We start from the raw sequence: 57,671 nt of genomic DNA on the forward strand, positions 1-57,671 counted from the left end.
CGGAAGTAGGAAGATAGGAAAACCTCTTTCTTTTTCAAAGAAAGGCAAGCAAGTACCGCTTAGGTTTAATTATCATAGGCGGGAACGAGACCGAATATCTGCCGAAGGAACGCGTTGAGAAGGGTGTACACCTATATGGTGTATGTACGAAATCGATACGAAAACTGGAGGAAACGATATGACTACTCATTACAGAGGCATCAAAGTAACTCCTGAAAGTGTTAAAGAAAAAATTACTAAAGTTTTTTCTGGCATTTACAGAGGTAACAAAAATGTTGCAGTAGAAGAAAAGTCAACTCAATCACGTGAAGGAATTTACCGTGGTAACAAATGGGTTGCTTAATTTTCTTATAGAAAAAAAAGAGGAGGCGAAAGCCTCCTTTTTATTTTAATAGATTTAATAACTTTTTTGGCTCATCAGTTATAACACCATCAACATTATATCTTTGAAGTTTTTTAAATGTATCAGCGTCATTAATTGTCCAAACTATTATCTTTAAACCCCTTGAATGAACAAAATCTACAAACCTTTTCGTAACAACTTTTATTCCATAATAATAAATAGGTACTTGTAAACATTCTCCCGGTATATCTTTGTTATATAAATTAAAACTAGCCAGAAGCATTTTCATAACTTCAAGAGGACCCATTGATAAACATATATCAGGATTATTCTCTCTAATTTTTTTTAACCTGGCGCTATTAAAACTCGCAACACATACTCTATTTTGTGAATTTGTTTTTTTAATAATTTCAATTGCAGGTGAAGCAACTTCATTTGTTTTAACGTCAATTTGAAAATAAGTTTCAGGGAAACTTAAAAGAACTTTTTCTAGTCTAGGTATTTCATACTTATCAAACAATTTCAGCTCATCTATTTCTGAACTATGCAGTGAGTAAAACCTTCTGTCATCTTTCAACAATCTTTTTAGATCATCATCGTGAAATATATAAGGTATCCCATCCGATGAAAGCTGAACGTCTGTCTCAATGTATTTACAACCCACTTCTATAGAGTATTGAAATGATTTAATTGTATTTTCATATGACTCAATTGAACCACCTCTATGAGATAAAATTTGAAGACCAGAGTAATCTAAATATGCGTTCATATAGGTTAATTGTAAACGCTAATGAGTTAAAATATAAATTCTAAAATTTTTTTTATTTTAATGAATAAATTTGATTCTATAAGACCATATAAGGATGAAGAGGTTAATAAAGTAATCCTTGAGTTATGCAATAACAAAAACGTAATTAAAGCAGCTATTGCATCAAGCAAATATAGTTTCATTAAGAAGATTCCATTTTCAAAATTATTAATGAGTATTTTCTTAAAAAATAGATTTAAGAATATTCAATCAATAGTAGAGTATCAAAATATATTTAAAAACCTTGTAAAAAAAATAATCAAAAATTCAATTAAAAATTTTGATGTAACTGGTATTGATAATTTAGATAATTCCAATGCTTATCTTTTTATATCAAATCATAGAGACATTACATTAGACTCAGCTTTATTAAATTTTCAACTTCACAAAAACAATCTAAAAACTACCAATAATGCTGTTGGGAATAATCTTTTAACTGAAAAGTGGGCGTCGGATTTAATGAGATTAAATAAAAGTTTCATTATAGATAGAAGTGACAAGTTTAAAAAGGATATATATAAAAGCTTAAAATTAGCTTCAGAATTCATTTATGACTGCATAACTTCCAAAAATGAATCTATATGGATTGCTCAAAAGCAAGGTAGATCAAAAGATGGAGTAGACTATACTGATCCATCAGTACTAAAAATGATTCATCTGAATTCAAGAAAAAAAACTGAAGTAAGTGAATATTTTAATAATTTAAAGCTTGTACCAGTATCAGTTTCATATGAAAAAGATCCTAATGATATTTTAAAAGCAAAAGAATTGTATTTAAGATCTGTAAATACAGATTATGTTAAAGAAAAAAATGAAGACTTAAAAAGTATCTTCGTTGGCATCTCAGGCCATAAGGGAAATGTTCACATCGAAGTTGGAGAGCCTATGCTTTTCAGTAACAAAGAAGACTATGACGAAATTGCGAAGATAACAACTAAAAAAATTAAATCTATGTATAAAATTCATGCAACAAATATTGCTGCGTGTATTCTTCAAGGCATCGAAATTCCAATTCAACACGGATTTACTAATGATGAAATAGACGAATCAATGCAATGGCTTAAAGAAAGGTTGCATGATATACCAGAAGATATGCAACCATTTCTTTTGAATCAATATAGTAATCCAGTTTTATAAGCTATAGCCTTGTTCATTGTGTTCATTAATATCAAGGCCTTCATTTTCTTCATCCAAGGAAACTCTAATAGGAACAAAATACGATAAAACTTTTAATATTCCATAACTCATTACCGCAGTCCAAAGGCCAATAACTACAATCCCAATAATTTGTATTCTTAATTGATCCATAAGACCATCATCTGAAATTCCTGCTGCACCAGATCCTAAAAAGCCATCAGGATTTCCTACAAAACATAATGCTAAAACACCTAAAATCCCTCCAACCCCATGAACTGGAAAAACATCTAAGGAGTCATCAATTTTAAAATATGCCTTCACTAATTGTGTTGCATAAAAACATATGGATCCTGCCAATAGACCTATTAATAATGCACCAGCTGGACCAACTGTACCTGATGCTGGAGTGATAGTTGCTAAGCCTGCAACCATACCAGTACAAATTCCAACTAAAGTTGATTTACCTGATTTAAACCACTCAATAGCCATCCATGTGAGAGCACCAACTGCAGCACTAATATGCGTAACAAGCATAGCCATACCTGCTGAAGAATCAGCTGCGACAGCGCTACCACCGTTAAATCCAAACCAACCAACCCAAAGCATGGATGCTCCTATCATGACCATTGTTCTATTATGTGGAGGCATCGGCGCAGATGGAAATCCATTTCTTCTTCCTAGAAAAATTGCAGCGACTAATGCTCCAATCCCACATGTTGCATGAACAACCAAACCTCCTGCAAAATCGATAACTCCAATAGAGCCCAAATAGCCACCACCCCAAACCATATGACACGCTGGTAAATAAACTAGGGTAAACCAAGCTACAGAAAATATGCACATTGCTGAAAATTTCATTCTTTCAGCAAAAGCACCTACAACTAGTGCAGGAGTAATTATTGCAAAAGTCATTTGAAAAGTAATAAATACGGTTTCTGGCAACGTTCCACTCATAGCATTTCTGCCAATTCCATTTAAAAAAAGAGCACTTAAATCTCCAATAATCATCCCGTTCCCTTTAAAAGCTAGGGAGTATCCGTAAACTACCCAACAAACCGATATAAGGCATGCAATAGTAAAACATTGCATTAGTACAGATAAAACATTTTTCGATCTAACCAATCCTCCATAAAATAGAGCTAACCCAGGCAAAGTCATAAATAAAACAAGTGCTGTTGATGTAAGTATCCATGCGGTATCACCAGAATTAGATTCGCTAGCCAATGACAATTGTGAAAAAAAACTTAAATACAAAACTAGAAAAAATTTATGTTTCATCGTGATCCCCTTAAATTTAGATATGATAAATATATATAAGAATTTAATAATTGAACTATATATAAAAAAAATACTAAAAAAAAGTATTTAAGTTAAATAAAAAAAATAAAGATCTTAGAAAGGTGAAAAGAGTTATTGTTTGGGCAATAACTCTTTTCTATTTAGTTAATTTAAAAGGCAGCTAGTTAGGGGGGAGGATAAGCTGCCTTAATAAATTATTTAAATTCTGGATATGATTCAACTCCTATCTCTGAAGCATCAAGACCCATGTCTTGCTCTTCATCAGTTGCTCTAATTGGCATAACCATATTGATTACAAATATAGTTATTAAACTTGCAACATAAGTGAATCCACCGATTGCAACTACTCCAGCAAACTGCATACCAAAGCTAGCATCTGATGTTAAAGGTACAACCATAACACCAAAAATACCAACAATTCCGTGAGCAGAAATAGCACCAACTGGATCATCAATTTTAAGTGTCTTGTCTAGGAATAAAATTGAAAAATAAACAATGACTCCACCAACAGCACCAATTAGCACAGCAGTACCACCACTTGGAGCACTTGGACCTGCAGTAATTGCAACTAGTCCTGCTATAGCACCATTAATAGCCATGGTTACATCCATTTTTCCTGTTAAAAAGAGACTAGTAAATAATGCAGCAACAACTCCACCTGCAGCAGCCATATTTGTATTTAAGAATACTTGACTGACAGCAATAGCACTCGCTTCATCACTAACTATTAATTCTGAACCACCATTAAATCCAAACCATCCTAACCATAATATCCATGCACCAAGAGCTGCCATTGGAATATTTGATCCTGGCATAGCATTTGATGTGCCGTCGAAGTTATACTTACCTTTTCTAGCTCCTAGAACGGTAACAACTGCTAAAGCTGCAGCAGCACCACATAAATGCACTGTTCCTGAACCTGCGTAGTCTGAATAGCCACCTTGGCTTAAGAAACCACCACCCCAGTTCCAATAACCTTGGATAGGATAGATAAAGCCTGTAAGCACAATGGCAAATATAAAGAATGGTAATAATTTCATTCTTCCAGCAACTGCACCTGATACGATAGACATTGCTGTAGCAACAAAGACTACTTGGAAAAAGAAGTCAGCTTGTTGTGAATAATCCATACCATACGGCATTCCAATTTCTTCGTTAGGTAACGATGTTGACAGGCTCCATGATGTACCAATCGCAGGTAAATAACTCTCTAAAGCACCTCCAAATGCTCCACCACCTGGATACATAAGCATGAATCCACATGTTAAATACATGATACATGCTATTGAATATAGTCCTAAGTTCTTAGTAACTATCTCTGAGACATCTTTCTTTTGAACAAGTCCTGCTTCTAGCATGGTAAAACCAGCTGCCATCCACATAACAAGTGCTCCAGCCATAATGGCGTAGAAAGTGTCTAATGCAAATTTTACTTCTTCCATAATTAAATACTCCTTTATAAATTTATATTGCTTCAGAACCGGTTTCGCCGGTTCTGATTCTAACTACGTGATCAATATTAGTAATAAAGATTTTTCCGTCACCGATTTTGCCTGTTTGAGCAGTTTTCACGATAGTGTCAGTAACTGACTCTGTCTTTGAATCTTCAACAATTATCTCAAGCATTATCTTTGGTAAGGTATCTACAGAATATTCAGAACCTCTGTACATTTCTGTATGGCCTTTTTGACGTCCATAACCTTTAACTTCTGATATGGTTAAACCTTCTATACCAGAAGCCACTAAAGCTTCTCTTACTTCTTGAAGCTTAAATGGTTTTATGATCGCTGTAATTAGTTTCATAAATTATGATTTAGAGGCTTGCACCTATTGAAAAAACTAATGCATCTTCGTCTACACCGCTATATCCCTCATCAGAGAAGTCTGTATAAGCGATACTGCAGTCATATGATCCACAACCAAAACCATAAGAGATCAAGAAGTTATCTCCCATATCATCATATTGACCATATGAAACTCCAACCGCACCGATTGCATATGAGAATTCTAAATAATCAGTAAAATCATCTTGACCAGCTGCATATGTAATTCCAAAATCACCCATGCTTAGACCTAATACGATTTCTTCGAAATCATACGCATCAATTCCAGGGTATTTAAACATTACATAACCAATATCAACTCCAATGCCGCCAACTTCAGTTCCGTAACCAAAATATACGTCAAATTCGTTTCCAGAGCCGTATTCTGTTAAGACACCAGCATCATCTGTTGCATAGCCCCAATTGATGTTTGCGCCCCATACGCCTGCATAAAAACCACTGTCATTTTCATAATCAAAACCACCTGAAACAGAAATACCATCTGATTGGGTCATTCCTCTCCAAATGTAGTCTGATGTAATACCAACGTTTGCACTAACAGCAGCAAATGAAGGTAAAGACATGACAGCTAACATTAAAAATAACTTTTTCATATTTTCTCCTTATATAAGAATGAATTAAGTTCAATACTATTAATGCAAGATCAATGCCAAAAAACAAAATATGTTAGAAAAAGCTATAATTTCAAAGTTATTATAAGCAAACGGAGCATTTCAAAGATGATTTTAAAAAATAATGTGGCTTTAGTTACAGGTGGTGCGTCTGGTCTTGGTCGAGCAACAGTTGAACATTTTGTAAACAATGGCGCAAAAGTAGCAATCTTAGATTTAAATAAAGAAAACGCACTGGAAATAATTGAAAATCTTGGTGAAGATAACGTATGTTTTATTGAAACAAACGTCATGGAAGAAGAGTCTGTTCAAAATGCTATTACAGCTATAAAAGATAAATACAAAAAATTACACTTTGTAATTAATTGTGCAGGAACAGGATACGGAGCAAGAATTCTTGGAAAAGATAAACCTCATCCATTAGACCATTTTAAATTTATCATAGATCTTAATCTTGTTGGTACCTTTAACGTAATGAGATTAGCTGCTGAACTTATTGATAAAAATGATCCTTCAATTGATGGTGAAAAAGGAGTAATAATAAATACTGCCTCTGTTGCCGGCTATGAAGGACAAATTGGCCAATCTGCTTATAGCGCTTCAAAAGCAGGTGTGATAGGTCTAACTCTTACAGCAGCCAGAGATCTTGCTAGGCATGGAATAAGAGTCTGTACAATTGCCCCCGGTATTTTTGATACGCCCTTGATGAAAATGGCGCCAGATAAAATTAGAGATCCTTTATTAGACTCAACTCAGTTTCCTCATAGGTTTGGAAATCCACAAGAATTTGCACTTTTGTCAGAACACATAGTTAATAATAGTTACTTAAATGGAGAAACTATCAGATTAGATTCTGGTATGAGAATGACACCAAGATAATTGTTATTGTATTGCCACCCAATATGTTGCAGCGATTACACTAACAATTACTAAAAAAAGAACTACCTTAGTATCAGATTTGCTGTCTTCATTAGCTTCTTTTGATTCGTAATATTTTTCAAATTCATCATTCATTTTTATACCTCATGTTTAATTACAACTCTGCCAACCTGTTGACCATTTAAAATTTTTTGTATTTCAATATCAATATCCTCAAGTGAAACTACTTTAGAATAATCTTCAAGATTTATTTTCCATTCATTTGCTAAAAGATTCCATAATTCACACTTGAAGAGTATATCCGATTCCGCAGAATCAATTCCAACAAGTGAAACACCTCTTAAAATAAATGGAAAAACCGATGATGTAAATTTTGCTCCTGCCACATTTCCACAACATGAAACACATCCCTTATGACATATTAAAGAAATAATTTTAGATAATATATCACCGCCTACTGTATCGACACCGCCAGCATATTCAGCTCTATCTAGAGGTCTAATAGGATCGTGCATAAATTTGTCTCTATTTATAACACTAGACGCACCCATCTTTTTTAATTTATTAGATTCGTTCTCCTTTGAAGTTAATGCATGAACTTTATAATCAAGCTTAGATAGAATATTTACTGCAACAGAGCCTACACCTCCAGTTGCACCTGAAACAATAATTGGTAATTTTTTAGTAACATTTGCATTACAAATAGCTTTTACACATGCGGCAGCTGTAATTCCAGCAGTACCTATTTGCATTGATTCTTGAAGAGTGAGTTCTTTAGGCAATTTAACCAACCATTTAGAGGGCAGATGAACAATTTCTCCAAACCCACCAAAAACAGACATGCCTATTTTATAACCAGTTGCAATTACTTTTTCACCAATCTTAAAATCGGGAGATTTTGAATCAATTATTTCTCCAGCTACGTCAATACCCGGAACAAATGGATATCCCCTTACAACTCCTTTTACGCCTGTAGCTGCTAGTGCATCTTTGTAATTTAATGAAGAATAATGAACTTTTATCAAAACATTGCCATCTTCAACAGACGGGGTGTCTAATTCTTTAATAGAGCCTGTAAATATATTATTTAACTCTTCAACCAAATAAGCTTTGTATTTCATTCTTATTCCGACAAGAATTTTTCTGCATCTAGTGCAGCCATGCATCCAAAACCTGCAGATGTTATTGCTTGTCTATAGATTTGATCTGAAACATCTCCTGCAGCAAAAACTCCATCAATAGAAGTTGCAGTGGCCATTCCATCAGTGCCTGAGGTAATTTTGATGTAGCCATTATCCATATCTAATTGATCAATGAATATGTCTGTATTTGGTTTATGGCCTATAGCTATAAAAACACCCATAACCGATCTTTCAAAAACATCACCTTTTGTATCTAATACAACTCCATTGACGCCCATATCATCACCAAGAACTTCTTTTAATTGAGTATCCCAAAGTATTTCAACTTTCCCATTTTTTTCTTCATTAAATAATCTATCTTGTAGAATTTTTTCTGCTCTAAGACTATCTCTTCGATGGATTAGAGTGACTTTTGAACATATTCTTGAAAGATATAAAGCTTCCTCTACAGCAGTATTTCCTCCTCCCACCACTATAACTTCTTGATCTCTATAAAAAAAACCATCACAAGTTGCACAAGCAGATACTCCTTTACCTAAGAATTTTTTTTCAGAATCCAAACCTAAGTACATTGCACTAGCTCCAGTTGAGATAACCAATGCATCACATGTATATTCATTTGATCCCTTAAGTAAGAATGGTTTTTGTTTTAAATCAACAGAATTAATATGATCATTTAATACTTCAACATCAAATTGTTGAGCATGTTTCTTCATTCTATCCATGAGCTCTGGGCCTTGTAGACCGTCACTATCCCCAGGCCAATTTTCTACATCTGTTGTTGTAGTTAATTGTCCACCTTCTTGGGAACCTGCAATAATAATAGGATTTAATCCAGCTCTAGCAGCATATATACTTGCAGCATAACCTGCAGGCCCTGAACCAAGAATAATTAATTTTTTATGAACTGACATCATTCAGATTATAATTGAATATTAAGAAAATTGTGATTGATTGAACCTATAATTTATTAATAATATAGAATAACCTTATATATGGCTTCAAGATATATTAAAAATACTTTACTTAACTTCTTAAGTTTTTTTTTAATAGCTATCTCTTTATATATTTTTATATCTTTAGTTTCACATAATCCAAGTGATTCAGGTTTTTTTAATAAATCCTCCTCGACAACTATTGAAAACTTAGGTGGTCCACTTGGCGCAAATATATCAGATTTCTTATTCACCTTAATTGGTTTAGGTGCATATTTACTTCTATTTATAGGATGCGTTTGGGCGTATCAAAGTATTTTTCATCAAGATGCTTACAGTTCTATTGTGAAGTCTTTAGTAAGATTTATAAGTTCTTTTATTCTCTTATTAAGTTTTTGCTCAATATTAGAGTATTACTTTATTGGTTATGCAGGAGGCTTTATTGGCAAAGAAATATTCTTCAACTTATCAAATTATATTGGTTTTATAGGCAGTTTAATTTTCTTTATTATTTTCATTGTTCCAGCAGCATCATTGTCTTTAAATTTTTCATGGTTAAGTTTAATAGATCATACTGGCAGGGGCGTAATCTTAATAAACAAACTTTTAATAGAGTTTATAAAAAAAACTTATTCTTTTATAAAAAATATTGAATATCATCAACTGCAAAAATTTCTACCTTTATTAAGAAATGTTCAAATAAAAAAACCAATAAAGAAAGAGACTAAAGACTACACTAATAAAACAAAAGTAACTGATGAGCCTATTGAAGCAAATGAAGTTGCTAAAGAAAATCAACCAGAACTTTCAAATGTAATGGAACCTTTATTAAAAGAAGTTAAAAAACCAACCAATAATGAAGAACCTCCAGAGCAAACAGTTATGCCAAGTACAGAGCTTTTAGATAGAGCTCTTGATGACGGATCCTCATTAAATCAAACAGAATTAAATCAAATAGCGTCTCTTCTGGAAGATAAACTTCAAGAATTTGGTATTGAGGCATCTGTTGAATCAGTTTTACCTGGTCCTGTTGTCACCAGATTTGAAATACAGCCAGCTCCTGGTACAAAGGCTAGTAAAATTACAGGAATTGCACAAGACATAGCTAGATCTTTGTCAGTCAGCAGTGTTCGAGTGGTAGAGGTAATTGAAGGCAAATCATATGTTGGAATTGAAATACCTAATACCAATAGAAAAATGGTTAGGCTTACTGAAATCCTTTCATCAAAAGCATTTAAATCTTCGCCTTCTAACTTGTCGTTAGCTTTGGGTCACGACATTGCAGGTAATCCAGTAGTTGTTGATCTTGCAAAAATGCCACATTTGCTGGTTGCAGGTACTACTGGTTCAGGTAAGTCAGTCGGTGTTAACGCGATGTTATTAAGTCTTTTATTTAAATGCGATCCAAAAGATGTTCGTTTAATATTAATTGATCCAAAAATGCTTGAATTATCTGTCTATGACGGCATTGCTCATTTATTGACTCCAGTCATAACTGATATGACTGATGCTTCAAATGGTTTGAGATGGTGTGTTGTTGAAATGGATAGAAGATATAAATTAATGTCTATTATGGGCGTTAGAAATTTAGCAGGCTTTAACAAAAAAATCGAAGAAGCTGCTAAAAATGGAAAGCAAATTTTAAATCCATTAAAAGAAGATGAAGAAGAATATCTTGAGCCACTTCCTTCAATTGTGGTAGTTGTTGATGAATTTGCAGATATGATGATGCTTGTTGGAAAAAAAGTAGAGCATTTAATAGCTAGAATAGCACAAAAGGCAAGAGCTGCAGGTATTCACTTAATTTTAGCAACTCAAAGACCATCTGTTGACGTTATAACAGGTTTAATAAAAGCAAATATTCCTACTAGAATCGGTTTTCAAGTTTCAACTAAAATTGATTCAAGAACAATACTAGACCAGGGTGGAGCTGAACAACTATTAGGTTATGGCGATATGTTATATCTTCCACCAGGTGTTGGTGTACCAGTTAGAGTTCATGGAGCATTTGTTGGTGATGATGAAGTTCATCGAGTTGTAAATGACTGGAAGTCTAGAGCTGAGCCAGATTATATTGACGAAATTGTATCTTCAGCACAAGAAACAGGCCCTATACCAGGATGGTCTGGTTCGGATAGTGGAAATTCTGAGGATAGTGACGAGCTTTATGACGAGGCTGTAAATTTTGTTATAGAATCAAGAAGAGCATCTATATCAGCGGTTCAAAGAAAATTAAGAATTGGATATAACCGAGCAGCAAGGTTAATCGAGACAATGGAAGAGGCCGGTTTAGTTTCTGAAATGAGTTCGAATGGATCAAGAGAAGTCTTAGTCCCAAAACAAAATTGAAAAAACTTATTTCAATTTTAATATTTTTTTCACTTTCTTCATATTCTGATGCAGTTGAAGAGGTAAATAGAGTATTAAAAAAAGATTTAAGTTATCAACAATTTACTACGATTAATGATGAAAAAAAAATATCAACAGGGGTAATTAAAAAATCTGACGGTGAGACAATAATCGAAGTTATTAGTCCCTACAAAGAAAAATATGTAATTAACAAAGATAAAATCATTGTTTATGATTTCGAATTTAATAATACATCAGAAATAGAAATTTCAAATATAGATAACTTGGTTTTCGATATTATTCTTTATGGAATTGATAAATCAAAAGTAAACATAGATTTGATTGATGATAAAACTTTTAAATTATCTTTGATTGATCACAATGACATTGAATTTAAAAATATTAATCCTGAAAGTTTTTCGGTAACATTTGATGACAATATGAATATACAAAATTATATTATCTTTAAATTAATAAAGTCATGATAAATCTTTTACTTGTGGGTATTGGTGGAAGTCTTGGAGCCATGTGCAGATATGCGCTTACAGAATTCATACATAAATATATACCAACTAATTTTCCAAGTGGTACATTTTTTGTAAACCTCTTAGGTTGTTTTCTAATCGGTGTATTTGTTGGATGTTACATGCAGAATAAAGACGGTGCTTATTTTTTATTAATTATTGGGTTTTTAGGGTCATTCACGACCATGTCAGCATTCACAATTGAATCAGTTAATCTTTTTAATTCTAATTTTATCTTAGCCGCATCATATATAATATTGACTATACTTTTTACTTTGTTAGCAACTTACATTGGTATTCAAATTTCAAAATAGATGATTGATATAAAAAATTTAAGAGAAAATTTCAGTGATGTGCAAAAATCCCTTGCTAGAAGGGGTTTTGATATAGATAAAGATTTTTTTACTAAACAAGATAAATTAAGAAAAGATCTTCAAGTTGATGTTGAAAATTTAAAGGCTGAGAGAAATAAACTTTCTACAGAATTTGGCAAACTAAAATCACAAAAAAAAGATACTAGTGAATTAAAAACACAAGTAGATTTAGTAAACGAAAAACTAAAATCAAAAGATGCTTCTCTTTCCGTTATTTTAAAAGATATTGAGAGTTTTTTATTAAACATACCAAATCTTCCAGAAGACACCGTTCCAGATGGAGATGATGAATCTTCAAATGTAGTTCTAAGAAAAGAGGGTGATATTTATACTAAAAATAAACTTAATCATCTTGAAATTACTGAGCTAATTGATACTGATTTGGCTGCTGTTTTGGCTGGAGCTAGATTTTCTGTTTTAAAAAACCAAATAGCCAAACTTCAAAGATCACTTATAGCGTTTATGTTAGACCAAGCAATTGAGAAGGGTTATGAAGAATATTATGTTCCCTTTGTTGCAAACACTCAATCATTGATAGGTACTGGACAACTCCCAAAGTTTGAAGAGGACTTATTTAAAGTTTCTGATAATCAATACTTAATACCAACTGCTGAAGTTCCTCTTACTAATATAAATAGAGATAAAGTAATTCCTTTAAGTGAATTACCGTCAAAACTAACATCTCATACGCCTTGTTTCAGATCAGAAGCTGGCAGTTACGGCAAAGACACTAAAGGATTAATTCGACAACATCAATTTGAAAAAATTGAATTAGTTCAAATAACAGACTCAAAAAGTTCTTTTGATTGTTTAGAAACCCTATTAAGTGACGCTGAAAATATCCTTAAGTTACTTGAATTGCCATATCAAGTTGTAGAGTTATGTGCAGGTGATTTAGGCTTTAGTTCTTGTAAAACTTATGACATAGAGGTTTGGATACCAAGCCAAGAAAAATATAGAGAAATATCATCATGTTCAAATTTTTCAGATTTTCAGGCAAGGAGATCAAATATTAAAATTGATACCGGCAAAAATAAGGAATTTGCTCATACCATTAATGGCTCAGGCCTTGCTGTAGGTAGAACATTGGTTGCTTTAATTGAAAATAATTATGATCATGATACAAATACTATTAGTATTCCAAAAGTCTTAGAAGACTACTTTCAATCAAATAAAATTAAACTTTAAAAATATACATAAAATTCACAAAGATTTCACATATTTTTGTGTTTTTAAATTTAATTAAATGTATTATTATCCCTACTAACAATAATTCATCTTAAGAGGATAAAATGAATAAATATTACTTATATATACTCCCTGTATTATTTCTTTCTTTTCAGTTAATTGCTGACGTTGATACTACTTCAAAAATAAGAGGTTCTGTTAATGTTGAAGGTGCTTCAGTGCAAGCTGTTCATCTTCCAACTGGTACTACAAAAACTGATGTAGTATCCGAATCAGGAAGATTCAACCTAAGCTTCTTGCCGATTGGCGGTCCTTATGAAGTTACTATTTCTGCTGATGGATATATTAGTCAATCAGTAACTATTAATTATCTTTCTGTTAGTGCGCCGGCAGAAGTCAAAGTAAATCTTTTATCATCTGATGACTTAGAAAATGTAGTAGTTACAGCAGCTCAACTTAGTGGAACACGTGTCAGCAGCGGTACTGCGTTATCAAGATATGCTATAGATGGAATTCCAACAGTTTCAAGAAATATTGGTGATTATGTAAAGTTTGATCCTCGAGTTTCTTTTGATGGTGAAAATAACAGAGATGCTGAAATCTCAGTTATGGGAAATAATGCAAGATTTAATGATTTTTCAATTGATGGTATTAGTTTTAATGATCCATTCGGTTTAAATGATAATGGGTTTGCAACAATGAAAAATCCTATAAGCATGGACTTTATTGAAGAAATTTCAGTTGATATTACTCCATATGATGTATCCGTCGGTGGAGCCACTGGTGGTTCAATTATAGCTATTACAAAATCCGGTACTAATGAATTTACAGGGTCTGTTTATTTTTCATCAAGGGATGAAAGTAATGTAGGGGACTTACCAAATGGCTCAGCTCCAACTGCGTTTGATGATGAACTATACTCTTTTACCTTCTCAGGACCCATCATAAAAGATAGGTTACACTTTTTTGTTGGATTTGAATCAAGCGAGTTAACCTCATCAAGTCTATGGGGTACGTCAGACTCTGGAGCTGCAAATACTTGGCCAGTCACTACTGCTGAAATGCAAGCAGTTTCGGATTTTATGTCTTCTACATACGGATATAACACTGGACCATTTAATATGGTCTCATACCCAATGACACAAGAACAAACAATATTGAAACTAAACGGCATAGTAAATGACAAACATAGAGTTGAGTTTTTATATCAATATATAGAAGATTCTTTTTGGGAACTTTATGATAATTACGCCACAGACATTACTTTTAAAACTGGTTGGTATCAAAAACCTATTGAACAAGAAAGAATTTCATTCACTTTATTCTCAGACATAACTGATAGACTTTCTACAAGCCTAAAAATTTCTAATTACGATTTTCTTGAAGATGATGCTCAAGCAGATGGTGGTTATGGTGGATTGTTTCCTCAATTTAGAATTAGTGGCATGCCTGAAAGACATGTTTTATATGTTGGACCTGATAGATATAGAGGGGCTAATTTAATTGACGTTGAGAGTAGCTTAATATCTTTCAAGGCAAATTATGACTTAGATGATCACCAAATTACTTTTGGTATTGATTCAGATAATTCAGATTTATTAAACGTTTTTATTCCTCGATATAGTGGTGAAATTAGATTCGCTAGTTTAGACGATTTTTATAATCATTTTAGTGTCTGGGAAGCTACGGGTGAAACTAACTATACGAGATTAAGAGCTAACATTCCTTCAACTGGAAACAGCTTAATAGTAGATGATCCTGAAATGTTTAGACCAAGTTTTTCAATTGAAGAAACAAATATATATATACAAGATGAATGGCAAGTTAGCGATAGGTTATCTGTTCAATATGGTATAAGGCATCAAGAATTTGAAATACCAGAACAAGCAACCATCAACACACATTTCCAATCTCGTTATGGCGTAATTAATAATTCAACGGTTGATTATTCAATCACTCAACCAAGATTTTCTTTCAACATTGATACTACAGGCTTATGGTTTGGTGATAGAGTTGTAACCTCTTCAATAGAAGGTGGTTATGGTTTATTTGCTGGTAGACTTCCGCGTGTATATTTCGGTAATGCATTTTCACGAACCAATGTTGATTCCGATTATGTTTATAACATTGGTCAATTTGGACCAAGCGCAGGCCCAATACCAAATTTAAGCACTGGAGCGGTTACCGGAATAACAGATCCAAGATTTTTTTGGACAAGAAGCAGCCAATCTGATTATGTTTATGGTCAGAACGGATACAGGTTATATGCATTTACACATTTCACAGATCCAAACTTTGAAGGTCCTTCAACCTATAAATCTAATATAGCTTTAAATCTTCAATTTGCTAATGGGTATGATGTGAGATTTGAATATAATAAAGATAGTGTTAACAAAGCACTTTTGTGGAAAGATCTAAGTTATTCTGAAGAGGGCACCCTTGCTGATGGAAGAGCTTTATTAGATCAACGCGACAATCCATACCTAACAAACACAGGTGAAGGCGGTGGAGAAGCTTTTAGTATTATCGCAACTAAGGCATTTGATAACGGTGTGAGTTTGTATGCTGGTTATACTAATATGGAAATGGAAGATGCTTCAAGAGTAGCGTCTGCCCAAGCTGATTCAGCTTATAATAAGCAACCGCATGATCTAGCTGGTGAGAACTTAAGAGCTGCGCCATCTGACTTTATGGTAGATGATAAGCTTATTATTGGTCTTGACTATACAACACAAATTTTTGGCACCAACGATACAAGATTCTCTGTATTGGCTAATAGAAAATCAGGAAGAAGATATAGTTTAGTTTATGAAACTGGTGATTCTGAAGCTTCTATAACAGATGGAAATTGGGAAGCTTATGATCTGATTTATGTACCAACAGGTGTTAATGATCCAAATGTTGTTTTTGCGAGTGATGCTGTCGCTTCATCTGTTATGAATTTCTTGAATTCAGGATGTGCTGCGGGTTTCTCAGGACAAATCATGACAAGAAATGCATGTAAAGGTGATTATGCAACTAGAGTTGACTTAAGAATCACTCAAGATTTTCAAGTCAATGATGATCAAAAAATAGTGATTTACTTTGATATACAAAATCTTATCAATTTCCTTGATGATGATAAAGGTTGGCAAACTGAAATTGATACAAATTCCGTCAGTAGAGCTGTATCAGTTGATCTTGATCAAACAACTGATTCAGGTCAGCTATATATAACTGGTGTTAATGAAGATGCTGGGCTTATATATTCAACTGACTATGGCCAATCTCAGTGGCAAATGAACTTAGGTATTTCTTATAAATTTTAATTTGTATTATTTTATTAAAAAGAGCGACTAAGTCGCTCTTTTTTTTTGTTAAAATATAAATATGAAATTCAATTCCATTCCGAAATTAAATCTTAGTGATCTTTTAAGTGGCAACAAGCAATCAATTAGATTGCTATCTGAAGCTTTATCAGACCACGGCTTTTTTATAATTTACAATCATAAAATTGATTTACAACTTTTTAAAAAATCTTATCAAATCTCAGAATCTTTTTTTAATTTGGATGACGATTTAAAAACTCAATACGCATTTCCAGAAAATGCTGGCGCAAGAGGTTATACGCCGTTTGCAAAAGAAACTGCCTTAGGCGAAACACAGCCTGATCTTAAAGAATTTTGGCATCATGGACCCGTTATTAATAAAAATTTTGATAACAGAGTAAAAAAAAATATACAAATTGCTGAGTTAAAAGAATTTAATAAGATTTTAGATGAATTATTTCATCAATTAAACAAAGTGGGTATAGATTTACTATCCTCTATAGCATTATCACTAAACTTAGAAAAAGATTATTTTTTTAATTGGGTTGAGCATGGAAACTCTCTTCTTAGACTTATTCATTACCCACCTGTTAATAATGCAAATATCCACCGAGCAAGAGAGCATGCCGATATTAATTTAATTACATTATTAATAGGTGCTGATGAACCAGGATTAGAGGTTAAGCACAAAAGCGGTCAATGGATACCTGTTACAACAGATTTTGATGAAATAGTTTGTAATATTGGAGATATGATGCAGCTTGTTACTGATCATAAATTAAAAAGCACAAGCCACAGAGTAATAAAGTATAAAAATCAAGAAATTAAATCAAGATATAGCATTCCTTTTTTCTTACATCCCTCACCAAACACCATACTTAAGTCTATATATAATAATAAAGACAAGGGCGTGCTAGCTGATGATTTTCTCGATGAGAGATTGAAAGCCATTAAGCTATACTGATACCTATGATTCCATTTTTTGTTCAAATTATAATCGGCTTTTTATTTTTTATTGTTATAGCAATTCCTTTTTCAAATAACATTAAAATTATTAATTATAGATATATATTCTTAGGCATTTTGTTTCAAATTGTATTGGCGCTCTTATTACTTAAAGTGCCTTTTATTACTGATCTATTTTCATATTTAGCCAATGGTGTTTCTGTTTTGCAACAAGCTACAAATGAGGGAAGTAAATTTGTATTTGGATTCCTAGGAGATTCACAAAGCAGTTCAGCTATCATTTTTGCTTTTGCTATATTGCCTGTGATTATAGTAATGTCTTGCATATCTGCTGTTTTATGGTTTTGGGGTATATTACCTTTCATAGTAAATATCTTTTCTAAGATATGCCAAAAACTCTTTAATATAGGTGGTCCTATTGGTTTGGGCTCAGCAGCAAATATCTTTGTTGGTCAAGTAGAAGCACCATTAATAATTAGACCCTATCTTAAAAATTTATCTAAGAAAGAATTATTAATAATAATGACAACAGGAATGGCTACCGTAGCAGGATCTGTCATGGTAGCTTATGTAAATATTCTTGAAGATAGTTTCAAAGATGTAATTTTGATACAACATTTTTTAACTGCATCAATCTTGTCTGTTCCGGCAGCAATTATGTATTCAAACATTATGATTCCCTCAAATGAAATAACAGATTTTGAGAACGACAATGTACCAAAGATTTATGAAAGTACTATGGATGCAATAACAAGAGGTACCAAGGATGGAACAAATATCGCAGTTAGTGTTGGCGCAATTTTAATTACATTTATTGCTTTAGTTTATATAGTTGATTCATTTTTAGGATTAATTCCGTTACCTAATGACATTGAATTATCTCTTCAACTTATACTTGGTTATATTTTTGCGCCTGTAGCATGGTTGATGGGTATTCCATGGAATGAAGCATTGATTTCCGGAAAGCTTTTAGGCATCAAAACTGCTTTAAATGAATTTGTTGCATATCAAGAACTATCACAAATAGAAAGTGGAATTCTTTCTCAAAAATCAATGTTGATTACATTTTATGGTTTGTGTGGTTTTGCAAATTTTGCTTCGGTGGGAATATTAATATCAGGTATTGCCTCAATGGTACCTGAAAGAAAAAATGATTTAATAGATGTGGCTTTTAAAGCTCTCGTAGGTGCAACACTTTCATCTTGCTTTACTGGTCTTATAATTGCTTGTGTTATTTAGTTATTGATAACAATATAAAGATTTAAATAAAAAGCAAATGACAGCCAGATTAAATAGGGTATATAAAGATATGCTGCAACATAATTCACATTAAGCATTTTTCTTAATATGTATAAATTTAAGAAAATTAAAAGAAAAATATCTAACAAAGAAACAATCGGCATATGAAAATAAAAGAATAACCATGACCATGCTGTATTGAAAAAAAGCTGCGCTATAAATAATCTAAAGGTATCATTAAAAGTCAAATAAGCTGATATAGACATTAAGATATATAGTATTGGCCAAACAATACCAAAGATATAACCAGGAGGGTTTAGACTAGATTTATTCAAATTGATATACCAAATATCGTCACCTGTATTCGATGATGCAAATCCACCAATTATTAGAGCAATTAATACAAATGGAAAAACAAGATACTTAGAGCTAAAAAGCAATACTATCTCTTTCTAAAGAATCTTTGAACAGCGGAATTAATGTCTGATAAAAAAGTTGAGCCTTTCGGCCTTGCTTCTATAAAAATATAAAATCCGACAAAAACTGCCGATATTATGAAAACCCAGACTGCGTCATATTCACCCATGCTTTATTATAAATTGTTATAGCCTAATTGTTGTAAATATTTATACTTTTTCAACAATCATTGAGCATAATGAATAACCTGCACCGAAAGATGCAATTACACCTTTTTGTCCTTTCTCAAGATCATTATTTAAATTAAAGGCAAACATAGAGCCAACAGATGCAAGATTTCCAAACTTTTCTAGAGGCAAAGGAACTAAGTTTTCATCAAAGTTATCGTGACCAAGCAATTTAGATACAATAAATTTCACCATTTTTCCATTAGCCTGATGTAGCCAAAATTTTGAAATCTCTTCAGGTGCAAGATTATTTTTTTCAAGTTGTTCAAGTACAACTTTAGAAACTAAAGGACATACTTCTTTGAATACACTTTTTCCATTTTGGTAAAAAAGAAGTTCGTCTTCCGTTTTCTTATCAATAGCTACTCTATTTATATAGCTAAAATCGCTTCTTATATTATTTGAAAATTCAGTTACGAGTTTTCTATCTAAAATTTTAAAACTTTTACTAGACTTGCTATTTTTTTTAATAATAGAAGCAGCACATGCATCACCGAAAATGAAATGACTATCTCTCTTTGTATAGTTAACTCCCGGTGTTGATATTTCTGGATTTATAACTAATATTGTTTCAGCTAATCCTGAGGAAATGTCACTGTACGCATTATTTATCGCAAAAGTAGTTGATGAGCAACCAACTAACATGTCGTACGCATACCCATCAATACCTAATTCTTTTTGTATTTCTATTGCTATTGCAGGATAGTTTCTAGCTGCATGTGATGTGCCAACTATTACAGCATTGATATCTTTAACCTCAATATTAGCTTGTTCAATTGCTTTTTTAGCTGCAATAATTCCATATTCAGCATGAATTGATAAACTCTTTTCATCTTCATTTTTTACGTACGGCATCATTCTATTAATATCAAGGATGCCTTCTTTTTCAATTACATATCTTGTTTTTATGCCTGATGCTTTTTCGATAAATTCAGAAGATGAGTGAAGTAATGGTTCTATATTACCTTTTGAGATCTCATCACTATTTTCACTATTAAATTTATCTACGTAAGAATTAAAAGAAGCAACAATTTCGTCATTTGTTATTTCATGTTCTCCATGCCAAATACCAGTACCGGCAATGTGAATTTCTTCCATAAATGATCCCCTCATATTAAATATGTTTTATCATTATAAATTATGGACAGCATATTAACTAATAAGTTTGATATTTATGAAAATAAATCTTTAAATAAAGACATTAGAGGCATTATTCATATCAGTCATGGAATGGCAGAGCACATTAAAAGATATGAATGGCTAACCCAGAAACTAAATAGTGATGGATTTCATGTAATTTCAATAGATCACAGGGGCCACGGGACTTGGATCAAGAGAGGTGAAATTCCTGGATATTTTAATAGAAAAAATGGTTGGAAGACTGTTGTTGATGATCTGGAAGAATTAATTATAGTTACAAATAATAAATACCCTAATATAAAACAATATTTGCTCGGTCATAGCATGGGATCTTATGTTGCTTTGTCTTTGATTCAAAGAAAAGTAAAATTAAGTGGATTAATATTGACTGGATCATCATTCATTTCACTAAATTTAATTAGACTCCAAAAATTAATTATACAAATTGAAATTTTTTTAAAAAAAGATACGGGCATTAGTGATATTTTAGATACCATGATAATCAAATCTTTTAATAACTATTTTAAACCTAACAGAACTCCAAAAGATTGGATTTCAACAGATGAAGAAAATGTTGATAATTATGTAAATGATCCTCTATGCGGTTTCAAAGTAACTAATAATATTTGGAAAAATCTAGCTGATGGTCTTAAAACAGTTTTTAATCAAAGGTGTTATAAATTGGCTAATAAATCTCTACCTATACTAATTATTTCAGGTGAAAAAGATCCTGTAGGTTCTAATGGTCAAGGTGCAAAAAAACTCAGATTATTTTTATCAAATATTTTTAATAATGTAGATGCAATGATTGTAAAAAATTGTAGGCATGAGGTTTTTAGTGATATAGATAAGGACATAATTTATAATTCATTCTTAAAGTTTATAAAAAATTAAATGATTAAGATTAAAATTCTATTGGTTTTGTTTATATCATTTAATGTTGTCTCTAAAGATATGGTAAGAGTAGATCTTCCATATGAAAATGAAGATAGACATTATTATATATATACCCCAAACACTATAGAAACAAACCCAATTGACCTTGTGATTGGTTTACATGGATATACAGGAACTGCTCTTGGATTTGAGAGAGAAACAACAGGGGGATTTAATAAAGCAGCAGATGATTATGGCTTTATTGCTGTTTATCCCCAAGGAAAATTTTTTTATCAAAAAACTTTTTTTGGGAATGAATTTATTTCTTCATGGAATGATCTAGCAGGCTCAAAATCTTCAGGACCTTTGGGTGAGATATGTTTAGCTAATGCATTTTTTTACGCACAATATAAAAATTGTGGAGACGTTGGAAGGTGTGCATGGGCAAGTTGTGGCGATGATTTAAATTTTATAAAAATTATTATTGATCAACTTAAAACTACAAAAAACATAAAAAACATTTATGTTGTTGGAATGAGTAATGGTGGAATGATGGCTCAAGCATTAGCTTGTGAGTATCCTGAATTATTTTCTGGAGTTATTAATGTTGTTGGTATGCAACATCTTGGTTTGAGCTGCATCCCTGAGAAACCAATAAATTTTATAATTTACGGTGCATCAAAAGACGAAACTGTTCCTCCAATAAATATTAAAGCCGATGATGGCTATTTATATGAACCAATGGATAAAACAGCCAAAGATTGGTCAAATAAATTTCAATGTAGAAATGAAAAAACCTTAACTAATAATGAATTTGATAAGATTATTGAAAAAGAATATTTCGATTGTTTAAATGGAGTCAAAATTATTAGTTTATTAAATACTCAAAGATTTCATACATGGCCTGGGATAGAGAGAAATACTGGATATTGCGCTTATCCAATAGATGAGATATCTGACTATAAGGATATAAGAGAGTCATGCAGTGATATAGAAAATTTTTGGGGTAATAAATACTTACTGGACAAATTATTTTGAATATTTATAAATTTTATACATAAATACTACACCTAATACCTTGAATATGTCGTCTTTTTTAGTAATATAACTAGAGTAGTATTACAAAAAGGGGGATATACTATGTCTAGAATTTTATTAAAGCCGTTATTCGAAAAAAAATCTGATCCATTAACGAACTTATTAAAAGATATTTTTAAGGAAAACAATTTTGCGCTTTCTTATTTGGGAGCACTTAGTTTGGGTATTGGTGTTTCATCAAATATTCAAGCCCAAGACAACATTGAAGAAGTTATCGTTACAGCTGCTAAGAAAGAACAGAATCTTCAAGATGTGGCTATGAGCGTTCAAGCAATATCTGCAGCAGATCTTGATGCAAAAAATGTTAAAGATTTAAGCGATATAGCATTTTTATCACCAGCAGTAACATTAGATGCAGGTGGTCCAGGAAACTCTACTTTTTATATAAGAGGTGTCTCTGATGGCGGTTTTGGAAATCCTTCAGGTGCAGCAACAACAACTGCTTTATATCTCGATGAACAGCCGTTAACCACAATAGGTCAGACCCCAGATCTTCATGTTTATGATATTGAGAGAGTTGAAGTTCTTGCTGGTCCTCAAGGTACACTTTATGGGTCAAGTTCCACATCAGGTAATATAAAAATTATTACAAAAAAACCAGATGTTAGCTCTGTAGACTATGGATTTGATATAGATTATGGAACAGTTAACAGTGGTGATATGGATAAATCTTTAGAAGCATTTGTAAACCTTCCGTTAGGTGATGACTCAGCAATGAGAGTAAGTGCGTATAATTTAACAGATGGTGGATTCATTGATAACGTTCCTTCAACTATGACATTTACTAATTCAGGGGTGACTATAGATAATAACGATGTCGCTGAAGAAGACTACAATACATACGATAAGAAAGGACTAAGAACAAGATTTTCTACATCAATTGGATCAACTGATCTTGATTTCTCTTTTCTAACACAAGAATCAAAATATGGCGGTTCACCAGAAACTGATGAGGCGGATGGACCAAGATCTAATTCAAGATTTATAGAAGAATATTTTAATGATGATTTTGAACAAATGTCTTTAACTATTGCAGGAAACATAAGTGATGATATCGAATACATTTTTACATCTTCATTTTTTGAAAGAGATGTTGAGTATATGTATGACTACTCGGAATATGTTGAATATTATAATTATGATGGACCAACTTATACTTGTGACTATTATGACTATTACTATTACTATAATATTTCAGGTTGCCAAGATCCTAGAATGTCATATATGCAAAATGATAAATACGAGAGAACCTCTAATGAATTTAGAATTCAATCAAATTCTGATTCCGGTTTTCAGTGGGTTCTTGGAGCATTTTCAGAAGATAACAGAAGAGATTATGAAATGGATTACCAATGGCCGGGTTCAAATCCAGGCAATCTATCGTTTGGTGTACCAAATGGTAATTGGTGGAATCTTGATAATACAAGAGAAGAGGAAACTTCAGCTGTATTTGGTGAAGCCTCTTATGACATAAATGATAAAACAAATATAACTGTTGGATTTAGAAATTATGATCAAGACACCGTTGTTGATGCAAAAGATGGATACTATGGTGTATTTGACGGTACCAACAAAGTATATAGAAATAGTGATTCAGGAACTATCCCAAAAGTTAGTGTTTCTTACGATGTTGATGACGATATTATGATATATGGAGTTTACTCTGAAGGATTTAGAGCCAGCGGTATAAATAGAGTAAGACCAGCGCAAACAGCATTCATTCCTGAGCTCTTTGATGCTGATTATCTTGAAAGCCTTGAGTTTGGTTTTAAATCAACTTTAGCTGATGGGAAACTTATTTTAAATGGTGCTGCATATTTTATGGATTGGAATGACTATCAATCCACTCAATATAATCTTGCTTATTCAACTGTTTCATTTGTAGATAATGTAGGAAATGCAGAAATAAATGGTATTGAAATTGACGCTACATATAAGGTAGATGATACTTTAACCTTGAATGCATTTGTAATATCAAATGATCCAACATTATCTGAGGATTATTTTGATGTGTCTGGAGTTCTCCAGGCAAGTTCAGGAAATAGATTAGCATATGTACCTGAAACATCTTACGTTTTAAGTTTAGATAAAGTATTTGAAATTATGGGAAGACCTAGTTATTTCAACTTGGATTATTCATATACTGGAGATAGATATGATTCTCAAGCTAATACTGTTACTTTACCAGAATATTCCATTGGTAATATGAGACTGGGTGTTGAGAACGAAAACTCTTCAATGGAACTCTACATCACAAACTTTACAGATGAAGTTGCGTATTTAACTAGGTATCCTGACTTTAATAACATTAGAAGAACACCTAATAGACCCAGAGTAATTGGATTTAGAATAAGATATAGATATTAGTATTCGTTTAGCAAAGAATTAAGAACTCTTTCTAATTGATCTGGATCTTCAAAGTATGGAAAGTGTCCAGTTCCTTCTAATGTAAATATATCTTTATCATGATCAACGTTAGCAAAAATAGCATTGTCAGGGTTAAATCTGGCTAGTTTATCTTTATCACAAAAAATAAATTTTATATTTTTTAATTTTGCTATACCTGTATCAGAAAGTCTAAATTTATTGCATGACTTGAGATCAATAGAACTAATCTCCTTTTCTGTTTGATTAAAAAGTCTCTTTAATGGATATAGTTTTATTTCTCTTTCTGGATCACCTTCAACAACTTTAGTCCCATAAGGTGATTTTATTTCTCCCTTCGATCGGCCATAAAAACCTGAACCTTTAACACCAAAACCAGTTGTTTTAATTTCCACATCTGGCAATTTATAAACTCCATATTTCATTAAGAATTCTACTGCTTGGTCTAAATTTCCTTTAGCAAAATCAAGTAACATGTCACCAACTAAAAAAGGATACGCAATATTCATACAAAAAGTCATTTTATTTTTGTACTGTGTAGATAGATCGAGAGCAACTAATCCACCCCAACTATGTCCTGTGAATATTACCTCAGGCAATTTAAGATTATCGAGAACTTCAATGCATAATTTAGTATGACTTTCTACATCATAAAAAAGAGGACCAGTAGTATACCCATGACCTGGAAGATCAATAGCTAGAATATTAAATTTATCTTCTAAACCACCAAACTTAAACATTGATAAAATTCTATGATCCATCCCAGCTCCTGGTATAAAAAGAATACTAGTTTTAGATGCATCTATATCTTTTTTACAATAAATATGAACTTTATGATTTTTTAATTGAATAAACATTTTTAATTATTGAGTATATTAAAAGCATATTAATAAAAAGCAATGGAACTGATGCAATTACCATTATCCATTTAAAAGCATCAACTCCTCCCATGAACATTAAAAGGGTGGGTTGAACTACCAATATAATTGCATAGACAACTCTTAAGCTTTTTGAGCTAGCTTGTTCAGAGCTTTTCATAGAAGCTCCTGCAAGAACATATGAAGTTGAATCATAAGTAGTGCATAGAAATATAATGCAAATAATTAGAAATGCTATAAGAATATATTTTCCAAACGATAGTGTGCCAATAGTTCTAACTATTATCTCTTCTCTAGTTTGTAGAGAGTTTGATATTAAATCTGGTGCATTATAAGTATTACTTTCAAATAAGCTTATTGATAGGTTAGATAATATTGCCATGCTAAATATACATCCAAAACCACCAATTAATATGGTTCCTAGTATCATTTGCCTTAAAGATTTATTGTTAGAAATATTTATAATGAATGCTCCTACCATCGGAGCAAGAGCTAGCCACCAAGCCCAGTAGAAAACACTCCAATCTCTGCTGATTTCAGTTCCAGTTGCTGTGCTTAATTCAGGATATTTTTTCATCATAAAAATAAAGCTTTCAAAAGAATTAGATAATATATAGCTTGTTGGACCGAGTATAAAAACAAGAAATAAAAAAATAATCACTAAAATTACATTGAAATTACTAAGTTTTTTAATGCCATTTTGAATACCTGCATAAGCACTTGATCCAAAAATAGATAAACATAAAAAAATAGTAAAAAAGTCTAGATAAATACTTTTATCAACAGAAAAAACTTTAGATATTAGTGTTGATATGAGCGGAAAAGATAATCCAAGTCCTACTCCTGCTCCACAGATAATTGCACCTATAAAAACTATATCTAATACAAGCTCATTGAATTTATTTTTTACATTAAAAATACCAGAAAATGTAAGTTTAGATTTTGGACGAATACTTAAAGAAAGAGCAAACGCTACAGCTGGTAAACAATATATTGCCCATGCAGTAAACGACCAGTGAAATAATGGGTAGACTCTCGAATACGTAATCCTCTCTTCATAATCATAATCATCAAGAACATTATAATAATCAATCCATTCTACAGTAGACCAATATAGTAATGCTGCACCTATGCCTGCTGCAAATAACATTCCACCCCATGAGAAAAACGAGTGACTTGATTTATTATGAATATTTATTTTTATTGAACCGTATTTTGAAAGGGCAAGACCGATTAAAAATAATAATAATATTAAGCTTCCATAAACGTAGTAATTTTCAAATATTGTAGATAAATAAATATATGCTTCGTTCAAGGCTATCGTTGTTTCTATAGGATTGTAAAGAACAAAAAATGTAAGAATTAAAGAGAGCAAAATTGTTATACTTATAGTAGTTTTGTTCCACTCAGGGTTTAATTTTGAAAACATATGACTTTAGAGAATAATATAAAAGCTGCTTTTAAAAATGCTGTTGATTATTTTAATAATAATAATCTAAATGAATCTATTGAACAACTTGATGAAATCTTAAAAGTATTTCCAAGCGACGTTAAATCATTGTCATTGCTTGCTGATATCTATGTAAAAAAAAATGATTCACATAAAGCATTGAATTTTATTAATCAAGCTTTATTTTCTAGTAGCAATAAACAAATTTTATTAGAAAAGAAATATAAAATTTTAAAATTTATCGGTGACGAAATTAACTCTTTTTCAATTTTAGAAGAGTTACATGAAAAATATCCATCAATTAATACTGCTAGAGAAATCTCGAATATACATTTATCAAAGGATAACGTTGATGAGGCTGATAATGTAATTCAAACTTTTTTTGAAACAAATGCTAATTATTCTGAATTATATAAAGGTATAAGACATGCAAAGGCTGGCCGATTGAAGCTAGCGGAAGATGTCTATAAAAAAATACTTAAAGATGATAAAAATAATATTGATGCGCTTAGGTTATTAGGTTTAATTGCATTTAGAGCTAAAAACTATGATCTAGCAGAAAAATTATTCACAAGAGCTATTTCTATTAATCCATATTTTTCTTTAGCTTGGGATAATTTAGGAAAGGTATTTAGAGTTCAAAATAAGCTGTCGAAATCTAAAATTGCTTTTAAGAATTTATTAAAAATTGATCCAAATAATTATGAAGCATTAGTTTCTCTTGGTACTTTATATGTAAAACTTGCTGAATACGAAAAGGGCATAGATTGCTATAAAGACTCTTTAAAAATAAATCCTTCAAACGCTCGTGTTTTTCTGAGCATGGGACATGCGCTTAAGACTTTAGGGAAACGTAAAGAATGCGAATCTTCTTATCATAACGCAATAAAATTTTATCCTAATTCAGGTGAAGCATATTGGAGTCTTGCCAATTTAAAAACTTACAAGTTTTCTGATGAAGAAATTGAATCCATGGAAACAAGTCTTACTCATGAAATACATCCTGATGAGAAAATTCAAATGCACTTCGGCCTTGGTAAAGCTTATGAATTTAATAAAAATTTTAAAAAATCTTTTTTTCATTATAAAGAGGGTAATTGGTTAAAAAGGAAATCAATTGAATACAATTCAGAGGATAATAAAAATAATACTGATTTGCTGATTAATTTTTTTTCAGAACACGCAGCAAGCATTAACTTAAAAAGTGGTTTTCAATCAAATGATCCAATATTCATTCTTGGTCTGCCAAGGGCAGGATCAACATTGCTAGAACAAATTCTTGCATCTCATTCTCAAATTGAAGGAACACAAGAACTTCCAAATATTATGGGTATTGGAAGGCAAATCAAACTAATTAATGATTCAGAAAATTACTTGAATAATTTATTTAAGTTATCAAATGACGATATATATAAATATGGAAAAATGTTCATTGATGATACACGATGGGCTAGGACCAACAAACGCTTCTTCATTGATAAGATGCCTAATAATTTTGCGCATATTGGGTTAATAAAAATGATATTACCAAATGCAAAAATAATTGATGCCAGAAGAAAACCTATGGATGCGTGTTTAAGTTGTTTCAAACAGTATTTTGCAAAGGGCCAATTATTTACTTATGACTTAGATGATATAGCTCGTTACTATAAAGATTACAAAAAATTAATGGATTATTGGAATAAATTATTTCCAAACAGCATTCATACTGTAATGTATGAAGATGTTATTCTAGACTCAAGCAATGAAATCAAAAAAATATTTAATTTTTTAGAACTAGAGTTTGAGGATGAATGCCTGAACTTTTATAAATCTTCTAGACCAGTCAAAACTGCAAGCTCTGAGCAAGTTAGACAACCTATTTATAAGAATGCATTAGACTACTGGAAAAATTTTGATGATGACTTAAGCGATCTTAAAAGGCATTTTAATAATGATAACTAAAACATTTGAATATCCAGTATTAAAAAGAGTTGAAATAGACTCGGCGAGATATTATCTTGATTCATTAGGTAATCCTGTACCAAGTGTTACAACAGTGCTATCAAAAACCTCAAATAAATCTGATGGCATTGATCAATGGAAGGTTAGGGTTGGCAATGAAGAGGCTGAAAGGATTATTAAGTTAAGTACTGATATAGGATCGGCTGTTCATGAAGCAATAGAAAATTATTTAAATAATACACTTTGGGATAAATTTGAAGATAGTTTAGATCAAAAAATAGCGAAAAAAATTTCTCAAAAGTTTATAAAAGACGGTTTAAATGATATATCAGAAATTTGGGGTCTTGAGGTCGGATTAATTTTAGACAACCTTTATGCAGGAACAGCAGACTGTGTTGGAATTTATAAAAATAAAGAAAGTATTATTGATTTTAAGACAGCAAAAAAAATTAAAAAAAGAGAGTGGATAGAAGATTACTTTCTTCAGTGTTGTGCCTATGCAAATGCACATAATGTTATGTTTAATACTAAGATAGAACAGCTAGTGATATTAATGGTTGATAGAGATTTAATTTTTAAGGAGTTTCTAGTCAAGCCCATTGAATTTAAAACTCTTACTGGCAAATGGAAGTCAAGACTTATTAAATTCAATAAAGAAAAATAAATATGAAAATGAAACAAATAATAGCTATTGGAGGGGGAGGTTTTGGTCGCTCAATTGTAGAGCTTAAAATTGAAAAGTATATTTTTGAGCAAGCATCTATGGCTAAACCTAATATATGTTTCATACCAACAGCTACAGGCGATGACCAAAATTACATTGAAAATTTTTATAAAGCATTTGATTCCTTAGGGGCAGAAACCTCTCATATTAATTTTTTTAAAAGAACTATAGATTTAGAAAAACACATAGCTGGTCAAGATATTATTTTTGTTGGTGGCGGTAACACAAAAAGCATGCTCTCTGTTTGGAAAGAATGGAATTTGGATAAAATTTTACTAGATGCATACAAAGAAGGAACAATTATGAGTGGAGTAAGTGCAGGTGCTATTTGTTGGTTTGATAAAGGAATCACTGATTCATGGGCACACGGACAATCTATTATCGAATGCTTGGGTTTTGTTGATGGTATTTGTTGCCCTCATTATGATGAGGAACCAGAAAGAATACCTTTTGTGAAAAAATCATTAAGTTCTCATGAAATTGAATCATGTATTGCCTTGGAAGGATATTCAGCTCTTCATATAATAGATGATATTCCAACAAAAATAATAAGTTTTAAAAATAATAAAAAATGTTTTGACGTCAGACTGCACGAGGATAACATTTGCACAACTACAATAAATGATGCAGAGTTAGTAGTATTATGAACCCTGGAAGCATTTTATCTTTATTATTATCATTTGTATTATTAATAATTGGTTTAAATTGGTTTTTTAATCCATTGTCTGCTGCAAATTCTCTAAATATGAATTTGTTTGATGGATATGGTTTAAATACACAAATACGTGATTTCACTTCACTTTTTTTAGCTACATCTATCTTGTGTTTTATTTCGTTTATTACAAGACAGTATCAGTGGATATTTGCATCTGGAATTATTTTTCTAACAATAACCACTTTACATATTATCGTTAGTTTATTTTATGAAGCCCCAATAAGTGTGACGTCACTCATTGCAGAAATAATATTTTTTGTTATTGCATTTGTAGCATCTTATTACTTTAAATTTAAAGATACTTAACAAATTCACGCGAATTTATTTTTGGTATATTTTTTTGTTTACCTTTATTTTTACCAACATATATAAAGCCTATAATGGTTTGATTAGGCTCAAGACCTAACTTCTTATCTACAAATTTATTAAATGCAACCTTTCCTGTTCTCCATATTGAAGAATATTTCAATGCATTAAGAGCTAAAAGAATATTTTGAACAGATGCGGCTGTTGATAGCATTTGTTCAATTTTCGGAACTTTTGGATGTTCTTTATAAGTATTTACAGCTGCAATAATCATGGGAGCTCTGTATGGAGCATTCTTATATTTATCAATATTTTTTTGATCTACGTTTTTAGAAGCAAACTCCTCAAAAATTTTTGAAAGCTTTTCTATACCTTTATCTTTGATTTCAATAAATGATGTTGGTCTTAGCCATGCATGATCAGGTGCTCTAAGAGCTGCCTTATAAATATTATTCATTTCAACCTTAGTTGGATATGGCTCTTGAAGCAATCTAGCAGAGTTTCTTTTTAATATGTTATCTAGTTTTTTCATTTTTATATTAATATACTGTTATTAATAATATAAGGACTTATTATGCTGATTCAAATAGGATTCATTTTAATATTTGTTGTATTCGCAATTTTAATAGCTAAAAGAATTAATTCCAAAAAAAATATTGATTACATATATGAAGATGAAATGGATAAAGATGAACTAGATAAAATTGATGAAGAAATCAATTAAGTTTATAACTCATCCTCTAGAGACTTATACAGATTTTTAATAGCAAAAATAACAATTATTGCGAAAGGAACTCCCAAAATAACAACTGATGTTTGAAGAGCAACCAAACCACCTGCTTTAAGTAATACAGCAGCAAGAACACCTAAAAGGATAGCCCAAGTTGCTCTAGTAAAAATTGGAGAGTCATCATTAATATTAAATTGTTTTTTTGAGGAAAGCATTGATGCAACTAGAGATCCTGAATCTGAGGAGGTAACGAAAAAAGTTACAATTAGGATTAAAGTAATTATTGATAATATTTTAGATAATGGATAGGCATCATAGAGTGAGAAAAGCGCAACTGGAAAATTATTAGAAACAATTTCACCTAAATTAGATGTTTCATTAATAACTTGATGTATTGCAGCATTTCCAAATATGCCCATCCAAATAAACACAATCAATGAAGGAACAAAGAGAACACCAATTACAAACTCTTTAACAGTTCTACCATAGGATATTCTTGCTATGAATAAGGATACAAATGGAGCCCATGCAAACCACCATGTAAAGTAAAAAAGCGTCCATCCATTTTGCCAAGAGCTCGTATCATATGCTTCGGTATAGGTTGCCGATTGAATAATTGAATTTAGATATGCACCAAAGTTTTGTACAAGCGAATTAAGGATAAAAATAGTAGGACCTAATGCAAAGACCACAAGAAGCATAAATAGGGCAATTATCATATTAACTTGAGATAGTCTTTTTATGCCCTTATCAAGGCCTAAACATACACTTATTAAACCTATAAACGTTATTACTATAATAATAATAAACTTATTTAAATCCGACTGAGCAATGCCAAAAATATGCTCAAGTCCAGCACTTATTTGCATTGTTCCAAGACCAAGTGAGGTAGCAACGCCAAAAACAGTAGTTAAAATTGCTATGATGTCTATGAATATTGAGAGAGTTTGATTGCTTGTAACTTTATCCCCAAGTAACGAGCTTACTCTAAACGGTAATTTTTTATTATAAGACGTGAAAGCAAAACATAAGCCAAGTGCTGAATATACTGCCCATCCATGAAGCCCCCAATGCAGATTAGCTAAACTTATAGCTTTTGCAGCGTTATAAGAACTATCACCGTCAATCATTTTAGGAAATGAAGATAGATGCATAACAGGTTCGCCAACCCCGTAAAACAACAACCCAATACCAAGACCCGCACTAAATAACATTGCTATCCAATTAATATAGGAGTAACTAGGAACAGCATCATAACCACCAAGACGAATATTCTTATATTTAGTAAATATTAAAAAGATCGAAAAAATTAAAAAGCCATTCGCTAAAAGTATTATTAACCAACCAAGATATTCTGATAAAAATGTTTGTAAGTTTGTAAATAAAATTTCAGATAATTCTGAATTTAATGATACAAATACAGTTATTAATATTACAGATAATACTGATATAAAAAAACGAGCTTTATTTATATTTTGCATAATTTTTAATGAATTGTTTAACTAGTGAAACATATTAATAATAAATTTTCTAGAAATCAGACTCTTTTTTAAAGGTACTTATAAATTTGCATCGAATTTTATAAGTGTTATAGTATATTTAGACCGATTTAATGAAATTGCTGGTCTATAAATAAAGCTAAAATTCTCCAGGGGGAAACTGGGGGTTACCAGAAAGCTTATTTGTATATGCAATTTAATATTAATTATTATATGAGGGGTCATATATATGTTTAATTTAACTAATACAAAAGAACAGCTTAATAAGGTTCTCAATAAAGTATCTTTAGGTGTTTTAGGTTCATTTGCAGCAATTGTTCCGCAAACTGCTGAAGCACAAGATCGTCAAATCGAAGAAGTAGTTGTTTCTGCTACTAAGAAAGACGAAAGCGCATCAAAGATACCAGTTACTGTTACAGCGCTAACTGAAGAAACATTAAAGGAAATGAATGTATCTAACTTTGACGAATACATTGAATACCTTCCAAATGTTACAAACGCTGGTAGGGGTCCTGGACAATCAACTATCTATATTAGAGGTATGGCTGTTGATCCTGTTAATGTCTTTTTATCAGCCGCTCAAGGATCAACTCCTAACGTTGCTTTGTACTTAGATGAGCAACCATTGCAAGTTCCAGGAAGAAATTTGGATATTTATATTGCTGATATGGAAAGAATCGAAGTCTTACCTGGACCACAAGGAACATTGTATGGAGCAAGTTCACAAGCAGGTACTGTAAGACTTATAACAAATAAGCCTAAATTTAATACAACTGAAGGTGGAATAAACACTTCAGTGTTTGAAACAAAAAGTGGTGATGTAAGTAGATCATATGATGTTTATTTCAATGCACCTTTAATTAGTGATGAATGGGCGATAAGAGGCGTATTTTATAATGCTAAAAATGGTGGTTATATTGATAATGTTCCAGGAACATGGAGTGGTGAAGGTAGAGGTTCATTCCCATCAGGTGGAACAACTACTTTTGAAGTAGATGATAACGCTGCTTTAGTAGAAGAAAACTTCAATGATTCAGAATATACTGGTTTTAGAATTTCTTCAGCTCATTCTATAAATGATGATTGGGAAATGCTTATTACTCATTTAGATCAAGATCTGAGTGCTGACGGTGTTTTTGATTATGACCCTGCCAAAGGTGACTTATTAGTAAGCAGATTTGTTGAAGATACTCTTGATGATTCATTCTCACAAACTTCATTAACTCTTGAAGGAAGATTGGGTAAACTTGATGCTTTATATACTGGAGCATATTTAGATAGAACTTCTAATCAAACTGTAGACTATAGTGGTTATGCAAATGTTGGTGCATGGTTGCCATACTATGTATGTAATGCATATGTTTATACATTATGTGGTTCTGCTACTGTTCAAGTAGATTTAATGGATAGTAATGAAAGAACTACCCATGAGTTTAGGGTATCTACAAATGAATTTTGGGATTCACCAGTAACTTTTACAGCAGGTGTTTTTATTGATGATAGTCAATTAATTACTCAAAACGATTATGGATACCTAGGTACACTTGATACTCCAGCTGCTATAGCAGGCTGGGGTGCATATTATATTGCTAACTCACCAATACCTGGTGCATATGCTTCAAATCCAAATCCAAGACCAATGCAATACAGATTCTTTAATGATATTTTAAGAACTGAGGAGCAAACTGCATATTTTGCTGAAGTTACTTATCCATTATCAGATAGACTTGATATAACTGTTGGTGCTCGTAATTATGATTTAGATGTTGACTTTAGAGGGCAATCTAAATTTGGTTATAGAGGAGCTAATGTTGCAAATGGAAGAGACTATGATGCTGGAGTTCATGGAACAGAGCCGCTAAATATGAGTGATACCATAACTAAGGTTACTGTTAGCTTTCAACAAGATGAAGATACTCTCTATTACTTTACAAGATCAGAGGGGTATAGACCTGGTGGATTTAATAGAGGAGGTCTACTCGCTTCAAGAAACGCAGCATATGCGTCACCTCCATTAACATATGGAACAGACGATACTATAAACACAGAGTTTGGTGTCAAAACAGTATTGCTTGATGGCTCAATGAGACTTAATGCAACATACTATGATGTTGACTGGTCTGATATTCAAACATCAAGATTTGATCCCGTTAATATTTCAATATTAACATTTATAGAAAATGCAGCTGACGCATCAGTTAGTGGTTTCGAAGCCGATGTATTATGGTATCCAACTGATAATCTTACGTTATCAAGTGCCGTTACTGTTAATGATACCGAGGTTACACGTTTAAAAGCTCAAATTATTGAAATTGCACCTGTAGGTAGTCAGCTACCACTATCACCAGAGGTTCAATGGAATTTAAGAATGAGATATGACTCAGAATTTGGAGGTAATCCAAGTTATACACAAATAGCAATAAAAAGTGCTGATGAATCCTTTAGTTCACTTGAACAGGAAAAAAGATATCAACAAGATGCATACAAGATTCTTGATATGGCTTGGGGTATTCAAGTAGGAAACACAGATGTAGAATTTTTTGCTAGAAATGTCACTGATGAAAGAGCTCAACTATACTTTAATGACCAAGATGATATTCCTAGAATATCTACTAATAGACCAAGGAATGTTGGTGTTAGAGTATCATATAGTTTTTAAGATAAACTAAAAAATTAAAAGGCCAGTTTATTCTGGCCTTTTTTTTATTTAACATGGAAGAAAAAACAACATTTAAAGAAGCTGAGACCTTAATTAGAAGTAGAAAATTTAAGGAAGCTCTCAATTACATAAATAAAAAAAGAAATAAAATATCGAATAAAGATTTTTTTTATTTAAGTGCTGTCTGTAATCGTTACCTCGATCATACTAAAACAGCATTAACTTGTTTAGATCAGTTAATACAAATTGCACCAGAGTATGGAAGAGCTTATCAAGAATTTGGTCATATATATCTTAAAGAAAAGAATAAAGATATGTCATTGAAGGCGTATATGCGAGCAGTAAGGCATAACCCATCTCTTCATGCTTCTTGGTTGGGAATCCTAGCTCATGAAAATATCACAGATTCATTACGAGAATATGCAGAAAAAAATATTTTTTATCTTAAGAATCTTGAACCAGAATTAAAATCTGTTCTGAGTTTTATTCATGAAAGCAAATTAGCTAAAGCTGACAATTTATGTAGACATTTTTTGATTGAAAATCCTCATCATATTGAAGCAATGAGATTATTGGCCAAAATTGGTTCAGAATTATATATATATGATGATGCTGAGTTCTTGCTTGAAAGTTCAATGTTATTTGATCCAACAAATGTTCAAGTTAGATTTGATTACATAACTATTTTAATTAAAAGACAAAAATATGGTGAAGCATTAAAACATGCAAAAAATTTATATAAAGATCATCCAAGCAACTCAAATGCTAAAAAAGCACTCGCAACGTGTCTTTTTAGAACAGATGGTTATAAAGAATCACTTGAGTTATATGATTCAATTCTTGAAGAAGAAAAAAATAATACAGATATTTATCTTTCAAAAGGACATTTATATAAAACATCTGGAGATATTGATAAAGCAATTTCTTCATATAAAAAATGCTATGAAATAGATAGATATTTTGGTGACTCTTATTGGAGCTTAGCTAATTTAAAAACCTATAAATTTACAGACAAAGAAATAAAAAATTTAACTAAAATGGTATTAGATGAAAATGTATCCAAAAATGAAAAGATATTTATGCATTTTGCATTAGGTAAAGCTTTTGAGGACCTTAAAGACTATCAGAGTTCATTTAACAACTATCATTTAGCCAACAAACTCAAAAAAGAATCATCTTTATTTAAATACCAAGACTATATAGATGACTGTAATAATCAGAAAACTGTATGTACAAAAGATTTATTTAGTACAAAAAATGAATGGGGTTTTACATCAGATGAGCCTATATTTATCCTTGGTTTGCCAAGAGCTGGTTCAACTCTCATCGAACAAATCATCGCATCTCATTCAAAAGTTGAAGGAACACATGAACTACCAAATATAATCTCTACCGCACACAAATTAAATCAAAGAAGAGTTCAAGATATTAATTCAAAATATCCTGATATTTTGTTAGCTATGTCAGAACCTGAACTAGAAGTGATAGGTAAGAAATACATCAATGACGCTAGAGTTTTCAGAACAGACAAAGAATTTTTTATTGATAAAATGCCAAATAATTTTAGACATATTGGTCTAATAAAATTAATCTTACCTAATGCAAAAATTATAGATATAAGAAGAAGCTCGATGTCAGCTTGTTTTTCATGCTATAAACAACTTTTCGCAGAAGGCCAGGAGTTTACATATGACTTTAAGGATTTGGCAATTTATTATAATGAATATGTTGAGTTAATGGATCATTGGAATAATGTTTTGCCAGGCAAAATTTTGTCAATTAAATATGAAGACGTAGTAATGGATCTGGAAAATTCAGTAAAAGAAATTTTAGATTATTGCAAATTACCTTTTGAGCAAAATTGCATAGAGTTTTACAAAAACAAAAGATCTGTTAAGACACCAAGTGCAGAACAAGTAAGACAACCTATTTATCAAAGTGGACTTAATTATTGGAAAAATTATGAATCTTACTTAACTGAATTGAAATCAAACTTAAAATATTGATTAATTTTAAAAATAATTTAGGATAGTAAAAATGGAAAAATTATTATGATAGAAATTATTTTAATAACAGGTATATTTTATTTACTTCAACTTTTAACACCGATGACATTATCATTAACTAAAGTCTCTATGTTTGATTTTTTATCAACAGCTAAAGAGCCAATTAGTTATTCAGACTCAGCACTAAGAGCACAAAGGGCCTTAAATAATTTTAAAGAATCACTTCCGTTCTTTTTAGTAATTTCGGTATTGTCAATACTACTCAGTGTAGACAACACAGCACTTGCAAGCAATTGGTTGATAGTAAGAGTAATTTACTTATTTTTAGCAATAATGAACTTTTATAAGTATCCTTATATTAGAACACCTCTTTGGTTTGTCTCAATAGGTATTTTAATTTCTATGGGGTTAAATTTAGTTGCATAAAAAATGCGACCTTTATATTTGAGGGGATAACAAAGGTCGCATTACTGTTTTAAGAGCTTTAAAAGGGGGATTGCCTAGATTGCTCTATATCAAAGTCCTATTAAACTTTGATATTATAATTAGATAATATATGTGAAACATTTTTATGAAGAAAATGTCACTTTTATGTATATTAATGTGTCAAATCATATATTATTTTACAGTTACTAAAAATTTAAAATTTAAAATTATTACTATGAACTTACAAAGAACACTTTTATTATTTTTTATTATCGTTATACCCTTAGAAGCAGTTAAATATGACAAATTAAAACCAAATGTTCTTTATGATAGAGCAGTCAAATATCTTGATAACGAAAATTTTACAAAAGCACTCAAAGCTTTAAAAACTTACACTAAATCTCAACCGAACGATGCTGATGGTTGGAATTTATATGGTTATACATCAAGAAAAATGGGTAAATTTGATAAAGCAAAAATTTATTATGATAAGGCTCTTGAAATTGATCCTAACCACAAAGGAGCGCTCGAATATCAGGGTGAGCTATTTATACAAACAAACAGAATTGATTTAGCATATCAAAACTTAAATAAACTTGATGAACTATGCCCGAACTCATGTTTTGAGCTTGAACAGCTGAAAGAATCATTATTAAAATATAAATAAAGTTGTAACCATTAAGATTTTGTAAAGTGAAAAAAATAATCATCTTTTTTATTTTTATAATCTCATCTTTATACCTAATAACCGACGAAATAGTTTTCCCTGAAGAATATTCTTATGGAGATAATATTTCTCAAAAAATTGATTTGTATAGAGGAAAATCAGATAAAGTTCTTGTTTGGATTCACGGCGGTGGATGGTTGTTTGGTAACAAAAGAGCAGAAAGATGGATAAATAGATTTGAGAATCATTTTGTTGACAATAAGGATCATAATGTATTTATGATAGGTTACAGAATTGGTAGAAATACTGCTCCAAATGCAGTTGAAGATGTTTTATGTGCTTATAATAAAATTCTTGAAATTAGTTTTAGTGAAGGCTTTTCAACAGATGATGTAATTGTTGCAGGTGCTAGTGCTGGAGGCCATTTAGCTCTTCTTATTGGTTTATATGATCAAAGAAACGTCAGTTTATGCAAGATTAATAATAAACCAAAGGCGGTAATAAATTTATTTGGTATAACTGACATAAAAAAAACTTCTGACTATTTAGATGCAGAAAAGTTTTTTACTGCATTAAACTATGTTAAAACCTGGATATTACCAGATAAAGATCTTGAAAAAATTTCACTTAATTATTCGCCAATCAATATGACTGTTATTAAAGCTCCAAATTTTTTAACTATACACGGCACCAAAGACTCATGGGTGCCATATAATCAAGCAGTATTACTAGACACTAAACTTCAGGAAAATCATAAATTGTTAACTATTGATAATGGACGACATTATAGATTTAGTGAAAGTCAAAATGAATTAATAAGAACTGAAATAAAAAAATTTATTGATATTAACTATAATTAAATCAATATTTAATTAAGAGCTCGTTCAACTCTTCTTGTTCCTCTATGAACACAGCTCAAGTTTGAAGTATCATTGTCAATAAGAGTAATTATTTCATGATTAAACATACAAAAATTCTGAATAAGATCCGTAATATATACTTTACTGACGTCAGCTTCTAAGAAACTTGTTACTGATAGAATGTCATATTTTTTACATTGTACAATTTTTTCAATTGCATAATTATAAGGATCAAGAGAGTTTTGAAGTCTTTTGGTAATAATCACTGAACACTTATTATCAAAATCAGCATATGTGTATGCCGACAGAAATAAAAAAGAAAATAAAACAACGAAACTATAAATTTTATTTATCATAAACAATATTAATTATTATATACTAATGGCTTAATGATTATTAAGGATACAACTTCATGAAAAATTATCTACTCTCAATATTTATTATATTTTCTTTCAATGTTCAGGGCGATTCTGAATCTAATAAAGCATCGATTGATGAAATGTACAAGAACTTTCAAAATGGTTCGTTAGACAGCTTTATAAATCATTATGTTGATTTGATGGATGAAGATTTCACTAGATGGAATGGAAGATATGTCGGGCTTGGCTTTACTATCAATCAAGATGATATGACAGTTATTAGTGCCGAAAGATCACCTGCTATTGATCATTTTAAACCAGGAGATAAGTTTATAACTGTCAACGGTATAAAAGCTGAACCAGGTGTTGATAATTTACCTTTTAAAGGCGCTGTTGGTGGAGTTGTGGATGTTACTCTAGAAAGAGGTGGCGAAATAATAAATGTTTCCATGAAGAGAGCCGTTCAAACACAAACATCTTCAAAGGATAACATGGTTGCAGGTTTTACAAATTGGTCTGAAGAAGGCTGGTCAAATAGGCCTAAAATGAAGACTATTAACCCTTTAATAGCTGAAGATAATGAAGTTTGGGGTTCTTTTGAAATGCTATGGACAAATGCAGAGGGAAGAGAAATTAGTATGTGGACTGTAGAAAGATTTGTATTTAATGACAAAGGACTTCTTACTTTACATGCAGACTTGAGTGAAGATTTATTTGTTGCTGAACAAAATGGATATAGTTTATCTTTAGAATAATTCTTTTCATTTAATTTAATATATTAATTGTGAATGACTTTAATTCATCAAATGATTTTGGTTTTGGCACACAAATAAGAAAAAGTCCTTTTTTTGATTCAACTGTAAAATGGGGTGCCAAAGGTTTCTCAGTATACAATCATATGTATATACCCAGAGATTTTGGAGACCCAGTTCAAAATTTTTGGAACTTGATAAATGATGCTATCTTGTGCGATGTTGCTGTAGAAAGACAAGTACAGATTAAAGGACCAGACGCATCTAAGTTTGCTCAATTAATAACATCTCGTGATCTTTCGCATATGAGAGTAGGCCAGTGCAAATATGTGATATTAACTAATCAATTTGGTGGAATTTTAAATGATCCAGTTTTAATAAGAGTTGATGAAGATTGTTATTGGTTTTCTCTAGCTGACAGTGATGTATTATTTTGGGTTTTAGGAGTTTTAAATAACACTAATTATGATGTTGATATTTCTGAACCTGATGCATCTCCATTACAACTTCAAGGACCTAAATCTCGCGAAATAATGGTTTCGTTGTTTGGTAAATCTATAAATGAATTAAAATATTATTGGTTTAAAACATACGAATTAGATGGCATTAAATTATTAGTTTCAAGAACTGGTTGGTCTAGTGAGCTTGGCTACGAAATATTTCTTTTAAATTATGATCAAGGTAATGAACTTTATGAAAAAATTATGAGTTTAGGTAAAAAGTTTGGTCTCAAACCGGGTCATACATCAACGATAAGAAGAATAGAAGGTGCTATGCTTTCATATCATGCAGATATGGACATAAAAACTAACCCCTTTGAGCTTGGTCTTGATAAATTCATAGATTTAGACAAAGACATAGATTTTATTGGTAAAGCAGCACTAATAAAAATTCAAAATGAAGGAATTAAAAGAATACAAGTAGGTTTAGAGATAATAGGTGAACCATTAAGTGGACCTAATACAAGATTTTGGGAGATTATAAGAAATAATAAAAAAATAGGAAAAATTACATCTGCAGTATTTTCACCTCGACTTGAAAAAAATATAGGTTTAGGAATCATTGATATTAAATATTATAAGATCGGTAATGAATTTGAAGTCAATTCTGGTAAAAGATTATTGAACTGCAAGGTCGTTGAAAAACCATTCTATGACCCAAAAAAAATGATAACAAAATCTTGATATTTATCTATAAATACTAATAATAACTTAAATGAAGATTGAAGCATTTAATCCACCACAAAGAGTATTAATGGGGCCGGGTCCTTCTGACGTTAGCCCTAGAGTTCTTTCAGCCATGGCAAGACCAACAATCGGTCATCTTGATCCATTATTTATAAAAATGATGGATGAAACAAAAGATTTACTTCAATATGTATTTCAAACTAAAAATCAACTTACTTTTGCGGTATCAGCACCAGGTTCAGCCGGCATGGAGTGCTGTTTTACGAATTTAGTAGAGCCAGGTGATAAAGTCATTGTATGTCAAAATGGTGTTTTTGGTGGAAGAATGAAAGAAAATGTAGAAAGGTTTGGTGGTATTGCAATTATGGTTCAAGATGAGTGGGGTACAGCTGTGGACCTTGAAAAATTAGAAAAAGCATTAAATGAAAACCCAGATGTTTGTTTGGTTGCATTCGTTCATGCTGAAACATCAACCGGTGTTAAATCTAATCCGAAAGAAATTGTTAAAATGGCAAACGATCACGGTTGTCTCACAGTTGTTGATACAGTAACAGGTTTGGTTGGAACACCTTTTAAAACAGACGAGTGGGGCATAGACGCTGCTTATTCTGGTACTCAAAAATGTTTATCAGCTTCACCTGGCTTATCACCAATTACATTTAGTGAAAATGCCGCAAATAAAATTAAAAATAGAAAAACTAAAGTTCATAGTTGGTTTTTAGACTTAAATCTAATTATGTCATATTGGAGTGGAGAAGGTGCAAGAGCTTATCATCATACAGCTCCAATAAACTGTCTATATGGATTGCATGAATCATTATTAATAGTAAAAGAAGAAGGTTTAGAGAATTCATGGGATAGACATATGAATAATCACGTTATTCTTCGTGACGGATTAAATAATATGGGTATAAATTTTCTGGTAGATGAAGACGATAGGCTTCCTCAGTTAAATACAATACATATTCCCGATGGTGCAGATGATGCAAAAATAAGATCAATTCTTCTCAATGAATATAATCTAGAAATTGGTGCAGGTCTTGGAGCATTAGCAGGCAAGGTATGGCGAATAGGCTTAATGGGAAACTCATCCACAAAAGAAAATATTGAATATTGCCTAAATTCTCTTAAAGCTGTTATTTAAATTGATAAAACTCATAAACTCGATAGAATACCAGTTTAGTGTAGGAGGGATGGCAGAGTCTGGTTTATTGTAACGGTCTTGAAAACCGTCGTGCCTTCATCGGCACCGTGGGTTCGAATCCCACTCCCTCCGCCAATTTTTAAAAATGAAAAATAAATTTGCAAAATACTTAACCGAAGCACCCCCATTTTTAAAAATATTTGGTCTTTTAGATTTATATTATGATGATGAGAACGAGTTCTTTGTTTGTGAATATAAACCAAATGAAGACTTAACTCACTCAAATGGCACAATTGTTCAAGGTGGTTTTATCACAGGAATGCTTGACTCAACGATGGCTCAATTTCTTATCTTTAAATCAAAAGCAACCATGTCACCATTAACCTTAAATATTAATGTTAAATTCTTACTTCCATGCAGACCTAGTATGGTAAAAGTAATAGCAAGCATAGAGAGAGAAGGCAAGTCTATTATTTTTACAAATGCCAAAATGTTTCAAAATAAAGAACTTATTGCTACAGCATCATCAATTAATAAGCTTATTCCAAATACAAATAATTAATTAAATGCCTAAAAATGTATTTTATGAGGTTACTGAAAATGATCTTTATAAATTATTAAAGGACATTAAACCTGATTTATCTTTTGATAAAGATTTAACAATAAGAGATGTTGATTATACAAATTTAAACAATTGGGCTGCTCATCCAAAATTAAATAATGAGCAATTTTATATACCAAATAATTCCTATAAAACTACAAAAAAAAATGACATTGATGTTTTTTTTATTCATGGAACTGGATTCTATGGAAAAGAATGGAATTTTAATATGAATAAAGAATCAGCCGCTTATGAAAGAACAGAAATTATGATGGCAAATCAAGCATCTGTTTTTAATGACAGTTGTAACATATATGCACCTGAGTATAGGCAAGCCACTTATTTTTCATTTTTTGATAAAGAGACTAATGGCATTAAAGCATTTGATTTAGCCTATCGAGATATAGAAGAATCATTTGACTGTTTTATCAACCAATTTAACAATGGGAGGCCTTTCATTCTAGCAGGACATAGCCAAGGAGCTCTTCATTTAAGTCGTCTAATACATAATAAAGTTCTAAATAATAAACTTAAAAATAATCTTATTTGCGCTTATCCAATTGGTTATATCTTGCCAGAAATTTATTTTAATGAAATTTATCCAAATATGAGTTTCTCACATTCATACAATGATACAAATTGTATTGTAACTTGGGCAACAATTATGCATGGTTACAAAAGAACTTGGCAAAAAGTTCCCTTATGGAAACCCTCAGGATGGTCCTCACAAAAAATGAATCAAAAACTTATATCAACAAATCCATTTTCATGGAATGATGATGTTAATTGGCAAAAGCCTAATAATTCTCATTTATCAACAATGATTAAAACTACAAATTATAATTATTTAGATAGACTATCTCAGAATCATTCGGGTGAAAAGAAATCTATAGTCCCTTCAGCAATACAAGATTTTCAAATAAGAATTAATACTAAAACAGGATTAATTGAAGCAAAAGGTGATTTAATTGATCGAATTAGTAAAGTACAATACTTCACTGGTGATCTTCATAGCTTTGATATATCTCTTTTTTGGGGATCTTTCAGACAAAACATTAAAGATAGAATTAATGCATTTATAAAATGAAAAATAATTTAAATATTTTTACAGAGGGATATGCTCATAATAAAAATATCGATATATTTTATAGAGATTATGGGCCTATTGAGGCAAAACCAATATTATTAGTTCAGGGGCTAGGTGGTCAGTTAACTTATTGGCCTGATCATCTGCTTGAATTTTTAATTGAAAACAATTACAGACCGATCGTTTACGATAATAGGGATGTTGGAAAATCATCTCGCATGAGTTCGACTCCAGTTACATGGATAAATTACTTAAAATATTTTGCAAGAATACCAATCAAATCTGAGTATTTGATTGATGATATGGCAAGTGATGCCATTGCTGTATTAGATCATTTAGAGATTTTTGAAACACATTTATTGGGTCTATCTATGGGGGGAATGATTGCTCAGATAGTAGCATCAAATTATGGAGATAGAATTTCATCTTATACTCAAATTTCTTCAACTCCATACACACCATCACCATGGAATGGTCCATCAAGAGAAGTTAGAAAGTTATTAATGTCTAGATCAAAAGCATACAAAGAATCTATTGATGAAAGAATAAATCGAACTGTTAAAGTTGTCTCAAAAATTGGACTCAAAGATTATGAATTTAATACACCTGAATTCCAAAAAGAACTATTAGATAATTTTAAAAGAGGTGGTGATGACAGAGGATTTGGAAGACACATAGCAGCAATATTAGCGTCAAAAGATAGATTGGATAAAGTTAGTAATATCAATGTGCCTACGTTAATAATTCATGGGGAAGATGATCCTTTGATTAGGGTTAAAAATGCTAAGGCTTCTCATAGATTAATAAAAAATAGCAAATTAAAAATAATTCCTAAAATGAGACATTTAATTGAGCCACCTGTATTTGATAAATTTAAATTAGATTTATTAAAACATTTGCATTCTACATAAGTGTTATCTAATTCATTTAAATTTAATTACTCTATTGGTGCTATACCAAATGGTGTCAAAGTAGATACCTTTACATTTTTTCTTCTATTTTTCTATAGTAATATTATTGGTTTAAACCCAGGTCTTGCTGGACTAGCAATTTTCATTGCGTTATGTGTAGATGCAATTACAGATCCTCTTATGGGGACAATATCAGACAGGACCTCATCAAGTTATGGTAGAAGACATCCTTATATGTTTTTATCGTTCATTCCTATGTCCATTGGTTACATATTATTATTTGCTCCTCGTCAAGATTGGAATATGTCTCAGGAAGATTTATTTGTATGGATGACGATCTTCACTATTTTAACAAGACTAGGTATGACACTTTTTGATATTCCTCATAGAGCCTTTGGTGGTGAAATTACCAAAAATTATGAAGAAAGAGCTTTGTTAATGTCTTGGAGAGAAATGATTTCCTGGATTGCAGGATTGGGAAATGCTTTTATTGGTTATGGAATTTTTTTTACATCAACTCCAGAATATCCTAAGGGACAATTAAATCCTGATGCTTGGCTGCCATTTGCAATCACAGGTGCAATTCTAATGATTTTCTCAGTTCTTTATTCATCAATATCAACAAGAAATGAATCTAAAAATTTATCAAAATGGAGAGGGTCTATTAGTATTTATGATATTTTCAATGAATTAAAAATAGCTCTTGGTAACAAGTCTTTTATAGTATTTTTCTTTGGAAATCTATTTTTGTCTCTAGCATGGGGACTTTCAAACTCATTAACATTATTTGTTAATACTTATTTTTGGGAGTTTGAAGCATCACAAATTAAATATTTTTTACCTGTATACCTAATATCAACATTGTTAGCTTTTTACTTTACACCTAGATTGGTAAAATTTTTAGATAAGAAAAATATAGTTTTATTAAGTATTTTTGGTGTTGCATTTTTCGCACCAATACCACTTTTAATGTTTAACCTTGGATATACACCAGAAAAAGGTACTTTATCTCTAGTTTTATTCATAGCCTGTTTTCTAGTATTTTTAATAACATTTAATGTTATTGGTAATATGACACGAGACTCCATGATTGGTGACATCGCGGATCAAGTAGAGCTTGATAGTGGAAAAAGACAAGAGGGGGTCTTATTTGCAACAGTATCGTTCATGCAAAAGTTAAATACAGGCATTGGATCTTTTTTCGCAGGTCAGGTATTAAATTACATAAATTTTGATAGATCAAACAATACACCTGAACAGGCATATACCTTAGCGATTATTCAAGGACCAGTGGTAACCTTATTATTTATGATTCCATTAATAATTTTTCTTTTTTATAGACTTACAAAAGAAAGACACACATCAATTTTAAGAAAGTTAGACATTAAGAAATTATAATAGGAATGGTTTTTTCAATTCTTTTCCACAAATTTTTATCGCTTTTGTTTGCTTCCTTTAGTGAATAATTTTTTAAAAAATCTCCTATTAACAATTTGATTGATTCCTTATTTTCTCCTTTATTAAATTTATTTTTTAACATATCTAATTGAATTAATTTTTTTGTTTCTAAGTCTTTTTTTGGTGAATCAAGACCAGCCATCATTTCTAGTCTTATGCATATTCTGAGAAGTTCATCATAATTACTTTTAGCATTGTTCTTACAATTTTTAATAGCATTTTCAATGCTTTTAGGAAAATCTGATATATTTTTATTGTTTTCGAGGTTTTTTAAAATAGAAATATAATTTTGAATTTTTTGATTTTTAGAATCAGCAATTAGTTTTGATTTTTTTGTAGAAATATCATTTATAAGATTTTTATATTCTTTTAACTTATTTAATTTTACAAATTGTGTTAATTCTTTTTCAATATTATTAATATCGATATCACCGTTATTAAATTTATTATGCAAATCCTTTAATAAATTTATTTCATTTTTAACAGCATCTTTTTTTACTTTAAAAAACTTATCTCCAGCCTCATTAAATTTATCCCATAGTTTCTTATCATTCTTTCTTCCTGCACTACCAATTTTTTTCCAATGGTTTTTAATATCATTAAATTTCTTAATATTTAAATCATTGTTATCTGAATTGATTTCAGTTACCTGACTAATTAAAGATTCTTTTAATTTAATTACTTTAATCTCGTCTTTTTTAATGTGCTCATTAATAGGTCTCTTTGCTTCGTAATAGCTTTTTTGTAAATTATTTATATCTTTATCTAGAACTGGTGCATATTTTTGCCATTTTTCATAAGTATTTTTTAGAAATAATATTAACTCTTTAGTCGATGGCCATTTATTAGAGCACTCATTAGTATAATTATTGATTTCATCTATTATCATTTCTCTTTTTTTAGCATTTTGGACTTTAATCTCTTTAATTTCATCAAAGTATTCTTTACAGGGAACCCAAGCTTTATTTGTTAATTCTTTAAATTTATTCCATTGATCTCTTGAAGCTGGTTTGCTTGTAAGATCCAATAATTGCCATTTTGTTTGGATGCTATTGATATTATGTGCCTGTTTTCTTGGCTTTTCGTTTGGTTTTGATATTAATTTTTTAACATCATTAATCAACTGTTCTCTTTTAGGATTTGCGGCAAAAGATGATATATCGTCATAGTATCTGGATTGCCCAATAGCAAAGTTAATCTTATGTTTGAGTTTATTAGGAATTTTATTCATATCCCTTGAAATTTTGATTACATTCTTGAGAATCTTTTGTGCATTTTTTATTTTTCCTGTAGAAAATAAATCTTCAGCTTCTTCAAGATGTTTAAATAAATCTTCAGTAGTTTCCACATTAATTCCTTTTGGTGTTTATAATTATACTAAATGAATAAAAGAATTCTAACAGGCATTACAACTACTGGTATACCTCATATTGGCAATTATTTAGGGGCTATAAAACCGGCACTAAATCTCAGCAAGGAGTATGATGAATCTTTCTTTTTCTTAGCTGACTATCATGCAATTATAAAAAATACTTATTCTGAAGATATTTCTAAATCTGTTGAATCGGTAGCTCTTGCATGGCTTGCATCTGGTTTAGATGTTGAAAAATCCTATTTCTATAGACAGTCTGATATTCCAGAAATACTTGAATTGAGTTGGATATTAACTTGTGTAACTGCTAAGGGATTAATGAATAGATCGCATGCCTATAAAGCAGCAACTTCTCTTAATACGAAAGACGTTGATAAGGGAATTAATATGGGCTTGTTTTCATATCCTATTCTAATGGCGGCTGATATTTTAATGTTTAATGCAACTCATGTTCCTGTAGGTTCTGATCAAAATCAACATTTAGAAATGACAAGAGATATCGCAAACAAATTTAATCATATTTACAAAAAAACTTTTGTTTTACCTGAGCCAATTATTCAAGATCTTAATGATACGGTTCCTGGAATTGACGGAAAGAAAATGAGTAAATCTTATGGTAATGTTATTCCTTTGCTTTCTTCAGAAAAAGAATTAAAAAAATCAATCGCAAAAATTATAACTAATTCTCTAGAACCTGGTGAAAAAAAAGATACAAAAAATTGTACCGTATTTAAATTATATTCATATTTTTCAAATGAAGATCAGATTAAAGAGCTTAAGGACGATTATATGAATGGTATAGGTTGGGGTGATGCAAAAAATAAGTTATATCAACTTATTAATAATGAGATTGCACCAATAAGAGAAAAATATTTAGAGCTAAAAGATAATAAAAAACTTATCAATGATCTTTTCTATAATGGATCAACAAAAGTTAGACCCTTAGCGAAAGAAGCATTAGATAATATAAGAGAATCTATCGGTATTTCAGATATATTATAATGACTCTTTCTGGATCATTATGGCTTAAGATTGGCTTATTTTCAGTTGGCTTGGGTCAATCATTTGTTTTTGTTATTGTTCCTCCACTTGCTCGAGACCTAGGCCTATCAGAATTTCAAACATCTTTAATTTTTGCAGTTTCAGCATTGGCATGGGCATTAACTAGTGCTTCGTGGGGAAGATTAAGTGACAAATATGGCAGAAGAAATATAGCAATGTTAGGTCTCATTGGTTACGCGCTTTCATTGATAACTATGATTACTCCTCTTTTTCTTGTTGAAAGAAATATATTAGATGTAATTTTTTTATTTCCTCTCTTAATATTTGGTAGATTATTAAATGGACTTTTAGGTTCAGCAACGAGACCTGCTTCCTTTGCATATATTGCAGATATTACAACGTCATCAAATAGAACTGTAAAATTTGCTAGGCTGGAATCAAGTTTTTTATTAGGAACTGTCATGGGACCATTAATTGGCGGATTCTTGATTTTAATTACAAAAGAAACACCATTTTATGTATTTAGTTTTCTAGCAATTATTGCCACATGTGGAATATATTCTAGCGTTGATAATTCATCAAAAGAAAAATCAAATTCTTCAAAGACAAGTAAAATATCATGGTTATCAAATACCGTGTGGCCTTTTTTATTAGTTGCATCAATTGGAAGTCTTTGCCAAGCTTCTTTACTTCAGTCCATAGGCTTTTATGTATATGATATTTTTTCTTATCTTGATAGATTACCAGTTATAGTCAGTATGACGTTTGCCTTATTAGCAATATCAACTATCGTTAGCCAATATATTTTTACAGATTTCTATCCTCTTAACACAACCAAACTATTGTTATGTGGAGTTTTTTTAATAATATTATCTTTTTTCATTATGGCATTTTTTAATAAAATTTTAATTTATTACATATCTATAGTTATTAATGGTTTAGGCGGTGGAATGCTAAGGCCAGGCATATCATCAGCTTTGTCCTTATCACAAAATCCTTCTAACCAAGGTTCAGCAGCGGGCTACCTTGGATCTGTATATCCTATTGGACATATGTTAACACCATTTGTAGCGATGCCCATATATGCTCTAAATCCTGCATACTTGTATTATTTCAGTTCAATCTTATGTATTGTTTTAATTATATTTATAATAGTGCATCCAATTTTTAAAAATAAATATTAGATATGAAAAAAAGTTTATTAATTATTAACTTAGGAACTCCGAATACTCCATCTTATTTAGATGTTTTTAAATACTTGAGGGAATTTCTATCTGACGAAAACGTCTTAAATATAAATCCTATATTAAGATTTATTCTAGTAAACTTTATAATATGTCCATTTAGATCATTTAGTTCTTCAAAGATTTATAAAAAAGTTTGGGATTCAAAAACTGGATCACCACTTCTTTACAATACTCAAATGTTGGCTGATAAGCTTTCAAAAAAATTACCTTCAATGGATATCGAATATGCAATGAGATATCAAAATCCATCTATAGAATCTAGGCTTAATAAATTATTGTCATCAAATCCTGATGAAATAATTATATTGCCATTATTTCCTCATTATGCAGCAGCTACAACAGGGTCGGTTTTTAAAGAGATTGCAAGATGTTTATCAAAAAAATGGGTTGTACCTAAGATAACATTCATTAATCAATTTTATGATAATTCTAAATTCATTGATGCTTGGGTAGATAAAGCTTCAGCATTTAATATGGATAATTATGACAAAATAATTTTTAGTTATCACGGTGTACCAAATAGTCATGTAGATAATGTATACCCTGATTCACTTTGTATGGATAATAATTGTGAAGATGTGATTACCAATGAAAATAAATTTTGTTATAAAGCTACCGTCTATGAAACAACAAAATTAATTGCTAGGAAGTTAAATATTGATGAATCCTCCTATGTAGTAACTTTTCAATCTAGACTTACTAACAAGTGGTTAGAACCTTTCACAGATAATATCTTAAAAGAAATGCCTACTAAAGATGTTAATAAAGTACTAATCTTTTCGCCAGCTTTCACAGCTGATTGCCTTGAGACAATAATTGAGCTTGGCGATGAATATAAAGAATTATTCATTGAGTCCGGTGGAGATACATTAGATTTTGTTCCGTCATTAAATTATTCTGAAAAATGGACTGACGCAATTGTTGATATCGTTTCATCTAAATCAGATAATAGCTAAATGTTTAGAAAAGATTTGCTTAAAGATAAAAGAATTTTAATTACTGGCGGTGGAACTGGTCTTGGAAAAGAGATGGCATTTCATTATGCAGAACATGGCGCTCATTTGTTTATATGTGGAAGAAGGCTCAATATGTTGGAGGAAACTGCCTCAGAAATATTTAAAAAATTTGGTACAAAAGTAGAATGTAAAGTTTTGGATATAAGAGCTTCAAAAGACGTTGATGACTATATAGAAGATATTTTTACAACTGGTCCACTTGATGGACTGGTAAATAATGCAGCAGGTAATTTTATTTCACCAACAAAAGATCTTTCACACAAAGGATTTGATGCTATTGCTAATATTGTTTTTCATGGAACTTTTTATATAACACATTCAGTTGGAAAAAGATGGATTGATACAAACCACAAAGGAACAATCATTTCAATATTAACTACATGGGTATGGACTGGATCACCATATGTTGTTCCATCAGCAATGTCCAAGTCTGGTTTAAATGCTATGACTAAGTCGCTTGCAGCTGAGTGGGGAAAGTATGGCATAAGAGTCAATGCTATAGCACCAGGACCATTTCCTACTAAAGGAGCGTGGGAAAGACTAAATCCAGGTGACGAAGATGAAGCAATGATGGGCAAGGTGCCTTTGGGAAGAACTGGTGAAATGAATGAATTACAAAATCTTGCAACATTCTTAATGGCTGATGGTTGTGATTATTTAACAGGCCAGACTATTGGTATAGATGGAGCTCAATATCTTACAGGTGGGGGAACTTTTTCTGAATTAGACAGATTGTCAGATTCAGATTGGGAACAAATGAGAAACATGATAAGGTCAGCAAATAATAAAGATAAAGCAGATAGGAAATAGTATGGAAAATATTGAAACAACTGATTCTAAGATGAATGACGTGCTTGAAATGCAAAAGGATTATTTTATAAAAAATGGTCCACCTTCACTTGAATTGAGAATTGATAGATTAAACAGACTCAAGAATTTAATTCTTAATAACAAGACAGAAATAATAAAATCAATTAATGATGATTTTGGAAATAGGTCAGACAATGCCTCTTTATTGAGTGATATATATATGATCATTCAATCAATTAGTTATGCTAGTAAGAATTTAAATCATTGGACTAAGTCAGAAAAAAGATCGTCGAATTTTCCATTTAATTTATTCGGAGCAAAATCATACATCCAATATGAACCCTTAGGAACTGTTGGTATGATTTCGCCATGGAATTTTCCTGTTAATTTATCATTAAACCCACTTGTTGCTATTTTTGCTGCAGGAAACCAGGTTATGCATAAACCAAGTGAAATAACACCAAATACTGCTGCACTAATTAAAAAACTATGTGATGAAAATTACGATGAGCATGAGCTTGCAACATTTTTAGGTGGTCCAGATATTGGAGAGGAGTTTTCAAATCTCAAATTTGACCATTTGTTATATACTGGAAGTAGTAATGTTGGCAGACACGTAATGAAAGCAGCATCTAATAATCTAGTTCCAGTGACTTTAGAATTAGGAGGAAAGTCTCCAGTAATAATTAGTAATACTGCTGATATTAAAACTTCTGCAAAAAGAATAATGTTTGGTAAAACACTTAATGCAGGTCAAATATGTCTAGCTCCAGACTATGTAATAGTTCAAAAACAAGTAAAAGACGATTTCATAGCAGAGGCAAAAAATGTTGTAACTGAGTTTTTTCCAGATATAAAAAATAATAATGATTACACTTCAATAATTAATCAAAAACACTATGATCGAATAAATGAATTAGTTACAGATGCAAAAGAAAAGGGTGCTAAGGTTATAGAAATTAATCCAGCTGATGAAGATTTTACCCAACAAGAGTTCTATAAAATACCACCAACTCTTATAGTAAACGCAAATGATAGTATGAATATCATGCACGAAGAAATATTTGGACCAGTTCTCCCAGTTGTTTCCTATGACGAATTAGATGAAGCTGTTGAATTAATTAACTCAAAAGATAAACCTCTTGGACTATATTATTTTGGTAAAGATAACAAAGAGCAAGCAAATGTTTTATCAAAAACCTCATCTGGCGGCGTAACCATAAATAATGTTGTTGGACATATACAACAAATGGATCTTCCTTTTGGCGGTGTAGGAAATTCTGGAACAGGCAGATACCAATCTCATGATGGTTTTAAAAATTTCTCAAATGCTAGAGCGATATACAAAGATGTTGATTCAAGATGGGATAAATTATTACTTGGAGCTATAAGGCCTCCTTATAAACAAAGCATTGAAAAAATATTAAAAGTATTAATGAAATAATTCATTGTGATTTCTTTGCCGTTTGAACTTGCTCTTAAATACTTAAAATCCAACAAGGGCGGATTATTCTCTTTTACATCAATACTAGCAATTGTTGGTCTATGTGTTGGTGTCTCAAGTTTAATTATTGTTACATCTGTAATGAATGGTTTTGAAAAGGAATTGCAAAATAGAATACTTGGTGTTGTTCCCCACACATTAATAACATCAAATGAACCAATTCAGAATTATGCATCTATTATTACAGATCTTGAAAAACAGGATAATATTTTACAAGCATCACCGTATATATCATTTCAAGCCATAAGCTCATCTGAATATTCGAATAGAGGCGTTATGGTAACTGGAATTGATCATAAAAAAGAAAAATTAATATCCATAATTCCTCAATACGTCATTGATGGATCAATAGAATTTTTAGAAAAACCTAACTCTATAATTATTGGTTCATGGTTAGCTGCCGATTTAGGAGTTTTCTTAGGCGATAAAATAAATATAACCACAACAGATATCAAAACTTCAATTATTGGCTCTTATCCAAAATCAATAGAAGTTGAAATAGTTGCTATTTTTGAATTAAGGGCTGAAATAGATCAATCTCTTACATTCATTTCTCATCAAACAGCTCAAAAATTAAAAGGATTAGATACTAGTACTCAAGCAATAAGATTAAAAACTTCTAACTTATTTGATGCAGATAAAATCTCAATAGAAGCTATATCAAGTCTTGATAGATCAAATCAAGATTTTGGTTATATTTCATGGAAAGAAACACATGGAACATTGTTTGAAGCAATTAAATTTGAAAAATTATTAATAGGAATGATGCTTTTTTTAATAGTATTCGTCGCATCAATAATGGTTCTGTCTACAATCTTAATGACAGTTAAATCTAAAGAAAAAGAAATAGCTATATTAAAAACTATTGGTACAGATGACAAAACTCTAATATTAATATTTTTTTATCAAGGACTTATCATCAGTACTATTGGAGTTTTTATAGGTATATTAATTGGCCTATTAGTAACACCAAATATTACCTACTTGGTTGAATTTATTGAAAATATTTTAAATAGAAGTCTCTTGGCTGAATATTTTATAAATTATTTTCCTTATAGTTTTAATAATTCTCAAATCGTGACAGTTGCATTTTTTTCACTACTGTTTGGAATAATTTTTTCTATAATTCCAGCAATAAAAGCAACAAGCATAATTCCAGCAGAAATTCTTAGACATGATTAATCTCGAGGCAAAAGATATTTCAAAGTCATTTTTTATTAAACATGATGAACTTAAGATACTTAAAAATATTAATTTATCGATTAATCAAGGTGAGCTAATAGCAATTACAGGCGCATCAGGATCAGGAAAATCTACCTTATTGCATATTCTTGCTTCTTTAGACTCTCCAACAACTGGCAGTGTTTATTTTAAAAACAAACAAGTCAATAATATGTCTAAATCTATGTTAAGTAGTATCAGGTTGTTGAACTTTGGTTTTGTTTATCAATTTCATCATTTATTGGCTGACTTAACTGTTTTAGAAAATATAATATTGCCAGGAAAGATCTTAGGTACAAAAAAAGAAGTTTTATTGGAATATGCATATTTTATTATTAATTTTCTAGATCTGGAAAAAAGACTAAATCATTTACCTTGGAAATTGTCTGGAGGTGAAAGACAAAGGGTTGCTGTTGCAAGAGCATTAATTAATAAGCCTAATATTATTTTTTTAGATGAACCTACAGGCAACTTAGATATTAAAAACTCAAAAATTTTACAAGAACTAATTTTAAAAATTGCCAAAGATGAGAATATTTCGATCATTGCTGCTACTCATGATCAAGATTTTATGACTAAGTTTAAAAAACTATATAAAATAGAGAATTCTAATCTTTATGAGGTTGAAAATGTCTGAATTTATAATAGCAGGAGGGCCGTTCATGTGGCCTTTGCTGATTTGTAGTGTTTTGATAATTTCAATAACAATTGAAAGGTTGTGGTTTTTACAAAATAGATTGGTGCAACCCAAAGGATTAACCAATCAAATCATAAACTTGTTTCATAAAAATCTTATTTCAGAAAAACAATCCTTAGAAATTATGCAACTTTCATCCCTTGGATATCTTTTAATAAATTGTATTAAATATAAAGATTTACCAAGAGAAAATTTAGAATCAAAACTAGAAGAAAAAGCTATTGAGGTTAAGTATACCCTTGAAAGAAATCTTACAATGCTTGGAACAATTGCAATGATAAGTCCATTACTTGGTTTGTTAGGTACTGTAGTTGGAATGATAACAGCTTTTACTAGCTTGACTGAAGTATCAGGTGCTAATCCTGATTTATTAGCATCAGGTATTTCCCAGGCATTAATAACAACTGCGTTAGGCCTGTTTATCGCTGTCCCAGGTTTAATACTTCATAAATATTTTGAACAAAAAGTTTCATATCACTTAATAGCACTTCAAACGGAAGTATCAAACTTTATCGATGTTATTAATAAATGAAATTCCTTAATCAAACTAAATCTAATTTCAGTATTGAAATAACACCTTTAATTGACATCGTTTTTTTATTAGTAATTTTTTTTGTTGTAACGTCTAAGGTTGGAGATTCCCAATTTTTATCTTTAGATTTACCTAAAACTGAATCATTTAAGTACAACTCTGTCCAAACCTACAATGAAATTACTATAACATCTGAGGGATCTGTTTATATTAATGATAATTTTCAAGATATAAATAATCTTGAAATGATTGAATCTTTGATATTTGATATTAATAATGATAAATCAATTATCTTAAGTGTTGATGCAAATGCATTTCATTTGTGGGTTATTCAAATTATGGATATTTTAAATAAAAATGGTTTTAATGAAGTTCAAATAAGAACTCTTGAAAAATGAAAAAAAGTGATCTTAGAAGACTATTTGAATACACATTAAGATATAAGATATCTTTTTTTATAAGCATTATTGGTTTTATTTTATTTGCATCTGCAGATATTGCAGCAGTTGAATGGATTAGAAGAATTATTGGATATATTAGTTCAGATGAAACTAATTTTAGTTCAATATTGGCTTTGTCATTAATTTTTATTGGAATTGGAAGAGGTGCTGGATTTTTTATTGGGAATTATTTTATGTCTAGAGTAGGTTTTGGAATAGTTCATGATATGAGGGGCGAGCTATTTAAAAAATTACATTCTTTACCGAAAAGTTATTTTGACGATAATCAGTCTGGTCAACTTATTAATAGAATTACATTTACCACAACACAAGTATCAGGCGCTGCCTCTAATGCGGTAAAAACCATTGTTAAAGAAG

At 31.0% G+C, this 57,671-nt stretch carries 55 protein-coding genes, 1 tRNA gene and 1 riboswitch (2 of these 57 only partly in view); of the genes, 41 read left to right on the forward strand and 15 right to left on the reverse strand.

Translation table 11 applies throughout. The annotated features are described in order from the left end of the window. Positions 1–116: riboswitch (Glutamine riboswitch) on the forward strand; it begins 27 nt to the left of the window's first position. 26 nt (positions 117–142) lie between these two features. Then, positions 143–343, forward strand: a complete 201-nt coding sequence (locus tag M9C80_02770; GenBank protein ID URQ70096.1) for a hypothetical protein — start codon at positions 143–145, stop codon at positions 341–343. A 40-nt stretch (positions 344–383) separates the two neighbouring features. Here M9C80_02770 and M9C80_02775 read toward each other — a convergent pair whose 3' ends face one another. Beyond that, positions 384–1,112 carry a glycerophosphodiester phosphodiesterase gene (locus M9C80_02775; protein URQ70097.1) on the reverse strand — a complete coding sequence of 243 codons (729 nt, stop codon included), beginning with the start codon at positions 1,110–1,112 and terminating at the stop codon, positions 384–386. Between the two features lie 60 nt (positions 1,113–1,172). Here M9C80_02775 and M9C80_02780 point away from each other — a divergent pair, with 60 nt between their 5' ends. Then, positions 1,173–2,288, forward strand: coding sequence for a 1-acyl-sn-glycerol-3-phosphate acyltransferase (locus M9C80_02780; protein URQ70098.1), 1,116 nt, complete (start codon positions 1,173–1,175; stop codon positions 2,286–2,288). Here the strand turns inward: M9C80_02780 and M9C80_02785 are convergent. From M9C80_02785 to M9C80_02800, 4 genes are all read right to left on the reverse strand, one after another. Then, entirely contained in the window at positions 2,283–3,566 is a 1,284-nt protein-coding gene (locus M9C80_02785; GenBank protein URQ70099.1) for an ammonium transporter, read from the reverse strand. The two genes, M9C80_02780 and M9C80_02785, sit on opposite strands and share 6 nt — an antisense overlap. Positions 3,567–3,781: 215 nt before the next feature. Further along, entirely contained in the window at positions 3,782–5,029 is a 1,248-nt protein-coding gene (locus tag M9C80_02790; protein URQ70100.1) for an ammonium transporter, read from the reverse strand. Positions 5,030–5,051: 22 nt separating this feature from the next. After that, positions 5,052–5,390 (reverse strand): P-II family nitrogen regulator, encoded by a 339-nt coding sequence (locus M9C80_02795; protein ID URQ70101.1) that lies wholly within the window; start codon positions 5,388–5,390, stop codon positions 5,052–5,054. Positions 5,391–5,400: 10 nt separating this feature from the next. Then, on the reverse strand, positions 5,401–6,024 hold the full coding sequence (locus M9C80_02800) for a TorF family putative porin (protein URQ70102.1): 624 nt from the start codon (positions 6,022–6,024) through the stop codon (positions 5,401–5,403). Between the two features lie 126 nt (positions 6,025–6,150). Here M9C80_02800 and M9C80_02805 point away from each other — a divergent pair, with 126 nt between their 5' ends. Beyond that, entirely contained in the window at positions 6,151–6,921 is a 771-nt protein-coding gene (locus M9C80_02805; GenBank protein ID URQ70194.1) for a 3-hydroxyacyl-CoA dehydrogenase, read from the forward strand. A gap of 137 nt (positions 6,922–7,058) precedes the next feature. Here M9C80_02805 and M9C80_02810 read toward each other — a convergent pair whose 3' ends face one another. Both M9C80_02810 and trxB read right to left on the reverse strand, forming a co-directional pair. Further along, the gene (locus tag M9C80_02810; GenBank protein URQ70103.1) at positions 7,059–8,042 is read right to left on the reverse strand and encodes a YhdH/YhfP family quinone oxidoreductase; all 984 of its coding nucleotides are present in this window, start codon (positions 8,040–8,042) and stop codon (positions 7,059–7,061) included. Between the two features lie 2 nt (positions 8,043–8,044). Continuing rightward, positions 8,045–8,980 (reverse strand): thioredoxin-disulfide reductase, encoded by a 936-nt coding sequence (gene trxB / locus M9C80_02815; protein URQ70104.1) that lies wholly within the window; start codon positions 8,978–8,980, stop codon positions 8,045–8,047. A gap of 78 nt (positions 8,981–9,058) precedes the next feature. Between trxB and M9C80_02820 the strand changes: the two genes are divergently transcribed. From M9C80_02820 to M9C80_02850, 7 genes are all read left to right on the forward strand, one after another. After that, on the forward strand, positions 9,059–11,347 hold the full coding sequence (locus M9C80_02820; GenBank protein URQ70105.1) for a DNA translocase FtsK 4TM domain-containing protein: 2,289 nt from the start codon (positions 9,059–9,061) through the stop codon (positions 11,345–11,347). Next, positions 11,344–11,832 carry a hypothetical protein gene (locus tag M9C80_02825; GenBank protein URQ70106.1) on the forward strand — a complete coding sequence of 163 codons (489 nt, stop codon included), beginning with the start codon at positions 11,344–11,346 and terminating at the stop codon, positions 11,830–11,832. Before M9C80_02820 ends, M9C80_02825 begins: the two co-directional genes overlap by 4 nt. Next, positions 11,829–12,185, forward strand: a complete 357-nt coding sequence (locus M9C80_02830) for a CrcB family protein (GenBank protein ID URQ70107.1) — start codon at positions 11,829–11,831, stop codon at positions 12,183–12,185. Before M9C80_02825 ends, M9C80_02830 begins: the two co-directional genes overlap by 4 nt. Then, positions 12,186–13,433 carry a serine--tRNA ligase gene (gene serS / locus M9C80_02835; protein ID URQ70108.1) on the forward strand — a complete coding sequence of 416 codons (1,248 nt, stop codon included), beginning with the start codon at positions 12,186–12,188 and terminating at the stop codon, positions 13,431–13,433. A 104-nt stretch (positions 13,434–13,537) separates the two neighbouring features. Continuing rightward, a complete protein-coding gene (locus M9C80_02840; GenBank protein ID URQ70109.1) occupies positions 13,538–16,741 on the forward strand; it encodes a TonB-dependent receptor in 3,204 nt (1,067 codons plus the stop codon). A 61-nt stretch (positions 16,742–16,802) separates the two neighbouring features. Then, positions 16,803–17,705, forward strand: a complete 903-nt coding sequence (locus tag M9C80_02845; protein URQ70110.1) for an isopenicillin N synthase family oxygenase — start codon at positions 16,803–16,805, stop codon at positions 17,703–17,705. A 5-nt stretch (positions 17,706–17,710) separates the two neighbouring features. Further along, positions 17,711–18,946 carry a Na+-dependent nucleoside transporter gene (locus tag M9C80_02850; GenBank protein URQ70111.1) on the forward strand — a complete coding sequence of 412 codons (1,236 nt, stop codon included), beginning with the start codon at positions 17,711–17,713 and terminating at the stop codon, positions 18,944–18,946. Here the strand turns inward: M9C80_02850 and M9C80_02855 are convergent. Together M9C80_02855 and M9C80_02860 are read right to left on the reverse strand one after the other, a co-directional pair. Next, complete coding sequence (locus tag M9C80_02855; GenBank protein URQ70112.1) at positions 18,943–19,386, reverse strand: tryptophan-rich sensory protein; 444 nt, start codon at positions 19,384–19,386, stop codon at positions 18,943–18,945. The genes M9C80_02850 and M9C80_02855 overlap by 4 nt on opposite strands. 186 nt (positions 19,387–19,572) lie before the next feature. After that, positions 19,573–20,688 carry a beta-ketoacyl-ACP synthase III gene (locus tag M9C80_02860; GenBank protein ID URQ70113.1) on the reverse strand — a complete coding sequence of 372 codons (1,116 nt, stop codon included), beginning with the start codon at positions 20,686–20,688 and terminating at the stop codon, positions 19,573–19,575. Between the two features lie 42 nt (positions 20,689–20,730). Between M9C80_02860 and M9C80_02865 the strand changes: the two genes are divergently transcribed. From M9C80_02865 to M9C80_02875, 3 genes are all read left to right on the forward strand, one after another. Then, on the forward strand, positions 20,731–21,624 hold the full coding sequence (locus M9C80_02865) for an alpha/beta hydrolase (GenBank protein URQ70114.1): 894 nt from the start codon (positions 20,731–20,733) through the stop codon (positions 21,622–21,624). Next, positions 21,625–22,644, forward strand: a complete 1,020-nt coding sequence (locus M9C80_02870; protein ID URQ70115.1) for a hypothetical protein — start codon at positions 21,625–21,627, stop codon at positions 22,642–22,644. A gap of 102 nt (positions 22,645–22,746) precedes the next feature. Then, entirely contained in the window at positions 22,747–25,071 is a 2,325-nt protein-coding gene (locus M9C80_02875) for a TonB-dependent receptor (protein ID URQ70116.1), read from the forward strand. On the opposite strand, the gene M9C80_02880 is transcribed toward M9C80_02875, so the two are convergent. After that, positions 25,068–25,946 (reverse strand): alpha/beta hydrolase, encoded by an 879-nt coding sequence (locus tag M9C80_02880; protein ID URQ70117.1) that lies wholly within the window; start codon positions 25,944–25,946, stop codon positions 25,068–25,070. The two genes, M9C80_02875 and M9C80_02880, sit on opposite strands and share 4 nt — an antisense overlap. Further along, the gene (locus M9C80_02885) at positions 25,921–27,396 is read right to left on the reverse strand and encodes a BCCT family transporter (GenBank protein ID URQ70118.1); all 1,476 of its coding nucleotides are present in this window, start codon (positions 27,394–27,396) and stop codon (positions 25,921–25,923) included. The genes M9C80_02880 and M9C80_02885 overlap by 26 nt, the downstream gene beginning before the upstream one ends. On the opposite strand from M9C80_02885, the gene M9C80_02890 reads away from it, so the two are divergent. The 4 genes from M9C80_02890 to M9C80_02905 are packed head-to-tail and all read left to right on the forward strand — an operon-like array spanning position 27,397 to position 31,106. Further along, positions 27,397–29,361 (forward strand): sulfotransferase, encoded by a 1,965-nt coding sequence (locus M9C80_02890; protein URQ70119.1) that lies wholly within the window; start codon positions 27,397–27,399, stop codon positions 29,359–29,361. After that, complete coding sequence (locus M9C80_02895; protein ID URQ70120.1) at positions 29,351–30,025, forward strand: preprotein translocase subunit TatA; 675 nt, start codon at positions 29,351–29,353, stop codon at positions 30,023–30,025. Before M9C80_02890 ends, M9C80_02895 begins: the two co-directional genes overlap by 11 nt. An 8-nt stretch (positions 30,026–30,033) precedes the next feature. After that, positions 30,034–30,732 (forward strand): peptidase E, encoded by a 699-nt coding sequence (locus M9C80_02900; protein ID URQ70121.1) that lies wholly within the window; start codon positions 30,034–30,036, stop codon positions 30,730–30,732. Then, positions 30,729–31,106, forward strand: a complete 378-nt coding sequence (locus M9C80_02905; GenBank protein URQ70122.1) for a hypothetical protein — start codon at positions 30,729–30,731, stop codon at positions 31,104–31,106. Before M9C80_02900 ends, M9C80_02905 begins: the two co-directional genes overlap by 4 nt. Here M9C80_02905 and M9C80_02910 read toward each other — a convergent pair. Beyond that, on the reverse strand, positions 31,093–31,638 hold the full coding sequence (locus M9C80_02910; GenBank protein ID URQ70123.1) for a nitroreductase family protein: 546 nt from the start codon (positions 31,636–31,638) through the stop codon (positions 31,093–31,095). The two genes, M9C80_02905 and M9C80_02910, sit on opposite strands and share 14 nt — an antisense overlap. Positions 31,639–31,680: 42 nt before the next feature. On the opposite strand from M9C80_02910, the gene M9C80_02915 reads away from it, so the two are divergent. After that, a complete protein-coding gene (locus M9C80_02915) occupies positions 31,681–31,830 on the forward strand; it encodes a hypothetical protein (protein URQ70124.1) in 150 nt (49 codons plus the stop codon). A gap of 2 nt (positions 31,831–31,832) precedes the next feature. Here the strand turns inward: M9C80_02915 and M9C80_02920 are convergent, their stop codons facing one another. Beyond that, positions 31,833–33,317, reverse strand: coding sequence for a BCCT family transporter (locus M9C80_02920; protein ID URQ70125.1), 1,485 nt, complete (start codon positions 33,315–33,317; stop codon positions 31,833–31,835). A 247-nt stretch (positions 33,318–33,564) separates the two neighbouring features. On the opposite strand from M9C80_02920, the gene M9C80_02925 reads away from it, so the two are divergent. The 5 genes from M9C80_02925 (at position 33,565) to M9C80_02945 (ending at position 39,953) form a co-directional block, all read left to right on the forward strand. Further along, positions 33,565–35,994 carry a TonB-dependent receptor plug domain-containing protein gene (locus tag M9C80_02925; GenBank protein ID URQ70126.1) on the forward strand — a complete coding sequence of 810 codons (2,430 nt, stop codon included), beginning with the start codon at positions 33,565–33,567 and terminating at the stop codon, positions 35,992–35,994. 53 nt (positions 35,995–36,047) lie between these two features. Then, a complete protein-coding gene (locus M9C80_02930; GenBank protein ID URQ70127.1) occupies positions 36,048–38,000 on the forward strand; it encodes a sulfotransferase in 1,953 nt (650 codons plus the stop codon). Between the two features lie 45 nt (positions 38,001–38,045). After that, on the forward strand, positions 38,046–38,426 hold the full coding sequence (locus M9C80_02935) for an MAPEG family protein (protein ID URQ70128.1): 381 nt from the start codon (positions 38,046–38,048) through the stop codon (positions 38,424–38,426). Positions 38,427–38,661: 235 nt separating this feature from the next. Next, positions 38,662–39,093 carry a tetratricopeptide repeat protein gene (locus M9C80_02940; GenBank protein ID URQ70129.1) on the forward strand — a complete coding sequence of 144 codons (432 nt, stop codon included), beginning with the start codon at positions 38,662–38,664 and terminating at the stop codon, positions 39,091–39,093. A 26-nt stretch (positions 39,094–39,119) separates the two neighbouring features. After that, positions 39,120–39,953 (forward strand): alpha/beta hydrolase, encoded by an 834-nt coding sequence (locus tag M9C80_02945; protein ID URQ70130.1) that lies wholly within the window; start codon positions 39,120–39,122, stop codon positions 39,951–39,953. Between the two features lie 8 nt (positions 39,954–39,961). On the opposite strand, the gene M9C80_02950 is transcribed toward M9C80_02945, so the two are convergent. After that, positions 39,962–40,309, reverse strand: coding sequence for a hypothetical protein (locus M9C80_02950; GenBank protein ID URQ70131.1), 348 nt, complete (start codon positions 40,307–40,309; stop codon positions 39,962–39,964). Positions 40,310–40,365: 56 nt separating this feature from the next. Here M9C80_02950 and M9C80_02955 point away from each other — a divergent pair, with 56 nt between their 5' ends. The 8 genes from M9C80_02955 (at position 40,366) to M9C80_02990 (ending at position 47,392) form a co-directional block, all read left to right on the forward strand. Beyond that, positions 40,366–41,067: a hypothetical protein gene (locus M9C80_02955; protein ID URQ70132.1), complete on the forward strand. Its 702-nt coding sequence runs from the start codon at positions 40,366–40,368 to the stop codon at positions 41,065–41,067. Between the two features lie 29 nt (positions 41,068–41,096). Next, on the forward strand, positions 41,097–42,248 hold the full coding sequence (locus tag M9C80_02960) for a glycine cleavage system protein T (protein ID URQ70133.1): 1,152 nt from the start codon (positions 41,097–41,099) through the stop codon (positions 42,246–42,248). A 31-nt stretch (positions 42,249–42,279) separates the two neighbouring features. Further along, a complete protein-coding gene (locus tag M9C80_02965) occupies positions 42,280–43,395 on the forward strand; it encodes an alanine--glyoxylate aminotransferase family protein (protein ID URQ70134.1) in 1,116 nt (371 codons plus the stop codon). Positions 43,396–43,438: 43 nt separating this feature from the next. Beyond that, a tRNA-Ser gene (locus tag M9C80_02970) sits at positions 43,439–43,530 on the forward strand. Between the two features lie 10 nt (positions 43,531–43,540). Further along, on the forward strand, positions 43,541–43,957 hold the full coding sequence (locus tag M9C80_02975; GenBank protein URQ70135.1) for a PaaI family thioesterase: 417 nt from the start codon (positions 43,541–43,543) through the stop codon (positions 43,955–43,957). A gap of 4 nt (positions 43,958–43,961) precedes the next feature. Beyond that, the gene (locus M9C80_02980) at positions 43,962–45,083 is read left to right on the forward strand and encodes a DUF3089 domain-containing protein (protein ID URQ70136.1); all 1,122 of its coding nucleotides are present in this window, start codon (positions 43,962–43,964) and stop codon (positions 45,081–45,083) included. Beyond that, positions 45,080–45,994 (forward strand): alpha/beta hydrolase, encoded by a 915-nt coding sequence (locus tag M9C80_02985; protein ID URQ70137.1) that lies wholly within the window; start codon positions 45,080–45,082, stop codon positions 45,992–45,994. The genes M9C80_02980 and M9C80_02985 overlap by 4 nt, the downstream gene beginning before the upstream one ends. Then, positions 45,995–47,392 (forward strand): MFS transporter, encoded by a 1,398-nt coding sequence (locus M9C80_02990; protein ID URQ70138.1) that lies wholly within the window; start codon positions 45,995–45,997, stop codon positions 47,390–47,392. Here M9C80_02990 and M9C80_02995 read toward each other — a convergent pair. Then, on the reverse strand, positions 47,379–48,800 hold the full coding sequence (locus M9C80_02995) for a DUF349 domain-containing protein (GenBank protein ID URQ70139.1): 1,422 nt from the start codon (positions 48,798–48,800) through the stop codon (positions 47,379–47,381). The two genes, M9C80_02990 and M9C80_02995, sit on opposite strands and share 14 nt — an antisense overlap. A gap of 33 nt (positions 48,801–48,833) precedes the next feature. On the opposite strand from M9C80_02995, the gene trpS reads away from it, so the two are divergent. The 10 genes in view from trpS to msbA are tightly spaced (at most 6 nt apart) and all read left to right on the forward strand, a layout consistent with a single transcriptional unit that may run on beyond the window. Beyond that, positions 48,834–49,826, forward strand: a complete 993-nt coding sequence (trpS, locus tag M9C80_03000; protein URQ70140.1) for a tryptophan--tRNA ligase — start codon at positions 48,834–48,836, stop codon at positions 49,824–49,826. Continuing rightward, positions 49,826–51,010, forward strand: coding sequence for an MFS transporter (locus M9C80_03005; GenBank protein ID URQ70141.1), 1,185 nt, complete (start codon positions 49,826–49,828; stop codon positions 51,008–51,010). The genes trpS and M9C80_03005 overlap by 1 nt, the downstream gene beginning before the upstream one ends. Positions 51,011–51,012: 2 nt before the next feature. Beyond that, positions 51,013–52,029 (forward strand): ferrochelatase, encoded by a 1,017-nt coding sequence (gene hemH, locus M9C80_03010; GenBank protein ID URQ70142.1) that lies wholly within the window; start codon positions 51,013–51,015, stop codon positions 52,027–52,029. Next, the gene (locus M9C80_03015; protein ID URQ70143.1) at positions 52,030–52,899 is read left to right on the forward strand and encodes an SDR family oxidoreductase; all 870 of its coding nucleotides are present in this window, start codon (positions 52,030–52,032) and stop codon (positions 52,897–52,899) included. It begins immediately after the preceding gene. 1 nt (position 52,900) lies between these two features. After that, positions 52,901–54,343 (forward strand): coniferyl aldehyde dehydrogenase, encoded by a 1,443-nt coding sequence (locus tag M9C80_03020; GenBank protein ID URQ70144.1) that lies wholly within the window; start codon positions 52,901–52,903, stop codon positions 54,341–54,343. 6 nt (positions 54,344–54,349) lie between these two features. Further along, complete coding sequence (locus M9C80_03025) at positions 54,350–55,585, forward strand: ABC transporter permease (GenBank protein URQ70145.1); 1,236 nt, start codon at positions 54,350–54,352, stop codon at positions 55,583–55,585. Continuing rightward, positions 55,578–56,261 carry an ABC transporter ATP-binding protein gene (locus M9C80_03030; protein URQ70146.1) on the forward strand — a complete coding sequence of 228 codons (684 nt, stop codon included), beginning with the start codon at positions 55,578–55,580 and terminating at the stop codon, positions 56,259–56,261. The genes M9C80_03025 and M9C80_03030 overlap by 8 nt, the downstream gene beginning before the upstream one ends. Continuing rightward, positions 56,254–56,853, forward strand: coding sequence for a MotA/TolQ/ExbB proton channel family protein (locus M9C80_03035; protein URQ70147.1), 600 nt, complete (start codon positions 56,254–56,256; stop codon positions 56,851–56,853). Before M9C80_03030 ends, M9C80_03035 begins: the two co-directional genes overlap by 8 nt. Next, on the forward strand, positions 56,850–57,251 hold the full coding sequence (locus M9C80_03040) for a biopolymer transporter ExbD (GenBank protein URQ70148.1): 402 nt from the start codon (positions 56,850–56,852) through the stop codon (positions 57,249–57,251). The genes M9C80_03035 and M9C80_03040 overlap by 4 nt, the downstream gene beginning before the upstream one ends. Next, positions 57,248–57,671, forward strand: the start of a protein-coding gene (gene msbA / locus M9C80_03045; protein URQ70149.1) for a lipid A export permease/ATP-binding protein MsbA. Its footprint extends 2,348 nt past the window's final position; 424 of the gene's 2,772 nt are visible here — the first part of the coding sequence; it begins with the start codon at positions 57,248–57,250; its stop codon lies off the right edge, out of view. The genes M9C80_03040 and msbA overlap by 4 nt, the downstream gene beginning before the upstream one ends.

The organism is SAR86 cluster bacterium (assembly GCA_023703615.1).
GTDB lineage: Bacteria > Pseudomonadota > Gammaproteobacteria > Magnimaribacterales > D2472 > MED-G85.

Coding starts and splice junctions, on each gene's coding strand:
- M9C80_02780 (URQ70098.1), top strand. CDS start 1,173: ATGAATAAATTTGATTCTATAAGACCATATAAGGATGAAGAGGTTAAT.
- M9C80_03005 (URQ70141.1), top strand. CDS start 49,826: ATGACTCTTTCTGGATCATTATGGCTTAAGATTGGCTTATTTTCAGTT.
- M9C80_03020 (URQ70144.1), top strand. CDS start 52,901: ATGGAAAATATTGAAACAACTGATTCTAAGATGAATGACGTGCTTGAA.
- serS (URQ70108.1), top strand. CDS start 12,186: ATGATTGATATAAAAAATTTAAGAGAAAATTTCAGTGATGTGCAAAAA.
- M9C80_03030 (URQ70146.1), top strand. CDS start 55,578: ATGATTAATCTCGAGGCAAAAGATATTTCAAAGTCATTTTTTATTAAA.
- M9C80_02800 (URQ70102.1), bottom strand. CDS start 6,024: ATGAAAAAGTTATTTTTAATGTTAGCTGTCATGTCTTTACCTTCATTT.
- M9C80_02985 (URQ70137.1), top strand. CDS start 45,080: ATGAAAAATAATTTAAATATTTTTACAGAGGGATATGCTCATAATAAA.
- M9C80_02915 (URQ70124.1), top strand. CDS start 31,681: ATGCTGATTCAAATAGGATTCATTTTAATATTTGTTGTATTCGCAATT.
- M9C80_02775 (URQ70097.1), bottom strand. CDS start 1,112: ATGAACGCATATTTAGATTACTCTGGTCTTCAAATTTTATCTCATAGA.
- M9C80_02870 (URQ70115.1), top strand. CDS start 21,625: ATGATTAAGATTAAAATTCTATTGGTTTTGTTTATATCATTTAATGTT.
- M9C80_02950 (URQ70131.1), bottom strand. CDS start 40,309: ATGATAAATAAAATTTATAGTTTCGTTGTTTTATTTTCTTTTTTATTT.
- M9C80_02980 (URQ70136.1), top strand. CDS start 43,962: ATGCCTAAAAATGTATTTTATGAGGTTACTGAAAATGATCTTTATAAA.
- M9C80_02795 (URQ70101.1), bottom strand. CDS start 5,390: ATGAAACTAATTACAGCGATCATAAAACCATTTAAGCTTCAAGAAGTA.
- M9C80_02785 (URQ70099.1), bottom strand. CDS start 3,566: ATGAAACATAAATTTTTTCTAGTTTTGTATTTAAGTTTTTTTTCACAA.
- M9C80_02920 (URQ70125.1), bottom strand. CDS start 33,317: ATGCAAAATATAAATAAAGCTCGTTTTTTTATATCAGTATTATCTGTA.
- M9C80_02810 (URQ70103.1), bottom strand. CDS start 8,042: ATGAAATACAAAGCTTATTTGGTTGAAGAGTTAAATAATATATTTACA.
- M9C80_02935 (URQ70128.1), top strand. CDS start 38,046: ATGATAGAAATTATTTTAATAACAGGTATATTTTATTTACTTCAACTT.
- M9C80_02905 (URQ70122.1), top strand. CDS start 30,729: ATGAACCCTGGAAGCATTTTATCTTTATTATTATCATTTGTATTATTA.
- M9C80_02975 (URQ70135.1), top strand. CDS start 43,541: ATGAAAAATAAATTTGCAAAATACTTAACCGAAGCACCCCCATTTTTA.
- M9C80_02925 (URQ70126.1), top strand. CDS start 33,565: ATGTTTAATTTAACTAATACAAAAGAACAGCTTAATAAGGTTCTCAAT.
- M9C80_02850 (URQ70111.1), top strand. CDS start 17,711: ATGATTCCATTTTTTGTTCAAATTATAATCGGCTTTTTATTTTTTATT.
- M9C80_02770 (URQ70096.1), top strand. CDS start 143: ATGTACGAAATCGATACGAAAACTGGAGGAAACGATATGACTACTCAT.
- M9C80_02845 (URQ70110.1), top strand. CDS start 16,803: ATGAAATTCAATTCCATTCCGAAATTAAATCTTAGTGATCTTTTAAGT.
- M9C80_02900 (URQ70121.1), top strand. CDS start 30,034: ATGAAACAAATAATAGCTATTGGAGGGGGAGGTTTTGGTCGCTCAATT.
- M9C80_02865 (URQ70114.1), top strand. CDS start 20,731: ATGGACAGCATATTAACTAATAAGTTTGATATTTATGAAAATAAATCT.
- hemH (URQ70142.1), top strand. CDS start 51,013: ATGAAAAAAAGTTTATTAATTATTAACTTAGGAACTCCGAATACTCCA.
- M9C80_02805 (URQ70194.1), top strand. CDS start 6,151: ATGATTTTAAAAAATAATGTGGCTTTAGTTACAGGTGGTGCGTCTGGT.
- M9C80_02820 (URQ70105.1), top strand. CDS start 9,059: ATGGCTTCAAGATATATTAAAAATACTTTACTTAACTTCTTAAGTTTT.
- M9C80_02880 (URQ70117.1), bottom strand. CDS start 25,946: ATGTTTATTCAATTAAAAAATCATAAAGTTCATATTTATTGTAAAAAA.
- M9C80_02930 (URQ70127.1), top strand. CDS start 36,048: ATGGAAGAAAAAACAACATTTAAAGAAGCTGAGACCTTAATTAGAAGT.
- M9C80_03015 (URQ70143.1), top strand. CDS start 52,030: ATGTTTAGAAAAGATTTGCTTAAAGATAAAAGAATTTTAATTACTGGC.
- M9C80_02840 (URQ70109.1), top strand. CDS start 13,538: ATGAATAAATATTACTTATATATACTCCCTGTATTATTTCTTTCTTTT.
- M9C80_02940 (URQ70129.1), top strand. CDS start 38,662: ATGAACTTACAAAGAACACTTTTATTATTTTTTATTATCGTTATACCC.
- M9C80_02890 (URQ70119.1), top strand. CDS start 27,397: ATGACTTTAGAGAATAATATAAAAGCTGCTTTTAAAAATGCTGTTGAT.
- M9C80_03035 (URQ70147.1), top strand. CDS start 56,254: ATGTCTGAATTTATAATAGCAGGAGGGCCGTTCATGTGGCCTTTGCTG.
- M9C80_02910 (URQ70123.1), bottom strand. CDS start 31,638: ATGAAAAAACTAGATAACATATTAAAAAGAAACTCTGCTAGATTGCTT.
- M9C80_03040 (URQ70148.1), top strand. CDS start 56,850: ATGAAATTCCTTAATCAAACTAAATCTAATTTCAGTATTGAAATAACA.
- trxB (URQ70104.1), bottom strand. CDS start 8,980: ATGATGTCAGTTCATAAAAAATTAATTATTCTTGGTTCAGGGCCTGCA.
- M9C80_02965 (URQ70134.1), top strand. CDS start 42,280: ATGAAGATTGAAGCATTTAATCCACCACAAAGAGTATTAATGGGGCCG.
- M9C80_02895 (URQ70120.1), top strand. CDS start 29,351: ATGATAACTAAAACATTTGAATATCCAGTATTAAAAAGAGTTGAAATA.
- M9C80_02860 (URQ70113.1), bottom strand. CDS start 20,688: ATGGAAGAAATTCACATTGCCGGTACTGGTATTTGGCATGGAGAACAT.
- M9C80_02955 (URQ70132.1), top strand. CDS start 40,366: ATGAAAAATTATCTACTCTCAATATTTATTATATTTTCTTTCAATGTT.
- M9C80_02875 (URQ70116.1), top strand. CDS start 22,747: ATGTCTAGAATTTTATTAAAGCCGTTATTCGAAAAAAAATCTGATCCA.
- M9C80_02790 (URQ70100.1), bottom strand. CDS start 5,029: ATGGAAGAAGTAAAATTTGCATTAGACACTTTCTACGCCATTATGGCT.
- trpS (URQ70140.1), top strand. CDS start 48,834: ATGAATAAAAGAATTCTAACAGGCATTACAACTACTGGTATACCTCAT.
- M9C80_02830 (URQ70107.1), top strand. CDS start 11,829: ATGATAAATCTTTTACTTGTGGGTATTGGTGGAAGTCTTGGAGCCATG.
- M9C80_02885 (URQ70118.1), bottom strand. CDS start 27,396: ATGTTTTCAAAATTAAACCCTGAGTGGAACAAAACTACTATAAGTATA.